Annotated in this window: 58 protein-coding genes and 2 pseudogenes (2 of these 60 only partly in view); 18 read left to right on the top strand and 42 right to left on the bottom strand. The window is 60.1% G+C overall.

Features of this window, described 5'->3' with window-relative positions; genetic code table 11:
• From ACFIQF_RS15130 to ACFIQF_RS15115, 4 genes are all read left to right on the top strand, one after another.
• Nucleotides 1-1154: the 3' portion of an efflux RND transporter periplasmic adaptor subunit gene (locus tag ACFIQF_RS15130; RefSeq protein ID WP_393944092.1), read on the top strand. 163 nt of this gene lie to the left of the window's left edge; only the last 1154 of its 1317 coding nucleotides appear in the window; the start codon falls outside the window, past its left edge; its stop codon occupies nt 1152-1154.
• 12 nt (nt 1155-1166) lie between these two features.
• The gene (locus tag ACFIQF_RS15125) at nt 1167-4325 is read left to right on the top strand and encodes an efflux RND transporter permease subunit (protein WP_393944091.1); all 3159 of its coding nucleotides are present in this window, start codon (nt 1167-1169) and stop codon (nt 4323-4325) included.
• 184 nt (nt 4326-4509) lie between these two features.
• Entirely contained in the window at nt 4510-4854 is a 345-nt protein-coding gene (locus ACFIQF_RS15120) for a DUF4148 domain-containing protein (protein WP_313297064.1), read from the top strand.
• Between the two features lie 263 nt (nt 4855-5117).
• Nucleotides 5118-5423 carry a hypothetical protein gene (locus ACFIQF_RS15115; protein ID WP_313297066.1) on the top strand — a complete coding sequence of 102 codons (306 nt, stop codon included), beginning with the start codon at nt 5118-5120 and terminating at the stop codon, nt 5421-5423.
• Nucleotides 5424-5562: 139 nt separating this feature from the next.
• Here ACFIQF_RS15115 and ACFIQF_RS15110 read toward each other — a convergent pair whose 3' ends face one another.
• Nucleotides 5563-5850: a helix-turn-helix domain-containing protein gene (locus ACFIQF_RS15110; RefSeq protein ID WP_393944089.1), complete on the bottom strand. Its 288-nt coding sequence runs from the start codon at nt 5848-5850 to the stop codon at nt 5563-5565.
• Nucleotides 5851-5923: 73 nt separating this feature from the next.
• Between ACFIQF_RS15110 and ACFIQF_RS15105 the strand changes: the two genes are divergently transcribed.
• Nucleotides 5924-6712, top strand: a complete 789-nt coding sequence (locus tag ACFIQF_RS15105; protein WP_313297068.1) for a hypothetical protein — start codon at nt 5924-5926, stop codon at nt 6710-6712.
• Nucleotides 6713-6877: 165 nt separating this feature from the next.
• On the opposite strand, the gene ACFIQF_RS15100 is transcribed toward ACFIQF_RS15105, so the two are convergent.
• From ACFIQF_RS15100 to ACFIQF_RS15070, 7 genes are all read right to left on the bottom strand, one after another.
• A complete protein-coding gene (locus tag ACFIQF_RS15100) occupies nt 6878-7924 on the bottom strand; it encodes a YagK/YfjJ domain-containing protein (RefSeq protein WP_393944087.1) in 1047 nt (348 codons plus the stop codon).
• 306 nt (nt 7925-8230) lie between these two features.
• On the bottom strand, nt 8231-9790 hold the full coding sequence (locus tag ACFIQF_RS15095; protein ID WP_393944086.1) for a YfjI family protein: 1560 nt from the start codon (nt 9788-9790) through the stop codon (nt 8231-8233).
• The gene (locus ACFIQF_RS15090; protein WP_393944084.1) at nt 9787-9972 is read right to left on the bottom strand and encodes a hypothetical protein; all 186 of its coding nucleotides are present in this window, start codon (nt 9970-9972) and stop codon (nt 9787-9789) included. The genes ACFIQF_RS15095 and ACFIQF_RS15090 overlap by 4 nt, the downstream gene beginning before the upstream one ends.
• 107 nt (nt 9973-10079) lie before the next feature.
• The gene (locus tag ACFIQF_RS15085) at nt 10080-10343 is read right to left on the bottom strand and encodes a helix-turn-helix transcriptional regulator (protein ID WP_393944083.1); all 264 of its coding nucleotides are present in this window, start codon (nt 10341-10343) and stop codon (nt 10080-10082) included.
• A 1244-nt stretch (nt 10344-11587) separates the two neighbouring features.
• A complete protein-coding gene (locus ACFIQF_RS15080; protein WP_393944081.1) occupies nt 11588-12559 on the bottom strand; it encodes a Bug family tripartite tricarboxylate transporter substrate binding protein in 972 nt (323 codons plus the stop codon).
• Between the two features lie 32 nt (nt 12560-12591).
• Nucleotides 12592-12954 (bottom strand): AtuA-related protein, encoded by a 363-nt coding sequence (locus tag ACFIQF_RS15075; protein WP_393944079.1) that lies wholly within the window; start codon nt 12952-12954, stop codon nt 12592-12594.
• Nucleotides 12955-12957: 3 nt separating this feature from the next.
• The gene (locus ACFIQF_RS15070) at nt 12958-14337 is read right to left on the bottom strand and encodes an acyclic terpene utilization AtuA family protein (protein WP_393944077.1); all 1380 of its coding nucleotides are present in this window, start codon (nt 14335-14337) and stop codon (nt 12958-12960) included.
• Nucleotides 14338-14417: 80 nt separating this feature from the next.
• On the opposite strand from ACFIQF_RS15070, the gene ACFIQF_RS15065 reads away from it, so the two are divergent.
• Together ACFIQF_RS15065 and ACFIQF_RS15060 are read left to right on the top strand one after the other, a co-directional pair.
• Entirely contained in the window at nt 14418-15308 is an 891-nt protein-coding gene (locus tag ACFIQF_RS15065; protein ID WP_393944075.1) for a LysR family transcriptional regulator, read from the top strand.
• Between the two features lie 234 nt (nt 15309-15542).
• The gene (locus ACFIQF_RS15060; protein WP_393944074.1) at nt 15543-17915 is read left to right on the top strand and encodes a DNA polymerase II; all 2373 of its coding nucleotides are present in this window, start codon (nt 15543-15545) and stop codon (nt 17913-17915) included.
• Nucleotides 17916-18217: 302 nt separating this feature from the next.
• Here ACFIQF_RS15060 and ACFIQF_RS15055 read toward each other — a convergent pair whose 3' ends face one another.
• Nucleotides 18218-18670, bottom strand: a complete 453-nt coding sequence (locus ACFIQF_RS15055) for an Arc family DNA-binding protein (protein ID WP_393944073.1) — start codon at nt 18668-18670, stop codon at nt 18218-18220.
• A 218-nt stretch (nt 18671-18888) separates the two neighbouring features.
• Between ACFIQF_RS15055 and ACFIQF_RS15050 the strand changes: the two genes are divergently transcribed.
• Entirely contained in the window at nt 18889-19206 is a 318-nt protein-coding gene (locus ACFIQF_RS15050; protein WP_393944071.1) for a hypothetical protein, read from the top strand.
• 46 nt (nt 19207-19252) lie between these two features.
• Here the strand turns inward: ACFIQF_RS15050 and ACFIQF_RS15045 are convergent, their stop codons facing one another.
• Entirely contained in the window at nt 19253-19801 is a 549-nt protein-coding gene (locus tag ACFIQF_RS15045) for a helix-turn-helix domain-containing protein (protein WP_393944070.1), read from the bottom strand.
• 266 nt (nt 19802-20067) lie between these two features.
• Here ACFIQF_RS15045 and ACFIQF_RS15040 point away from each other — a divergent pair, with 266 nt between their 5' ends.
• The 3 genes from ACFIQF_RS15040 (at nt 20068) to ACFIQF_RS24615 (ending at nt 21997) form a co-directional block, all read left to right on the top strand.
• Nucleotides 20068-20370 (top strand): hypothetical protein, encoded by a 303-nt coding sequence (locus tag ACFIQF_RS15040; RefSeq protein WP_393944068.1) that lies wholly within the window; start codon nt 20068-20070, stop codon nt 20368-20370.
• A gap of 153 nt (nt 20371-20523) precedes the next feature.
• Nucleotides 20524-21573 carry a Bug family tripartite tricarboxylate transporter substrate binding protein gene (locus ACFIQF_RS15035; protein ID WP_393944067.1) on the top strand — a complete coding sequence of 350 codons (1050 nt, stop codon included), beginning with the start codon at nt 20524-20526 and terminating at the stop codon, nt 21571-21573.
• 100 nt (nt 21574-21673) lie between these two features.
• Complete coding sequence (locus tag ACFIQF_RS24615; protein ID WP_431193945.1) at nt 21674-21997, top strand: hypothetical protein; 324 nt, start codon at nt 21674-21676, stop codon at nt 21995-21997.
• 76 nt (nt 21998-22073) lie between these two features.
• Here ACFIQF_RS24615 and ACFIQF_RS15025 read toward each other — a convergent pair.
• The 15 genes and pseudogenes from ACFIQF_RS15025 to ACFIQF_RS14955 form a co-directional block, all read right to left on the bottom strand.
• Nucleotides 22074-22169: pseudogene (locus ACFIQF_RS15025) on the bottom strand (IS5/IS1182 family transposase); the annotation flags it as partial.
• 266 nt (nt 22170-22435) lie between these two features.
• Nucleotides 22436-22816, bottom strand: a complete 381-nt coding sequence (locus tag ACFIQF_RS15020) for a zinc ribbon domain-containing protein YjdM (protein WP_431193944.1) — start codon at nt 22814-22816, stop codon at nt 22436-22438.
• A gap of 306 nt (nt 22817-23122) precedes the next feature.
• Nucleotides 23123-23587, bottom strand: coding sequence for a bacterioferritin (gene bfr / locus ACFIQF_RS15015; protein ID WP_393944063.1), 465 nt, complete (start codon nt 23585-23587; stop codon nt 23123-23125).
• A gap of 217 nt (nt 23588-23804) precedes the next feature.
• Nucleotides 23805-24593 carry a 2-oxo-3-hexenedioate decarboxylase gene (dmpH, locus tag ACFIQF_RS15010; RefSeq protein ID WP_393944061.1) on the bottom strand — a complete coding sequence of 263 codons (789 nt, stop codon included), beginning with the start codon at nt 24591-24593 and terminating at the stop codon, nt 23805-23807.
• 63 nt (nt 24594-24656) lie between these two features.
• A complete protein-coding gene (dmpE, locus tag ACFIQF_RS15005) occupies nt 24657-25442 on the bottom strand; it encodes a 2-oxopent-4-enoate hydratase (protein WP_393944190.1) in 786 nt (261 codons plus the stop codon).
• Nucleotides 25443-25470: 28 nt separating this feature from the next.
• Entirely contained in the window at nt 25471-26925 is a 1455-nt protein-coding gene (locus ACFIQF_RS15000) for a 2-hydroxymuconic semialdehyde dehydrogenase (protein WP_393944059.1), read from the bottom strand.
• A 23-nt stretch (nt 26926-26948) separates the two neighbouring features.
• Nucleotides 26949-27404: a GlcG/HbpS family heme-binding protein gene (locus ACFIQF_RS14995; protein ID WP_393944057.1), complete on the bottom strand. Its 456-nt coding sequence runs from the start codon at nt 27402-27404 to the stop codon at nt 26949-26951.
• A gap of 17 nt (nt 27405-27421) precedes the next feature.
• Nucleotides 27422-28366, bottom strand: coding sequence for a catechol 2,3-dioxygenase (locus ACFIQF_RS14990; protein ID WP_393944055.1), 945 nt, complete (start codon nt 28364-28366; stop codon nt 27422-27424).
• Nucleotides 28363-28773 carry a 2Fe-2S iron-sulfur cluster-binding protein gene (locus ACFIQF_RS14985; protein WP_393944053.1) on the bottom strand — a complete coding sequence of 137 codons (411 nt, stop codon included), beginning with the start codon at nt 28771-28773 and terminating at the stop codon, nt 28363-28365. Before ACFIQF_RS14985 ends, ACFIQF_RS14990 begins: the two co-directional genes overlap by 4 nt.
• Nucleotides 28774-28789: 16 nt before the next feature.
• Complete coding sequence (locus tag ACFIQF_RS14980) at nt 28790-29854, bottom strand: NADH:ubiquinone reductase (Na(+)-transporting) subunit F (protein ID WP_393944051.1); 1065 nt, start codon at nt 29852-29854, stop codon at nt 28790-28792.
• Nucleotides 29855-29896: 42 nt separating this feature from the next.
• Nucleotides 29897-30253 (bottom strand): phenol hydroxylase subunit P4, encoded by a 357-nt coding sequence (locus ACFIQF_RS14975; protein ID WP_393944050.1) that lies wholly within the window; start codon nt 30251-30253, stop codon nt 29897-29899.
• Complete coding sequence (locus ACFIQF_RS14970; protein WP_393944049.1) at nt 30250-31842, bottom strand: aromatic/alkene/methane monooxygenase hydroxylase/oxygenase subunit alpha; 1593 nt, start codon at nt 31840-31842, stop codon at nt 30250-30252. The genes ACFIQF_RS14975 and ACFIQF_RS14970 overlap by 4 nt, the downstream gene beginning before the upstream one ends.
• Before the next feature lie 28 nt (nt 31843-31870).
• Nucleotides 31871-32185: an MmoB/DmpM family protein gene (locus ACFIQF_RS14965; protein ID WP_393944047.1), complete on the bottom strand. Its 315-nt coding sequence runs from the start codon at nt 32183-32185 to the stop codon at nt 31871-31873.
• Nucleotides 32178-33173, bottom strand: coding sequence for a ferritin family protein (locus ACFIQF_RS14960; protein ID WP_393944046.1), 996 nt, complete (start codon nt 33171-33173; stop codon nt 32178-32180). Before ACFIQF_RS14960 ends, ACFIQF_RS14965 begins: the two co-directional genes overlap by 8 nt.
• 16 nt (nt 33174-33189) lie before the next feature.
• Entirely contained in the window at nt 33190-33747 is a 558-nt protein-coding gene (locus ACFIQF_RS14955) for a phenol hydroxylase subunit (RefSeq protein WP_393944044.1), read from the bottom strand.
• Between the two features lie 19 nt (nt 33748-33766).
• Here ACFIQF_RS14955 and ACFIQF_RS14950 point away from each other — a divergent pair, with 19 nt between their 5' ends.
• Nucleotides 33767-35464 (top strand): sigma 54-interacting transcriptional regulator, encoded by a 1698-nt coding sequence (locus ACFIQF_RS14950; protein WP_393944043.1) that lies wholly within the window; start codon nt 33767-33769, stop codon nt 35462-35464.
• Nucleotides 35465-35503: 39 nt separating this feature from the next.
• Nucleotides 35504-36214 (top strand): GntR family transcriptional regulator, encoded by a 711-nt coding sequence (locus ACFIQF_RS14945; protein WP_393944188.1) that lies wholly within the window; start codon nt 35504-35506, stop codon nt 36212-36214.
• Nucleotides 36215-36277: 63 nt separating this feature from the next.
• On the opposite strand, the gene ACFIQF_RS14940 is transcribed toward ACFIQF_RS14945, so the two are convergent.
• From ACFIQF_RS14940 to ACFIQF_RS14925, 4 genes are all read right to left on the bottom strand, one after another.
• The gene (locus ACFIQF_RS14940; protein WP_393944041.1) at nt 36278-37204 is read right to left on the bottom strand and encodes a ZIP family metal transporter; all 927 of its coding nucleotides are present in this window, start codon (nt 37202-37204) and stop codon (nt 36278-36280) included.
• Nucleotides 37205-37254: 50 nt separating this feature from the next.
• Nucleotides 37255-37881: a superoxide dismutase gene (locus tag ACFIQF_RS14935; protein ID WP_393944040.1), complete on the bottom strand. Its 627-nt coding sequence runs from the start codon at nt 37879-37881 to the stop codon at nt 37255-37257.
• A gap of 58 nt (nt 37882-37939) precedes the next feature.
• Nucleotides 37940-38485, bottom strand: a complete 546-nt coding sequence (locus ACFIQF_RS14930; RefSeq protein ID WP_393944038.1) for a hypothetical protein — start codon at nt 38483-38485, stop codon at nt 37940-37942.
• Between the two features lie 211 nt (nt 38486-38696).
• Complete coding sequence (locus ACFIQF_RS14925) at nt 38697-39167, bottom strand: CopD family protein (protein WP_393944036.1); 471 nt, start codon at nt 39165-39167, stop codon at nt 38697-38699.
• Between the two features lie 437 nt (nt 39168-39604).
• Here ACFIQF_RS14925 and ACFIQF_RS14920 point away from each other — a divergent pair, with 437 nt between their 5' ends.
• A complete protein-coding gene (locus tag ACFIQF_RS14920; protein WP_393944035.1) occupies nt 39605-40489 on the top strand; it encodes a hypothetical protein in 885 nt (294 codons plus the stop codon).
• Nucleotides 40490-40515: 26 nt separating this feature from the next.
• Here ACFIQF_RS14920 and ACFIQF_RS14915 read toward each other — a convergent pair whose 3' ends face one another.
• A complete protein-coding gene (locus ACFIQF_RS14915; protein WP_393944033.1) occupies nt 40516-41013 on the bottom strand; it encodes a flavodoxin family protein in 498 nt (165 codons plus the stop codon).
• 118 nt (nt 41014-41131) lie between these two features.
• Here ACFIQF_RS14915 and ACFIQF_RS14910 point away from each other — a divergent pair, with 118 nt between their 5' ends.
• Nucleotides 41132-41554 carry a PaaI family thioesterase gene (locus ACFIQF_RS14910; RefSeq protein ID WP_393944031.1) on the top strand — a complete coding sequence of 141 codons (423 nt, stop codon included), beginning with the start codon at nt 41132-41134 and terminating at the stop codon, nt 41552-41554.
• A 68-nt stretch (nt 41555-41622) separates the two neighbouring features.
• Here the strand turns inward: ACFIQF_RS14910 and ACFIQF_RS14905 are convergent, their stop codons facing one another.
• The 8 genes and pseudogenes from ACFIQF_RS14905 to ACFIQF_RS14870 all read right to left on the bottom strand — a co-directional run bounded on the left by ACFIQF_RS14905 (nt 41623) and on the right by ACFIQF_RS14870 (nt 49419).
• Entirely contained in the window at nt 41623-42852 is a 1230-nt protein-coding gene (locus tag ACFIQF_RS14905) for a cytochrome P450 (RefSeq protein WP_393944186.1), read from the bottom strand.
• Nucleotides 42853-42948: 96 nt separating this feature from the next.
• Nucleotides 42949-43698 (bottom strand): annotated as a pseudogene (locus ACFIQF_RS14900) (SDR family NAD(P)-dependent oxidoreductase); the annotation flags it as partial.
• An 8-nt stretch (nt 43699-43706) separates the two neighbouring features.
• A complete protein-coding gene (locus tag ACFIQF_RS14895; RefSeq protein ID WP_393944029.1) occupies nt 43707-43964 on the bottom strand; it encodes an acyl carrier protein in 258 nt (85 codons plus the stop codon).
• Nucleotides 43965-43968: 4 nt separating this feature from the next.
• Nucleotides 43969-45765, bottom strand: a complete 1797-nt coding sequence (locus tag ACFIQF_RS14890) for an AMP-binding protein (RefSeq protein WP_393944027.1) — start codon at nt 45763-45765, stop codon at nt 43969-43971.
• An 8-nt stretch (nt 45766-45773) separates the two neighbouring features.
• Nucleotides 45774-46385, bottom strand: coding sequence for a GNAT family N-acetyltransferase (locus ACFIQF_RS14885; RefSeq protein WP_393944025.1), 612 nt, complete (start codon nt 46383-46385; stop codon nt 45774-45776).
• Nucleotides 46386-46431: 46 nt separating this feature from the next.
• Nucleotides 46432-47196 carry a SapC family protein gene (locus tag ACFIQF_RS14880; protein WP_393944023.1) on the bottom strand — a complete coding sequence of 255 codons (765 nt, stop codon included), beginning with the start codon at nt 47194-47196 and terminating at the stop codon, nt 46432-46434.
• 410 nt (nt 47197-47606) lie between these two features.
• Nucleotides 47607-48395 (bottom strand): enoyl-CoA hydratase/isomerase family protein, encoded by a 789-nt coding sequence (locus ACFIQF_RS14875; RefSeq protein ID WP_393944022.1) that lies wholly within the window; start codon nt 48393-48395, stop codon nt 47607-47609.
• Between the two features lie 40 nt (nt 48396-48435).
• Nucleotides 48436-49419: a Bug family tripartite tricarboxylate transporter substrate binding protein gene (locus ACFIQF_RS14870; protein ID WP_393944020.1), complete on the bottom strand. Its 984-nt coding sequence runs from the start codon at nt 49417-49419 to the stop codon at nt 48436-48438.
• Nucleotides 49420-49639: 220 nt separating this feature from the next.
• Here ACFIQF_RS14870 and ACFIQF_RS14865 point away from each other — a divergent pair, with 220 nt between their 5' ends.
• Nucleotides 49640-50434 (top strand): crotonase/enoyl-CoA hydratase family protein, encoded by a 795-nt coding sequence (locus ACFIQF_RS14865; RefSeq protein ID WP_393944019.1) that lies wholly within the window; start codon nt 49640-49642, stop codon nt 50432-50434.
• Nucleotides 50435-50690: 256 nt separating this feature from the next.
• On the opposite strand, the gene ACFIQF_RS14860 is transcribed toward ACFIQF_RS14865, so the two are convergent.
• Together ACFIQF_RS14860 and lexA are read right to left on the bottom strand one after the other, a co-directional pair.
• Nucleotides 50691-51224: a hypothetical protein gene (locus tag ACFIQF_RS14860; RefSeq protein WP_393944017.1), complete on the bottom strand. Its 534-nt coding sequence runs from the start codon at nt 51222-51224 to the stop codon at nt 50691-50693.
• 128 nt (nt 51225-51352) lie between these two features.
• Complete coding sequence (lexA, locus tag ACFIQF_RS14855; protein ID WP_393944015.1) at nt 51353-52063, bottom strand: transcriptional repressor LexA; 711 nt, start codon at nt 52061-52063, stop codon at nt 51353-51355.
• A 117-nt stretch (nt 52064-52180) separates the two neighbouring features.
• Between lexA and ACFIQF_RS14850 the strand changes: the two genes are divergently transcribed.
• Nucleotides 52181-53179: an asparaginase gene (locus ACFIQF_RS14850; RefSeq protein WP_393944013.1), complete on the top strand. Its 999-nt coding sequence runs from the start codon at nt 52181-52183 to the stop codon at nt 53177-53179.
• On the top strand, nt 53176-53598 hold the full coding sequence (gene gloA2, locus ACFIQF_RS14845) for an SMU1112c/YaeR family gloxylase I-like metalloprotein (RefSeq protein WP_393944011.1): 423 nt from the start codon (nt 53176-53178) through the stop codon (nt 53596-53598). Before ACFIQF_RS14850 ends, gloA2 begins: the two co-directional genes overlap by 4 nt.
• Nucleotides 53599-53638: 40 nt before the next feature.
• Here gloA2 and ACFIQF_RS14840 read toward each other — a convergent pair whose 3' ends face one another.
• Nucleotides 53639-53893 (bottom strand): hypothetical protein, encoded by a 255-nt coding sequence (locus ACFIQF_RS14840; RefSeq protein WP_393944009.1) that lies wholly within the window; start codon nt 53891-53893, stop codon nt 53639-53641.
• Between the two features lie 268 nt (nt 53894-54161).
• A protein-coding gene (adk, locus tag ACFIQF_RS14835; RefSeq protein WP_393944007.1) for an adenylate kinase crosses the window boundary here: on the bottom strand, nt 54162-54442 show its final stretch. 376 nt of this gene lie beyond the right edge of the window; 281 of the gene's 657 nt are visible here — the last part of the coding sequence; its start codon lies off the right edge, out of view — the gene reads right to left on this strand; the stop codon is at nt 54162-54164.

The raw sequence follows: 54442 nt of genomic DNA, 5'->3' as shown, positions 1-54442 counted from the left end.
ACAAGGATGGAGAGCATCACGGTGAAGAAGGCGAGAAGAAAGACGCTCATAAAGATGCAGATGAGCACGCTGATGGTGAACACCATGATGAGAAAAATGAAAAAGCCGAAGGCGGACACGACGATGACGAAGGCCTGATCAAGCTGAGCGATGCGCAATCCAAGAAGGTGGGCGTCACCCTTGCCAAGTCCGGGGCCGCTGCCATACGCAAAGAGATCGTGGTTCCGGGCGAAATCAAGTTTGATGAAGACCGCACCGCGCACGTAGTACCACGCGTGGCGGGTGTCGTGGCTTCGGTTCACGCACGCCTGGGCGAACAGGTCGCAAAGGGCCAGCTTCTTGCGGTGATTCAAAGCGCGACGGTGTCAGACCAACGCAGTGAACTGCAGACGGCGCAAAAGCGCCTGGCATTGGCCAAGAACACCTACCAACGGGAAAAGCAGCTCTGGGAGGAAAAGATCTCCGCTGAGCAGGACTATCTGCAGGCCCGGCAGGCCTTGCAGGAGGCGGAAATCGCTGTGACCAATGCTTCGCAGAAGTTGTCTGCGATTGGTGCCGGAGCTGGTGGCTCCAACCGATATGAACTGCGTGCGCCCCTGGCCGGTGTCGTGGTGGAGAAGCATTTGACCGTAGGCGAGTCGGTGACGGAGAGCTCGCCATCGTTCACGGTTTCGGATATGAGTTCGGTCTGGGCGGAGATGAATGTTTCTGCTCCGCAATTGCCATACGTGCGCGTGGGCTCACCGGTTTCCGTGCGCGCTACGGCGTTTGACTCTACGGCGGAAGGCAAGATTGCCTATGTGGGGGCGCTGATTGGCGAGCAGTCACGCACGGCACCCGCTCGCGTGGCGCTGGCCAATCCGCAGGGAGTATGGCGTCCGGGTCTATTTGTCGATGTCAAGGTAATGACCGAAGAGTCGCAGGTGCCCGTGGCCGTTGATGCCAAGGCCATTCAACGCCCGGACGGCAAGGAGAGCGTGGTGTTCGTTCCCGCCGAAGGCGGCTACAAGGCGCAGGTCGTTCAACTGGGCCGCTCGGATGGCAAGACAACCGAGGTCACTTCCGGGCTCAAGCCGGGGCAGGACTATGTCAAGGACGGCTCATTCATGTTGAAGGCCGAGTTGGGCAAGGCATCCGCCGAGCACACGCATTGAACCGGAGTCCCCATGTTTGAGCGAATCATCCGCTTTGCCATCGAGCAGCGTTGGCTTGTCATCGTGTCAGTCGCCGCGATGGCCATTCTTGGCGTGTTCAGCTACCAGCGTCTGTCGATCGACGCGGTGCCGGACATCACCAATGTCCAGGTGCAGATCAATACCCAGGCGCCTGGCTACTCGCCACTGGAGGCAGAGCAACGCATCACCTATCCGATTGAAACGGTCATGGCGGGTCTGCCAAACCTTGAGCAGACACGTTCCCTGTCGCGTTACGGGCTTTCGCAGGTCACCGTCATCTTCAAGGATGGCACGGACATCTACTTTGCCCGCCAGCTCGTCAACGAACGCATTCAGGAAGCACGCGAGAAGCTGCCTGCAGGCATTTCTCCGGGCATGGGTCCCATCTCCACAGGTCTTGGTGAAATCTACCTCTGGACCGTGGAAGCTGAGGAAGGCGCGAAGAAGCAGGACGGAACGCCTTACACGCCGATGGATCTGCGGGAGATCCAGGACTGGGTCATCAAGCCGCAGTTGCGCAATGTTCCGGGCGTCACGGAAATCAACTCGATTGGTGGATTCTCGAAGGAGTATCTGATTGCGCCGCGCCCCGACAAGCTCGCGTCCTACGGCATTTCGATGGACAAGCTCGTCACGGCACTGCAGAACAACAATGCCAACGTCGGTGCTGGCTATATCGAGCGTGAGGGCGAGCAATACCTCATTCGTGCACCGGGTCAGGTCCGGGGCATCGATGATCTCAAGGAGGTGATCGTGAGTACGGTACAAGGCCAGCCGGTGCGCGTGCGTGATCTTGCCGATGTGGAGCTGGGGCGTGAACTGCGTACTGGTGCCGCTACCGACAATGGTCGCGAAGTGGTGCTCGGTACCGTCTTCATGCTCATCGGTGAGAACAGTCGCATGGTCTCCAAGGCGGTGGATCAGCGCATGGAATCCATCCGCAAGAGCATGCCTGAGGGCGTGAAAGTGGTGACGGTGTATGACCGCACCACGCTGGTCGAAAAAGCCATTGCCACGGTGAAGAAGAATCTGGTGGAAGGTGCGGCTCTGGTTGTCGTCATCCTGTTCCTGTTTCTTGGCAATATTCGCGCTGCGTTGATTACGGCGCTCATCATTCCCTTGTCGATGCTGTTCACCTTCACTGGGATGGTGCATTACCGCATCAGTGCCAATCTCATGAGCCTTGGAGCGCTGGACTTCGGCATCATCATCGATGGCGCGGTAGTCATTGTGGAGAACTGCGTGCGTCGCCTGGCGCATGCGCAGGAGCACAAAGGCCGGTTGCTCACGCGCAGCGAACGCTTTCACGAAGTCTTTGCGGCTGCCAAGGAATCCCGCAGGCCGCTGCTGTTCGGGCAGCTCATCATCATGGTGGTGTATCTGCCCATCTTTGCGCTCACGGGCGTTGAAGGAAAGATGTTCCACCCGATGGCGCTGACCGTGGTGCTGGCCCTTGCCGGAGCCATGATTCTCTCCATCACCTTCATTCCTGCGGCGATTGCACTGTTCATCGGCAAGCGGGTATCGGAAAAAGAAAACCGTCTCATGACATGGGCTCGCAGAGCCTATGAGCCGCTGCTCAACAACGTGATGCGCGTGCCATTGGTGGCGATTGCTGTTGCGGTGGTTTCGGTGGCGATGAGCTTGTTGCTCGCATCCCGCATGGGCAGTGAATTTGCTCCCAACCTCAACGAAGGTGACTTCGCCGTCCAGGCATTGCGCGTTCCTGGAACCAGTCTCACGCAATCGCTCGAAATGCAGATGCAGCTTGAAAGCACGCTCAAGGAAAAGTTTCCCGAAATCGAGCGGGTGTTTGCACGCACTGGAACGGCTGAAATTGCAGCCGACCCGATGCCGCCAAACATCTCGGATGGCTACATCATGCTCAAACCCAAGGAGCAATGGCCCGACCCGAAACGCAGCCGCGATGATCTGCTGGCAGCGATGCAAAAGGTTGTTGAAGAGATTCCCGGCAGCAACTACGAGTTCTCGCAACCCATCCAATTGCGGTTCAACGAACTCATCTCCGGCGTTCGCAGCGATGTGGCAGTGAAGGTGTTCGGTGATGACATGCAGGTGCTGGAACGTACGGCACAGTCCATCGCGACCATGCTCCAGAAGGTACCTGGCGCATCCGAAGTCAAAGTGGAGCAGACGACAGGTCTGCCGATGCTGACCGTTCAAGTCGACCGTGAGAAGGCATCCCGCTACGGCCTGAACATGGGTGATGTGCAGCAGACCATTGCCACCGCGATTGGTGGGCAGGAAGCAGGAACGGTTTTCGAAGGTGACCGCCGATTCGACATTCAAGTGCGTTTGCCGGAGTCTGTGCGCAGCGATATCCAGGCGCTGGAGCGCCTTCCCATTGCTTTGCCACAACAGGGCGAGAGCAGACAAGGCTTTGTGCCCTTGTCCGCAGTTGCATCGTTTGATCTTTCTCCCGGACCCAATCAGGTCAGCCGCGAAGATGGAAAGCGCCGTATCGTGGTGAGCGCCAATGTGCGTGGCCGCGACATCGGCTCCTTCGTCGCACAGGCTCAGCAGGAGTTGGATGCGGTTCAATTGCCAAGTGGCTACTGGACCCGCTGGGGAGGAACCTTCGAGAACATGCAATCCGCGCAGAAGCGCTTGCAGATCGTGGTTCCCGCCGCATTGTTGCTGGTCTTCACCTTGCTCTTTGCGATGTTCGGAAACGTGCGTGACGGGCTCATCGTCTTCACAGGCATTCCGTTCGCGCTGACCGGCGGCATTCTGGCGCTGTGGTTGCGTGATATTCCTTTGTCCATATCGGCAGCCATCGGATTCATCGCGCTATCTGGAGTCGCGGTATTGAACGGGCTGGTGATGATTTCATCCATCCGTGCATTGCGGGAAACCGGCATGCACGTGCCAGAAGCCGTACACACAGGAGCCGTGTCACGCCTGCGTCCCGTGTTGATGACCGCCTTGGTGGCATCCTTGGGATTCATTCCAATGGCCATCGCTACAGGCACGGGTGCTGAAGTGCAAAGGCCGCTTGCAACCGTGGTGATCGGCGGGATTGTTTCATCAACGATATTGACGCTGTTGGTTCTGCCGCTGCTGTATCGCTTGGTGCATCGCGATGACCCTTCAGAAGATGCATTTGAACAGCAAGCATCAGCCGCCTGACGCCGTTTCATACAAAGCCATGACTGCCCGGTCATGGCTTTTTTTCGGGTAGCGCAAGCTCACTTTGCATTGCCACAATGTCATCTTCCTGTGTGCGTTTCGTAAGCGTGATTTTTCAACAATGGAGCCATCTCGAAAGCAAACCAATCGGGATTTTCCAAACCCAACTGAAAGGCTCTGCATCATGCAAAAGACACGCACTCCCATCCTCCTGGCGCTCTCCTTCGCAGCGCTGTCGCTGACCGCCGCCAACACGGCCTTTGCCAGCAGCTACATCCACCCGAGCAATTCAGAGAAGGGCTACGTCGCTGTTCCCGAGCACTTCAAGAGCGACAAGACCCGTGCACAGGTGCAGGCAGAAGCCGCCGAATTCGTGAAGAACGGCGGCCCGGAGACTTTTCGCAGCCGCAACTATCCGCCGCTGGATACCACACAGGCCTCAACCAAGACGCGCCAGCAGGTGATCGACGAGTTTATGAATGAGAGCCCTGCGCAGCGCAAAGCACGTCTGGAAATGCTTCGCGGGTAAGAGGTGGTCGATGCAAGGTGACCAGTTACGTCACCTTGCTCTTTTTCGAAAACCTTCATAGCCCTGAACGCAGCTTGTCGGCAACGTCATCTCATCACACGTGCAAACGCTGATTTCTATACTCAAGAGAAGTCGCCAGCATAAAGCTAGGATCTCTAAGTTGCCTGTGTGGACACTGATGAAATAGATCCAAATGTTGTGAACGCTTCACATGGTGTGCGGCATCTTTACCCCGGACTGGGGTATTCACAACGGAGGTTTCAATGACTCGTCGGATTCCTGTTCGTATCGGTGATCAAACGTTTGCTAGCATCAACCAGGCTCGGCTTTGTTTCACTGGCATATTGCATCGTTACCCAGTTGGTGTATCGCTCATCGATGCAGATCGTCAGCACGTTTTGCAACTGCTTTCTGAGCAGCAAATTGGGCGCTTAGCTCCTATACAACAAGTGCAGGTCGTGCGAGCTCAGTATGGGCGCAGTTGTTTTGAAATGTGTTCATCAAAAGACACCAGGCAGAAAATTTCCATTGTGAAATCCATCAAGCAGAAGGTCTTGGATAGGCCTTAACTCTTGCTTGAAGGGTCGCATGGATGTGGCAATTGCATGCCTGCTGGAGGTGACTAGCCCATAGGCCAAGAGCTGCTCCGGATGGTACGGCTCTTGGCTTTTATGACGTTCGATTCAGCGGGGGGAGCGCCGATGTGCTTCAGTTGGCGCTATTCCTAAGCTGCGGCGCTCGCAGCAATGTCCAAACTTCAACCCCAAGAGCTTGAGCCAATCGCTCCATGTTGGATAGCGACACATTCCAGCGAGATCGCTCCACGGCCGATACATAGGTGCGGTCCAACTCGCACTCCAGCGCCAAGCGCTCCTGAGACCAACCTTTCTCCACCCGCTTAAGACGAACCCAATACGCCAGGACATCGCGTAGGTTGTCTGGATCGGGCAATTGGGTAGGGGGCTGAGGCTTGGCTGACACCTCATCAGGATGCATTTCTGATACATTTGTATCTACGGAGTTTGCTTCACATTTGTCTAATTTTTAACCATCTCTTCCAGGAGTCATTTTGAAATTTCTCTATCTGCTTCCTATTGTGGTTGCTGTCTCAGGTTGCTCATCTAAACCAAGTTCATCGGACGTGGAAAGGCGGTTGACCGAAACACTTACATCGCAGTGTGAGTTTGCCAAAATTAATGACTTCAGTCTGGACGAGGTGATACAGCCAGACTCAAGCAACAAAAACCGGGTTATCGCCAAGTACTCCTATGAGCTGGCGGTAAAAATTGATGGTCCTTTTGCAGCGCAGCAGGAGCATTGGAAGAAAGCCAAGTCATTTCAAGCTGCGTTTACAGAGTTAAGCCAAAAACCATTGCCTGCGGAAGCCAAACTAGAATCATTGGAGGCAATGTATCTTCTAACCAGAGAGCCACGAAAGCTAATTCCTGGGTATGTGGAGTTCTCTTCTGATGCGACCGATGAGCAAGTGGATCAGCTCAGAAACGCGGCGCGCTTGCGAATCGGTGAAGAGATCAAGTTGCAAGAAAAGCAAATAAAGATTGAGCGATATAGCCGACTGAAGAAGTACGTTGACTCCACCGACGGTGTATTAACAATGAGCCAGTCAACTGACTCGGCTGGTGTACCATTTGGTCAACTGAATGAGCCGAAGCAACCTTCGCTGCCTGTTGGCTGTATCGGATTGGATCGACGGACTCCATTTGGAATTTTGATGAATGAGCTGGTAAAAGCTGGAAATCTTGCAAATTTACCGGATTACTACATTGCGGGAACAGCCGTCAAAATCACCGCGGAAGAGCCCATGCTCAAGACAGACAAGGGATGGACATTTCTCTGACCCTGATCTAGATCTGGACTCAAAGTGCATGCTGAAACTTGCGCAAGCGTGAGCCAGACGTACTATAAGTGACTTCAGCATAGAGCGTGAGGGGCAGTGGATGAATAATCCACTGCTTTTTTTGTCTGTAGGAGCTGACTGGCTGAAGCACTGAGCGCCACAGAACTACGCGTAAATCCCTAGCTGCTCTTGGTTCGCCATGGGAGCATTTATCTGTGTGGCTTGCTTTTTCCGCACAGCTTCCAACTTGATTTTTTGCTTTTCATTTAAAGAACCTCGGCGAAAAATCTTGGTTCTTTCTGGCAGCATCAAACGCACCATCACATCAGGCTTGCTGAGGTAGTCAGCAATGATCCGCATTCCATCCCAGAATGCGGGCTCCCGCCCTGTAAACGTACCTAGGCCGCACACTTTTAATGTGGCCTTGTGATCGCTCGTATTGCAATTGAAATGCACGCCCAAGCCCTGCGTGACTTCGTTTTCCCAATATTCTCCAAAGATACGTGCAATCCGCGCATCCGTACGCACCACATTGCCGTCCAAGAAAAAGACACTATGGGCATGCAAGCCCTTTGCTTCGCCATACTCAAATTTGACAGCATAGCCAGCAAAGCTGTCAGAGAATTTTATCTTGACATACCAAAGCAATTGCTCCCAATTCTCCTCAATGCTCTGTAATGGATAACTGGTTTTGCTGACGGATTGTTTGTAGCCAAAGTCTACCCGTATCACCATAAGCTTGGGATAGATTGCCTTCAAATCTTTAGCATACCTAAAGAGGGAGCCTCTGGTTTTTTGTTGGTTTCGTCTTGCACTGTCTAGCTTGGAGATAAATGTCGGATCATGAAATACATTGATCAAGCAATGCAATATCGATTGAATTGCTTTTTGGTCATCGATCAGATAGCCTTGATTAGGCCTTATCAAGGATTTTGACATATGCGCATACAGCGTGAGTAGCCCATAAACTGCAGCACTTCTAGAACGCTTGAGCAATGAGAGATCAAGCACAGTATTGGGCTCATTGATGAACTCGCTCCATATATTTTCAATCAGTCCCGTTGCAAATATATTTTTATAGGAAATTGGATTCCTGTTGATCTTGAGTAGCTCATAAAGCTCAGTGATACTTAGTAGATTATTTTTGATGAATTTAAAATAATTTAAAGAAGACTCTTTTGTAAATGGTTTGATTGGCTGATTGCACTGCATGATGAACGACCATTGAGTATTGCTCGGCTTATATAATCCATAATTGTTTTAATAATTAAAAATACTTTCTTTAATGAATTAACGAGTCTCGACTGAATACTTGATTAAGTAATAACATAGACTCCTGAATATAAATATCAGATAATCTATGAATTCGCAATAGAAAATCGAATTTAATCGATAAATAATGAAAATTTAGACGGTTTTTCAGAAGAAAGTTAGTTCCGGAGTCTCTGGACGATGACTGCCTACTTTCATAAGCATTGCGAAAGCTGCGAATTTCGCAGCTTTCGCATCCGTTATGTACTACAAGTATCGAGAGGTTGCATCGTGCCTTGGGAGTTGTTCTGATGCAAAAGGGTTGAAACGTATGACTATTTTTCGGTTCAACGTGTCAGAGGCGACAACACCCATCGCCGACAGTTGACCTAGTGCCTCATTCAGCGCGGCTGTAGGTCGTAGTGGTCCAGCATTTTCAACATCCGATTTTTCAAAATAGATATCGCCTCGCAGGGATTTTGCCATTCCAGAAAAATTTCCATTCATTAACATCGCAACCTTGTTGGCAAGGAAAGTATTCAGTCGAATTGCATTTGCGTATGCTTTCTCCTCTGGGCTCCGAATCCCAAATATCTGCTTAAAATTATTCAAGCCTTTAATGCATAGAGCGCGGGCGTACAAGGCTGTTTCAACATCAATATCACCAGGCCTGCCGAGGCAGTAATGAATCAACGCAGCAATGCGTGACATGATATTTGCAATTTTTGATGCGCAATCTTTGATGTCAGCCAGGCGTCCTCCTGCTCCTAGCTCAGATTCAACAGCGTTGTATAGTTCCAGCCAAATTTGCTGCGCTTGTGGAGAGAAACGAATAACTATTCGTTGATCAGATGATATTTCCGTTGATGCCTCCAAATGCCGTAGCAAACGCTGATGAAATAGTTTGGTTGCCTTGGTATTTTTAGGAGCACCAATTTGAGATGGATGGATTTGACGAGAGCCTTGAGTTGATAGTGGTTCGACAACCCAGAATCTAGCCAGTAAACCTGATATGCGGGCTATTCCAGTTTTCTTGCCTAGGTATCCTCGAATCATAAGGGGTTGCAGCATTAACGAAATTGTCAGGCGTGGTGACGGAACATATATAGGAGGCATTTTGGCTCTTCCTACATCAATGGGTCGGCCATCCCATATCGCCGACAACGAAGGCAGGCTCTCTGCATTTCGAGGGCTAAGCAATCCTGACGATTCAGATGCTACCAAAGCAGCACTGGGCCAACTCGTAGCCATGCCTATTTGCAAATTCCTGATGGACTCATCGCGGTAGATAAAACGAGGCGCCACTGACTTGGTTGGCTTTGATTGCAGCATAGTGGTTAGGCGATCTTCAATTTCTTGCGTTGGCGACGAATCTCGCAAGGCAGCATCCAGTTCTCTACGGACTTGATTGAACGTTGCTTTCCAAACCATCATGTCGCGCTCGAACAGTTGATTGTCTTTTTCAGCCTTGAGGCGATTTCTGTGATCTATTTCAAAAATTGGCTTGAATATAAAATTCTCAATTGTTGACTTGCGCTCTCCCGAATCAGCGCTTGACAGCAGAAACAGTGAGGTCGGACTTCTTCCTCCTCCTGGACAATCAACGTCGATCAGGTGTTGGCATGCAATCGCCATTGCGCCGAGAATGGCGGATTCGGTTAACTCAGGCGGTGTGGAGGTCGCGTCAACTATTTCATTGACGATATCGTCCAATAGTGAAAGCTCCAATGGGAGGTCTTGCTTTTCTAGCGTTGGGCGCTGGTTCAGCCTGAACCCGCTAGGGCCTGCACGTGTTGACCAATGAGGGGATTTGAGTGGCGCGTTCATTTGGCACCCCCTTGGTCCAAGATTGCTTGCTTGGAAGAGATCAATGCATCGATTTCGGCAAGTCTCCAAGTGGTGACGCGGCTAGTCAGCGTCATTGAGATTGGTGCTTCTACTTCCGATGCGATAGCAAAGACTGCTTGGAAGAGTTTGGGACAGTTCGTCGAAGGAAGTTGTATTTCCATGGTTTTCTCCAGTGAAAACGAGCACGCTTAGTGTTGAATACCACCTGTTCATGCTCGCAAAGGCAAAGCGCCCTCGTTGCAGGGATGTGCTACGAGGGGAACAGGTTTTATCGAAGGTGATGTTTCCGTTGGAGCGAGGCAAGCCAAGCTTCGACTTCATGTATCCACCAGGCAACCGCTGATCGCTCAGAAGTACCAACTTTGAATGGTTGCGGAAAGGTCGGGTCGTAGTAACGGGAGTCGGGATCCAAAAGGTAGTACACTTTGGATCGAGAAATTCCGTAAAGGGGGTGAAAGTCCTTTGCGCGAAGGACTTTTCTAGGAAATGACTGGGATCCTGTCGGACTCAGGGAAATATCAGTGGATGACATGCTCGCCCTTTCTGCCATGCAGCGGCAGAACAACTCAGGGTCTCAACCCATGAGTTATTGGAAGTGGGCGGCAAGTACTTTCAAAATTGCAACGTTCACTGTTGCGGAATTATGCCGACGCATCGGCGATCAATCGGTAGACCAATCAATCACTACGAATGTGAACAGAGACAAAAAGCGATGCGTGCAGTGATTCTAACTGCATTCATATGTTTATTTCAAGTGTCTATGCGGGTGAGCATCTAAACCGTGGGCGACAACGCACGGCAGTCAGTTGGAGGGGGCGCTCGCCACCCGGTCTAGTGTCGCCAGATCTTCGCCCGTCAGCAATTGTGCGAAACGAAGCAATCAAGTTTCTCTTCAGCGTAATCGAAGAGAAGGCAGTGCCGACGAACGCGGGTGTTCATCACGTGATGTTGGCATCTGTCAATGATGTCTGGTGACATTCGCAATGCTTGCATCTTGGTTGCTGCCGTTCGTCTCAAGTCATGTTGTCCATTAGCCTTTGACACCCTTGGCAACACGAGTGAATTGTCATTTCTTCGTCTTGCTAATGGTTTGCTCTGGTCTTTGCAATCGCTGTGACAGTCGCCGACCTGTGGGAAATATGGCTTCACAAGGGTGAGACTGTATAGACTGTGGCTTGTGGGGGCGCGCCGACTGTTCCATGTTCCTCCGGGTTGTCGGCGTGTTGGATTTCTTCGGGAACTAGGTCCAAATGCAGAAATGGCCAGGCTTTATCTGCAAGTGAATTCTTCTTGGCTACGAGAAGTAGGGCCTTGCCAAATGAGTCGAAATTTTGATTGTTGTAATTTTGCAAATATGTGCGAAAAGCTTATCTAGTAAAACACTCCCTGAACCGGGGAACAAACCGGGGAACAGGAGAGTGGTTTTAAAGCAATAAATAAGCATTTATGCGGTATACAGCATGGGATTCAATTGACGCCAGCACCATTCAACACAACGCCACACAATGAAAACTCATTGTGTGGCGTTATTTTTGGCCCGCTAGATTGTGTGTGGTTGGCTAGAAATTCACACCGATTTCACACCGGAATCACACCGATCCTATTTCACGGCCACCAGGGAGGGCTTGGGCCGCGGGTAGTCCTCGCGGATGAACTTGCCCTAGGTTCGGAAAACCATTTCCACATCCTCGTGCCCTGGCTGGGCGACATCGTACCAAGGGCAAGAAGATAGAGTACGCAACCCGATTATGGCTAGCCGCGTGCGCTACAGCCCGCTTACTCCGGCGTAATGCCCGCAGCCTTGATCACCTGGCCCCACTTGGTGGTCTCTGCTGCTTGAAACTGCACCAACTCCGCCGGCGATGTGGTCCAGGCTTCTGAGCCGGACATGTCGAAGAATGCCTTGGCGGCAGCGCTGTTGACGGCATTGGTCAGCAGCTGGTTGAGCTTGGTGGCGACGGGGGCAGGGGTGTTTGCTGGCGTATAGGCCGCAAACCAATAGCCCATGTCATAGCCCTTCACACCTGCTTCCGCAATGGTAGGTACATCTGGGAGCTGGGCGCTGCGCTTTTGGGTGGAGTACCCCAGTGCGCGAAGTTTGCCGGCCTTGATTTGAGGCACGCCCGTGGAGACGTCGGTAATCATCAGGTTGATCTGGCCGCCCAGCAGGTCGGTAATGGCCAGCGGGTTGCTCTTGTAGGGAACGTGAAGAATATCGACACCGGCCAGCTGCTTCAGCATTTCGCCAGCGACTCGACTGGAAGAGCTGCCGCTGCCAAAGCTCAGCTTGCCAGGGTTCGCTTTGGCGTAAGCCAGCAGTTCTCCGACAGATTTATAGGGAGAGCCGGCAGGCACGACCAGCACCTGGCCGCCCTTGCCCAGACCTGTGATGGGCGTGAAATCCTTCATCGGGTCATAAGACAGCTTTTTATACAGATGCTCGTTGGCCGCGTGGGTGGTGTTGGTTGTAATGAGCACGGTGTATCCATCAGGCGCAGCCTTGGCCACAGCTTGCGCGGCGATCATGCCGCTGGCGCCGCCTTTGTTCTCTACCACAACGGGTTGCTTGGTTTGTTCGGAAACAGCTTGGCCCAATGCGCGAGCCAATTGGTCGGTGGCGCTGCCTGCTGCAAACGGCACCACAAAGGTAATGGCCTTGGTTGGATATTCGCCTTGTGCGAAGGCCATGGGGCTCAGTGCGAGTGCTGCGCCAAAGGTGAGCGCGGTACGTCGTTTCAGAAATTTCATGGTTAGTCTCCTATTGCTTGTTGTAGAAAAATTCAGCGTGCAGAACCTGCAAGCAGTGGTTCGAGGTGGCTTGGCACAGCGACAGGCATTTCAAGCACCCGGAAACACAGCGTTTTGCCATGGCTGTCCAAGTTCAGCGAGTCGTTCACGCCGCCGTCCAGCACCTTGTCTATCACCAGGTTCATGGCATGCAGCTGTGGCAGCAGATATCGCTGCACCTGGCTGGGCTGGCGGTCGGCAAACAGGCGCATGACAGCTTGCTCCGTCACCTGTTCGCACACCACGCTCCATAAATCGGGGTGCCAGGCGATGACGCTGATGTTTGAGCGGTTGCCTTTATCACCCGTGCGCCCATGCGCAAGGCGGTACAGCGGCACCGTAATGGTTGAGTTCATGGCTTACTCCTGATGAGGTTGGGCCCAGCGGAAGCCGGTCGTAATTTGGTGCTGCGGCACCAGGCAAGACACCATCCCCAAGCGTTGGCGCATATGGGTGCGGACGCCGCCGCCGCCCGCCGGGCCGCAGCAATACAGGGCATTGATTTCTCGCGGCAAGCGCGCCGCAGTGGCGTGTTCAGCGTGCTGCCAGGCCATGCGCAGGCGCACGTCTTGCGACGCGTTCGCCAGGTTTTTATTGGCGAGCCAGTCGCTGCTGTCGTTTCCCCAGACACTGGTGACGCCAATCAGGTCGGTTCTGATGGGCGCTATACCTGCCAGGCGTTTGGCAATGGTCTGCGCAGCCAAGCGTGCGCGCTCAGCAGCTCTTGGGCCAGCGTAAGAGATTTCTCCCTCTGCAAACCAGCCGGATTCAAAACAGACATTGACCTTCAGCGTCTCTGGCCGGGGGTGGCCAATTACGCCTTCCAGCCGCACCCGGTTTTCGCCGACTGGAATCACCTTTGCCTGCGAGATATCAGCAATGACATCGGGCGTGAGGTAGCTGGCTGGGTCGTGAATTTCGTAGAGCAGTTGCTCTTTGACGGTGGCAGCGTTAATGCAGCCGCCCGTGTTTGCAGGCTTGAAGATGGTGCAGTTGCCATCACTTTCAATCTCCGCAATCGGGTAGCCCAGTCGTTCCATATCCGGAACCTCTTTGTACCCGGGGTCGGCGAAATAGCCACCCGTCACCTGGGTTCCGCACTCCAGCAAATGCCCGGTCATCGTGGCTTTGGCCAGGCGATTCCAGTCGTCCCATGCCCAGGCAAAGTGCGCCATGGCAGGCCCAACCACCAACGAAGGGTCGGAAACACGGCCGCACACCACAATGTCTGCGCCTGCCTGCAATGCATCGGCAATTGGGCGGGCACCAATATAGGCATTGGCGCTGACCAACGGCTGCTTAGGCATGTCCGTGCCAAGCGCTGTTTCAAGCAATGGGTAGTGTGCCGGCGCGCTGAGGTCGTCACCATGCACAACCGCTATTTTTGGCGCCCGAGTACCGAGTTCCTTTGCCAAGGCTGCAATGGCCCGAGCAGCACCTTGCGGATTGGCCGCTCCAAAATTGCTCACGATTCGTATGTGGTGCTGCAAACAATCGGCCAATACGGGGCGCAGAAACTCCAGCATCAGTGGCTCATAACCCGCTTCAGGGTTCTGGCGCCGTGCCAGTTGTGCAAGCGCCAAGGTGCGCTCTGCCAGCGTTTCAAATATCAGAACCGCTGGCTTGCCTTGCTGAACCAGCTCCTGCACCACCGGGCCGGCGGCATCGATCCGATCGCCTGAAAAACCCGCTGCACAGCCGATGAGCAGGGGCCTTGTCTCGTTGTTCGCTCTTGTCATGGCATCTCCTGTTGCCCACTATAGGAAAAGCGCGGTAAGCTGTGAAATCGATAATTAAGATTAATTAATCTGCATTACAAATGAATCTGTCTGCGCGTGACATCCAAGCTTTTCTGGTGCTGGCCAAGCAAAAGAACTTCACCCAGGCCGCCAGCCTGTGCCATTTGTCGCAACCTGCGTTCAGTGCGTTGATACGCGCTTTGGAGCAAACAGTAGGGCTCAAACTGTTTGACCGCAGCACCAGACACGTTGTGCTGACTCGCGAAGGCGAGCGCTTTCTGCTGTCTGCAGAGCGCCTGGCGTCTGAGTTTGCTGCTTGCGAGAGGGCCATGCGCGACACAGCCCAGCTCGCCCAGGGCCATGTGTCGGTTGCGTTGTTGCCGTCTTTGGCTGCCGGTTGGTTGCCCTCAGTACTTAAAGAATTTACGAGCCAGCACCCTGGTGTTCGCTTGGATGTGCTGGATGTGCTGTCTGAACCCTGTATTGCCGCAGTGGCCAATGGCGACGCCGACTTTGCGTTGGCTGCCATCCGTGTGGACACGCCAGACCTCAAGGCCGAGCCGTTTTGCAGCGACGGCTTTTACATGGTGTGCCCGGAGGGCCACCCTTTGGCTGGCAAGTCCAAGTTGTCAGTGAAGGATTTGAAGACGTGGCCTTTCATCCACTTGGCGCGCCATAGCAGCGTTCGCCAGTATTTGGATGCGGCGTTCTTCCCGCAAACCATGCAAACCTTTGTCGAAGTGGAGCAACTGGCAACAGTCATGGGCCTGGTGCAAGCCGGGCTGGGGGTCACCGTGGTTCCGGCGCTCAGCCTGTTCCATTTTGACAAGCCGGGTCTGGTGACACGCTCCTTGCACTTGCCGGGAATGGACAGGCAAATCTACATGGTGCGAAAGCGGGAGCGCGGCCTCTCGCTGGTGGCCGATGCGCTTTACCGGCAGATGCAAGTGATGCGGCCAACGACTTCTTGAATTTGCGCAGTCGGAAAAAGCCGGAATCGGCCTTTGGGCCGGCCTGTAGCACAAGCCAAGTCACCCCACGCATAACGGCAACGTAGCGGTTCCTCGGGCGCTTCGGCAGCCAGTCAACTCTCAAGCCATACCCCCAAAACCCGCATAATCCTCTCTCCAGCAATCTCCGCACGGCCCGCACCAGCCAACGCAGAGCGCCGCAGCAACCCGCCCATCCACCCACCCCCATCTCCCGTGCTTCCGCAAAAACGCCAAGGATTCATCCTGACTCGCAATTGGCGAGACACGCCGGCTGGTACGGAGTTGGAGTACTGGTTGGCGACGGATGCTGGGCCGCTGAAAGTGTTGTTGACGGGGCAGACATCGGTCGCGTTTGTGGAGGCGCGGCACAAAGTGGCGGTGCAAACGCAATTGCTGGCCTTGGCTGGGGTGGAGCTGCGTGAGCTGGGGCTGAAGAGCTTTCAGCAGCAAGCGGTATTGGGCGTTTACGCCAAGCAGTTTCGGCACATGGGGCGCTTGGCGCGCTCGCTCAAGCAAGTAGGCATATCGTTGCTGGAGGCCGATGTGCGCCCGCACGAGCGCTACTTGATGGAGCGCTTTATCACCGCAGGCGTGCAGCTGGAAGGAGGGCGGGCCGACAACGCGACGCTGCTCGATTGCAAGCTGCTGCCGGCGCCTGACTACCGGCCTGCGCTGAAAGTGGTTTCGCTGGATATCGAGACCAGCCAGTTCCAAGACCTGTACTCCATCGCGCTGGACGGTTTGCCCGAGCGCGTGGTTTACATGCTGGGCGAGGCGCCTGCCGAGCCGGCGCCGCCCGCCGGATTTGCGCTGGTTTATTGCGCCACGCGCAAGGCCCTGATCGACCAGCTCAACGACTGGTTTGCGCGCAACGATCCGGACATCATCATTGGCTGGAACGTCATCCAGTTTGACCTGCGCGTGCTGCAAAAAACCGCCGACGCCTGCGAAACACCGCTGCTCTTGGGGCGCGAGCGCACGCCCATCAAATGGCGCGCCCACCCTGGCAAGCAAGACTACTGGTTTGCGCCCATGCCTGGCCGTGCGGTGATCGACGGCATCGAGGCGCTGCGCGCTGCCGTCTGGAGCTTCCCCTCGTTCAGCCTGGAGAACGTCTCGCAAGAGCTGCTGGGCGAGGGCAAAGCCATTGGCGACGAATACGACAAAATGGCCGAGATCGAGAGGCGTTTTCAGCAAGACAAGCCCGCGCTGGCGCTGTACAACATACGCGATTGCGAGCTGGTCTTGCGCATTTTCGACAAAGCCAAACTGCTGCAATTTGCCATGGAGCGCGCCCACACCACGGGCCTGCAGATCGACCACTTTGGCGGCTCCATCGCCGCCTTCAGCCACCACTACCTGCCGCGCATGCACCGCCTGGGCTACGTTGCGCCCAACGTGGGCGATGTGCAAGGCAAATCGTCGCCCGGCGGCTATGTGATGGATTCCAAGCCTGGCTTCTACGACTCAGTAGTGGTGCTGGATTACAAAAGCCTGTACCCATCCATCATCCGCACCTTTTTGGTAGACCCGGTGGGCCTGGCCGAAGGCCAGCACGCCAGCCACCCCGAGCAGCAAATACAAGGCCCGGGCGGCACGCTCTTCTCGCGCCAAAAGCACTGCTTGCCCGCCATTGTCACCACGCTCTGGCAGGCCCGCGACGAGGCCAAACGCTCCAAAAACGAGCCGCTATCGCAAGCGTTGAAACTGGTGATGAACTCGTTCGCTGGCGTGCTGGGCGCCACCGAATGCCGCTTCTTCAACCCGGCCTTGATATCGGCCATCACCTTGCGCGGCCACGAAATGGTCAAGCTCACCCGCAAGCTGGTGGAGAAGCGCGGCTACGAGGTGATCTACGGCGACACGGACTCGATCTTCATCTGGCTCAAACGCACCCACAGCAACCAAGAGGCGCATGCCGTGGCTGCCGAGCTGGCTGCCGAGATCAACACCTGGTGGGCGCAAACCTTGCGCCAAGAGCAGGGCCTGGAGAGCTTTCTGGAAATTGAGTTTGACACGCACTACAAAAAGTTCTTCATGCCCACCATCCGTGGCTCAGACGTGGGCAGCAAAAAACGCTACGCCGGCCTGAGCGTAGACCTGGCGGGCAACGAAGCCATGGTCTACCGCGGCCTGGAAATGGCGCGCAGCGACTGGACGCCGCTGGCCCGCCAGTTCCAGGAAGGCTTGCTATCGCGCGTGTTCCAAGGCCTGCCTTACCGCGACTTTGTGGTGGACTATGCGCAGGCCACGCTGGCTGGGCAAAAAGACGATCTGCTTATCTACCGCAAGCGCCTGCGCAGCCGCCTCGACGCTTACGTGGCCAACGTGCCGCCCCAAGTGCGCGCCGCCCGCATTGCCGACGATTACAACCAGCGCATGGCACGCCCCCTGCAATACCAAAACGGCGGCTGGATCCGCTACATCATCACCAAAAACGGCCCCGAGCCGTTGGAAGCGCTGCACTCGCGCATCGACTACGAGCACTACCTGAGCAAGCAACTGCAACCCATTGCCGATTCCATCCTGCTACCGCTGGGCGAAAGCTTTGCCGGGCTGACTTCGGTGCAGGGGGAGTTGTTTTAGCGTTTCTACAGCTCTTTCTAGAATCTTTCTGCACGCTGTATTCAGCGGCAGAGATTCGTCCGCAAACCGAATAGGGTGCAAGGATGTTTGGGAATGAGGTCTGTATTGGAGCCGGCAGAAAATTTGGCTGTTTCTGCTGCGGCAGTTGTTCGGTTAAACCGAACAACTGAAGGCTTAGGCCGTACAGCATCCTCAACGATGTGAAAGTTGTACTTGCTGATTGAGTATCAGGCCTTCTCAGACCGCTTGGGGCCTTGGCTGCAGCTGCTCGGCGTCCTCAACTTGCTAGATCAAGAACCAGCTCATTTCAGATTCCCCAAACGATCCGCCGCATCCCGTAATTTCTCCAGAGCCTCGGTCGCACCTGCAATAGATTGCTCGGTGGAGCCGGGCGCATCCTCAGGTGCTGCGCGCAAGCCTGCAGCGATTGCATTCTGCAGTGCACGGAATGTGCCGCTATTTTTTGCCTTGGGTAGCTCGCTTTCGAGGAGTTCACAGGCAACGTCTGCCAGCCGCAGGCTGGCGTGCTGGAGTGTCAACTGGGCATTCAGTACGGGCTGCGGTGCTTTATCTGCTTGGTCTGAAGCCTCGCCAGAAAAACTGGCTTCCAGGCGGTTGACTACCTCGGCGTTCATGCTGCGGCCGCTATCACGGGCAGCAGTTTCAATCTTCTCTCGCAATTCTGGAAGCATGCGCAGCCCAAATGGCGCTATTTGCCCTGTTGGAGCAGTTGTTGTATTTGGTGCTTTTGCCATAGTTACGCAGTGTAGTTAAAAAGGGGCTTGCGCTCTATAACTACGCGGCGTTATTATGAATACGCCGCGTAGTCATTTGGTGGGAAGTAGGAGAGTTGCTGGAGCCATGCCGCTCTCAGGAAGGCAGGTCCAGAACCCTTCTTCTTTGTCCTCGGAAGGCTGCGCGGGACAGCGTGCAATAAGTAGTTAGTCAATCCAACCAACCCAGGAGATAAGCCATGCCATGCAGCCACCTTTTCAATATGCACATGGCCGCCAGGCGCAGTGCAGACTGCGGCGTAGAGGACGATGTGCGTTTGTACCATCACCAGGCGGTCAACCTGTTCCGCAGCTTGCGCGGCATCAACGCTGTGCTAGCAGTTTTGTCTGCAGAGACGGGCGAGGATTTCAGCGACGATGCCATGGAGTTGGGCGACTATTTGCGCGGCGGCCTGGTCGAGGCGGCGGCCATGCTGACGGAAGGGGCGCTGGTGCAGTTTGAGCATGCGCAGAAGAACCCTGTGGGCCCGGATTTGGGCGGAATTGAGATCAGCTGAGCTCTTAGTGCTGCCCTGTGCGCGCAAAGCGCCCTGGGGCGGCAGGCTATTTTTTGGGGAGCTCAACCCCGGCTTCCAACAGCAAGGCTTTGAGCCGCTGGGCCAGCACTTCCAGATCGGCTGGGGCGGTGGTGGTGATTGCGTGCTTCTGGGCTATAGCGCTTATCACCTGGTGGGTTTGGGCCAGGCTCAGCAGGGCGTCTTGCAGATACTCGTTCAACTCTTTGCCTTGCGCACGCGCTATGGCCTGGAGCTGGGTGCGAACGTCGCCGCCCACGCCAATGCTGATGTCCGCACCGTTGTCGGGCCGTGGCAGCACGCGCACTTTAAGTTGTGCGCGCTCGCTGGGAGTGCGCAGGTCGACGCCTCTGGGGCGGCTGCTGGCCGAAGGCTCTTCCAAGCCGGCCGAGAGCCAGGCGGCAGAAACCTCCAGCGCATCGGCCAACCTTTTGAGCACGGCGCGCCGTGGCACGGCTTTGCCGTTTTCGTAACGCGCAAGCTGGGTGGGGGCCATGTCGCAATGGCGCGCCAACTGGGTTTGCGTCAGCCCCGCTTGCTCACGGGTGGCGATGAGTCTGTCTTGGAAGGTTTGCATCTCAGTTTGACCCAGAGCAGAACAATGGTGTCGAAATATAGTTCAAATAGTACATAGAGTTCATTAAGTACCAGAGTGTACGGAGAGGGATTGCATGGAAGGAGAGCTTTTGCAGGCGCCGCCGCTTGCCAGCCACCGGCGGTGTGCCGCCTTTGGGCACCGGGTGCACCAGGGCGGCACGGTGGTTGACAGGGCTGCAGCCCGCATTGCCGCAGGGGTGCGCGCATCTGCAGCGCCTCAGCCTAACAAAACCATGGAGGTAGGCAATGACTACGAGCCAGCCCTTTGATCTACCTGCGGCAGCGCGGCGCCATGCCTGCTGCGGCGTGCATGGCGATGTGTATTTGCGCCGGCACGAGGCGGCCAGCCTGATCCGGAGTTTGCGCGGCATTGACGCAATTGCCGAGGTGCTTTCGGTGGAGTCAGACGATCCCGGCAAGCAAGACGCCGTTGCACTGGGCGGCTTTCTGCGCGGCGGGCTGATAGATGCTATTGCCATGCTGACAGCCTGCGCGCTGGAGCACGTGGAGCGCGACTTGGAGAGGCAGGCCAAAGCAGCGCGGTCGTAGCCCTTAGTTTTTCCGCTGGCCTTTTTGCTGCGCCCAGGCCGCGGCCTGCAGCCATCTCATCTTGAACGGCGCCACCAGCCAGCCAGGTGCGCCGAAACCTTGTCTCGATTCTCTTGTGGTGCATGCGTTGCACGGTTTCAGAAAGGAAGGGCTATGAAGGAAGATTTCCTCAAGGTTTCGGCTGCAGTGGGCGCTGCTTTGGCGGGGAGTGCGCAGCTGGGCGTGCAGTTCAGCCGCAGGCAGGTGTTGCTCTCGGCCGCTGCCGCAGGTACAGGCTTGGTCAGCTCGCCTGCAATGGCCAAAGCTTTTCCCAGCAAGATGGTGCGAATCGTAGTGCCGTACGCGCCGGGCGGCGCAACCGATGTGGCTGCACGCATGGTGGCGGTCAAGCTGAACGATATTTGGGGCCAGCCCGTGGTGGTAGATAACGTTACCGGGGCCAGCGGCATTTTGGGCGCGCAGACCGTGCTGCGCCAACCGCCCGATGGCTATACGCTGATGGTGACAGTAGCCAACACGCAGGCCATCATGCCGCACATTCAGCGCATGCCGTTCGATCCGCTGCGCGATTTCAGCAGCGTAACGCTGTTGGCGCGGGCGCAATCGGGTTTGATGGTGCGCGGTGATATGCCGGTAAAAACGCTAGCCGATCTGTTTGCTTACGCCCGCGCCCTGAAGGCGCCGTTGCCCATTGGCGATTGGGGCCTGGGCTCTTCCGGGCATTTGCTGGCGGCCGGCCTGGCGGTAGACGAGAAGTTTGAGGTTACGCATATCCACTACCGTGGCGTAGCGCCAGCTTTGCAAGCAGTGTTGGCGGGGGAGATCAGCGTAAGCGCTGCCGATGTTGCATCAGTCTTTCCGCACCTGCGGGCCGGATCGGTGCGCTTCTTGGGGCTCAACGGCATGGCCCGCCACCCGGAGCTTAAGGACACGCCCACGTTCAACGAATCGGGCATTGCCGACCACGACAACTACGCCTGGGTAGGCGTTTTTGCCCCCGCCAAGACGCCTTTGGAGCTGCGGGAGGCCATTGCCGCTGCCATTCAAAAAGTATGCTTGGCTCCCGAGATGCAGCCCCAGTTTCTGGACCGCGGCTTTATCACCGCCCGCTCCGGCCCCGCAGCCTTCGAAGCCGAGTGGCGCGAGACCTATGAGCGCTTTGGCAATTTGGTAAGAAAGACGGGCGTCAAGGCGGATGCTTGATGTTGGGCGTGGCCAAGCGCGGAACTTGGGTTGGCTGAAGCGGTTTGGCGCAGCGTAGCCCGTAGCTGATGCACATAGTCAGCTAATCTAGGCGGCTTTGGTGGCAGCCACCGAGTCAACGTTTAAGCCGTCCAGTACGCTCAACGACGACAAGATCAAGGCCGAGCAGGTCCAGCAGATGGATCACTTTGTCGAGCTGAACCGTCCCTTTCCCGCGCTCCAGCTCCCCAACAAAGCGAAGCCCAATGTCCCCCAACCCGGCAATGTCTGCTTGCGTCAGTTTCTGGGCCTTGCGCCGCTGCTTTGCCAGCTTGCCCAGATCGGTCGCCGACTGTATATGCCCGCTCAGGAGTGGTTCGGAGTCCATAAAACGAAGAAAAAGTTCCCTATCGGGAATATTTTAGGGGAAACAGCCTTGTTTTAGGCGAATAATTCCCGATCGGGAATGATTGCTGACGGATACCCCGCAAAAGCAGCCTGGCTAGCCAGCAGCGGCAAGATTTGAAGCTTGCTGTGTCAGTGTTGTTGACGCGCTGCGGGTCCACTATCAAGAGCGTACTGCATGCGTTGCGCGCCAGCTTCTCTTGAGCCGCGCCTCAGCAATACTGCCGAGCCAGGGTGGCCTGCGTTCTGGGGCTGTTACGCAAGTAGTTTTTGTTGAGCAGCTCGGCATGAAATGGTATGAACTTGGCACGTGCGCTGGGCCGCCAGAGTTTCGTCCATGCATGCAGGTGCTGGCGCTAAAGCCTGGTGCCTGCTGACTGGCCCATGCAGTTGAAGCGTCTCCAAAAGCGTGGAGTAACTTGTGCCCGTGTCAGCTTCTCCGCCACCGCCACAGCAACCGCCTGTGGCGCAGCAGGCATCAAGCCTTTCTCACAAACTCCGATTTCAGTTGCATGCTGCCAACGCCGTCGATCCGGCAGTCAATATCGTGGTCGCCGCCAATGAGCTTGATGTTTTTCACCTTGGTGCCCACCTTTACCACTTGCGAAGAGCCTTTGATTTTGAGGTCCTTCACCACCGTCACCGTGTCTCCGTCTTGCAGCACATTGCCTACCGCATCTTTGGTAACTTGCGCTTCTTCCTCTGGCTCCTCCACAGGCTGAGCGCTCCATTCGTGGGCGCATTCAGGGCAGATCAGCAGCGGGCCATCGGCATAGACAAACTCGGATTGGCATTGAGTGCAAGGGGGAAGCGTAGATACCATGAAATTTTCTTTACGGGTAAGTTGGGAAAATTTCATTCTATGGGTGTGCCTGTAGCGTGCTCGTAGCTATATCCGTGCAGGTGGGTGCGGATCAATGTACAGCTAATAGGGTTTGCTATAGGTTTTGCTGCAGCTTTTTAACCTGTTAAAGCAGTTTGATTGCGGTCAGTTGAGCCCCAGTAAGGAAAGGGCGGGCATCGAGATTTTTGGAAAGGTTGCAACGTTCTCAGCAAAGAGCTTCGTAGACTGCTCTTTGCTAGGTAACGGAGGGCATCACTTGGGTGATGATCTGGTTTTTGACATTACCAAATTTTGTCGATGGAACCGCTGTGGTGATTCGCCTCAAGCCTGGCTTTGCAGGTAGTTGGCCAGGCCGAGTTTGTCGATCAGGCCCAGTTGCTTTTCCAACCAGTAGGCATGGTCGGTTTCGGTGTCGGCCAGCTGGGCCAGCAAAATGTCGCGGCTGACGTAATCGCGGTGCTGCTCACACAACGCCATGCCTTTTTGCAAGGCGGCACGCACTTCGTATTCGGTGTCCAGGTCTTTGCGCAGCATCTCGGGCACGGTCTCGCCGGGCGTGAAGGCTTTGGGGCGCATGTCGGGCCGGCCGCCCAGCATCAGAATGCGGCGCAGCAGCGCGTCGGCGTGCTGGGTTTCTTCCTGCATCTCGTGGTCGAGGCGGGTGTAGAGCTTGGTAAAGCCCTGGTCTTCGTAGGTGCGCGAGTGCACAAAATACTGGTCGCGGGCGGCCAGCTCGCCCTGGAGCAGTTCTTTGAGGTAGCTGACAACTTCTGGATGGCCTTGCATAGCGGGAGGGGCAGATTGCGCGTGGATGGGAAAACCAAGCAGTATGCAGGCTTTGCGGCGGGCTTTCCAGCAAGTGCCGGGATTGTTGAGCGCTGGCGCTGGCGCTGCAAGCCGTAGGCAGAGGCATTCGCATTCCGGTTGGTGTTGGCCGTGCATGCCGGGCTCGCAGCGGGCTTGTCAAGCAAAGCGCAAGCTGATCGGGCTCGCAGCGGGCTTGTCAAGCAAAGCGCAAGCTGATGCTGCCCATGCCTTGCACGCGCAGACAAACGTTGTCGCCAGCTGCCACGGCCACGGCTTCGGTGATTCCGCCCGAGAGGATGACCGCGCCCGCCGCAATGGCCTGCCCGCGTTGGGCCAGGTGGTTGGCAAGCATGGCGACGGCGGTTGCTGGGTGGCCCAGCACAGCGGCGCCTGCGCCCAGCGCTACCGGTGTTCCGTTTCTCTCCAGCACCAGGCCCACGGTGCGCAGATCTACCGCCTCCGGCCGCAGCGGCTGCCCGCCCACGGCAAAGCGGGCTGCGGAGGTGTTGTCGGCGAGCACGCTTTTCAGGTCGAACTTGAAATCGCGGTAGCGGCTGTCGATGACCTCAATGCCTGGCAGCACAAAATCGGTGGCGGCCAGTACGTGGGCTATGGTGCAGCCCGGGCCTTGGAGAGGGTGCTTGAGCACGAAGGCTATCTCGGGCTCTACCTTGGGGTGGATGAGCTCGGCCACCTGCACGGTGCCGCCTTCTGGCACGCTGAAGTAATCAGCCAGAAAGCCGAAGACGGGCGAGGCCACGCCCATTTGCTGCATTTTGGCGTGCGAGGTGAGGCCTGCTTTGTAGCCGATGATGCGGACTCCACGCGCCAGCTTGCGCTCGCGAATGCGGTCTTGAATGGCGTAGGCATCGTCCCAATCCATGTCGGGGTGCTCGTCGGTGATTTTGAGCGTGTCGTGGGCCTGCAGCTCGCAGTTTTCCAGGTGTTCTGCGAGTTGCTCAATGCTGTTGCTGGCCAGTGCCATGGTGGGTTTTCCTTTCTGCGCTTCGGTGTTTCTGTGCTTCTGCGCTTCTGCGCTCAAGCGGGTTCAGACCAGGCGCAGCGAGCAATGGCCGATGCCGCCGATGCTCAGGCGCAGGTGGTCGCCGGCTTGCACCGGCACCATGGCGGCAAGCGACCCGGAGAGCACCACTTCGCCTGCTTCCAGTGCAATGCCGTGCATGCCCAGCGTATTGGCCAGCCAGGCCACGGCGTTGGCCGGATGGCCCAGCGCTGCAGCACCTGCACCGGTGGCGACGATTTCTCCGTTTTTCTCTAGCACCATGCCGCAGGTGCCCAGGTCGACGCTGCGCGGGTCGACCAGCCGATCGCCCAGCACAAATGCGCCACAACTGGCGTTGTCGGCCACCGTGTCTTCGATCTGGATCTGCCAATCGCGGATGCGCGAGTCGACGATCTCAAAGCAGGCCATCACGCCTTCGGTGGCGGCCAGCACCTGGGCCGCGCTGACGCCCGGGCCCTGGAGCTTTTGCTTGAGCACAAAGGCAATTTCGCCTTCAGCCTTGGGTTGGATGAGGCGGTTGGCGGGCACGGGCTCGCCCTCGTTGTAGGCCATGTCATCGGTGAGCCAGCCAAAATCGGGCTGGAACACGCCGAGCATGTCCATCACGGCTTGCGAGGTGACGCCGATTTTCTTGCCGATTACGCGCTCGCCTGCTGCCAGCCGGCGCGCCAACAGGTGTTGCTGGATGGCGTAGGCATCGTCAATGCTGATGGCCGGGTAGCGCTTGCTCAGCGGCTCTACCACCTGGCGCTGGGCGAGGGCGCGGTAGAGCTCATCGCCCAGTTGTTGTAAGGGCAGGGCGCTGCTCATGGCTGGGCGCTTGGGGCTGGAGGTTTCCTCAAAGCTTGATGCAGACATTTTTCAGCTCCGTGTAGAACTCCAGCGAATGCACGCCGCCTTCGCGCCCTATGCCCGATTGCTTGGCGCCGCCGAAAGGCGTGCGCAGGTCGCGCAAAAACCAGCTGTTGACCCAGGAGGTGCCGACGTTCATGCGTTGCGCCACGCGGTGTGCACGGGCCACATCGCTGGTCCAGATAGCGCAGGCCAGGCCGTAGACGTTGTCGTTGGCTTTGGCGAGCACTTCTTCCTCGCTGTCAAAAGGCATGATGTGGCAGCAGGGGCCGAAAATTTCCTCTTTCAGCACGCGTGCGTTGTCGCTCAGTCCCGTCCATATGGTGGGCTGGATCCACGAGCCTCCCGCATACCTGGCGCCCATCTCGGGCACGCCGCCGCCAGTGACGACGGTGGCACCTTCTTCGACGGCGAGCCGGTAGTAGGAGAGCACTTTGTCCTGGTGCTCTTTGCTGATGAGCGGGCCGAGGCGGGTGTCGATGTCTTCGGGGATACCGATCTTCCAGCCCTCAACCTGCTGCTTCAGTGTGGCTACAAAGCGCTCGAAAATCGGGCGCTCCACATACACGCGCTCAGTGCCCAGGCACACCTGGCCGCTGTTGACGAAGGCCGAGCGCAGCGTGCCTTCAATGGCGGCGTCGAAATCGCAATCGGCAAATACGAGTGCCGCGTTTTTGCCGCCCATTTCCATGCTGACCGGGCGCGCGCCTTGGGCGGCGGCCTTCATGATGGCCTCGCCCGTGCGGGTTTCGCCGGTGAAGGTGATCGCATCCACGCCGGGGTGGGTGGTGACGAACTCGCCTGCCGATTCCGGCCCGAAGCCGTGCACCACGTTGTAGACGCCGGGCGGAATGCCTACCGCGTTCATGACTTCGCCGAGCAAGGCGGCCGTTTGCGGCGTTTCTTCCGAGGGTTTGACCACCACGGTGTCGCCACAGGCGAGCGCGGGGCCGATCTTCCAGGTCATCAGCAGCAGGGGAAGGTTCCAGGGGCAGACCACGCCGACCACGCCCACCGGGGTGCGGTAGCCGTAGTTGATGGCGCCACGGCCATCGGGGGTCTGCATCTCGAAGAATTCGGTGGGCACGTTTTTCACCACGTCGGCGAAGATTTTGAAGTTGGCCGCGCCGCGCGGTATGTCGATATGGCTGGCCAGGCTGCGGGGCTTGCCGGTGTCTTCGCATTCAGCGGCGAGAAACTCTTCAAAGCGCTGGTTGATGCCGTCGGCCAGCGCGTACAACCTGTCCACGCGTTCGGCCAGCGGCATGCGCGACCAGGGGCCGTTCAGGGCGGCCCGGGCGGCGGCTACGGCGGCGTCTACCTGGGCGTGGTCGGCCTCGTGCACCTTGGCGATGACTTCGCCCGTCAAGGGCGAGCGCTTGTCGAAGCAGCGGCTGGACGCGACGTATTCGCCGTTGATGAAGTTTTTGATTTCTTTCATGGGGTGTTGCTCTTTCGGGTGGATCACGGGGCCAGGCCCAGCTCTTGCAGGCCGGCCAGCGCAATTTCGCTGTCTTGCGCCTCGCTGCCGCCGGAGACGCCTATGCCGCCAATGCATTCACCTTGCTCGACAATGGGCAGCCCGCCGCCAAACGCCACAAAACGAGGGCGCTGCAGCAGGCCAGTGCGCACCGCTGGGCTGTGGCTTTGCAAGGCGGCCTGCCAGTCGCCGGTAGCCAAGCCAAAGCTGGCGGCGGTGTAGGCTTTGTCGATGGCAATCTCGACCGAGTGCAGCGGCGCGCCCGCCATGCGTGCAAAGGCTGCGGGCAAGCCCGCCGCATCGACCACCGAGACGTTCACGCGCACCTGCAATTGCGTGGCGTGCCAGATGGCGGCTTGCACGGCGCGCAGCGCGGCAGGCGCATCAATCACTCTTTGGGCGGCGCTGCACAGGCCAATTTCTGCTGAGGTTGGGGGCATGGTGGACTCCTTGTCGTTCAGGTGTAGACCTCGGTGAACGAGGGCACCAGGTAGCCGGTGTGGTAGAAGATGCCGCTGCCCAGCATGTCTTCGGTCCAGGTAGTGATCGGGCGGTCGCGCTGGGCCAGGTAGCCCATGCCGGCAAAGGTTTCGTTGCGGTTGCCGCTGGGGTCGAAGAAGTAGATGGTTTCGCCGCGGGTGATGCCGTGGCGTGTGGGCGAGACGTCGATGCGCACCTTGTTCTTGGCCATCACGTCGGCGGACTTGAGCACGTCGTGCCAGGAGTCGAGGAAAAAGGCCACATGGTGCAGGCCGCTGCGTGGGCCGCCAACAAAGGCAATGTCGTGCGGTTTGGTGGTGGTGGCCATCCAGGTGGCGAGTTGGCGGTCGCCTTCCGGCCCGAAGAGCACTTGCTCGGTCAGGTAGAAGTCGAGGCATTCGCGCATGAAGCGGGTGTTGTCCTCGACGGTGTTGGTGCCGGTTTCGGGGTTGATCTCGCACATCAGCAAGGCGTGGTCCAGCCAGTGCACGCCTGAGCCGCGCAGGTCGTCGGGCCACGGGTCGGGGTTGGTGCTGCCTACATCGGTGCCGACCAGCTCTTTGCTCGCATACAGGCGGAAATCATGGCCGCTGGGCAGCTGAAACTGCAGCATGCGGCCCGTGGCCGGCAGCGTATCTGCGGGCAGAAACCGGGTGCTGATGCCCCAGGCTTCGACGCGTTTTTGCAGCTCGTCCAGATCGCTGTCCTGCTCTACCTTGAAGGCGATATGGTTCAGACCAGCCCGGTCGCTCTCGGTCAGGATGAGCGAGAACTTGTCCCACTCGTCCCAGCATTTGAGGTAGACCTGACCGGCATCGTCCCGCAGGACGGTTTTCAGGCCCAGTACTTTTTCGTAGTGGTGCAAGGCGGCCGCCATGTCCATCACTCTGAGGTTGACGTGTCCTATGCGCAGTACTCTCATGGTTTGTCTCCGGGTTGTTGTTGGTGGGCCGCGGCTGCTGGTGCAGGCTCTGCGGCCACCGGGGGGCCAAAGCTGTTGCAGCTTTGGGAAAAGGGTTTGCTCAGCCGGGCGCACACCTGCAGCTGCACCGCGCCTGCGGGGGCTGTGCGACAGGCCAAGGTGTAGCCCTGGCTTTGCTCGCTGGCGCTGACATGGGCACGGCTGACCGGGCCGAGCGCAGTGACCGGGCCGCTGAGAATGCGCACCTTGCACACGCCGCAGCCACCATTGGTGCAGCCGGCAGGAATGCCTTTGCGACCCAGGCGCAACATGCCCTGGAGCAGGCTTTCGTTGTTGCGGCAGTCGTAGCGCTCGCCCGATGGCGTGACGCAGACGCTGTGGACCGGGCTGGTTGGTGGTTTCAGCATGGGCGGACTCGCAGCGTTAAAGGCGTTTGAAAAGCGGGCTGCGCGGGCCTTGCACATCGGCGGCAGAGAGGAACTGCTCGGTGTAGATGTCGCGCTCGAACAGGCGGCCTTGCATCAGCGTGGCAATGCAGGCTTCCACCATGGGCGGCGGGCCGCACAAATAGGCTTTGTGGCCGGAGAAGTTGCCGCCAAAGTGCTGGCGCGCCACTTCGTGGACCCAGCCGTGCGCGCCGTCCCAGCTGCTGCAATCGGCGTCGTCCGAGAGTGCTGGCACATAGTGGAAACGCGGGTGCTGCGCGGCCAGGGCTTGCAGCTCCTGGTGGTAGTAAAGCTCTTGGCGTTTGCGCTGGCCGTAGACCAGGGTGATGGCTTCGGTGGCTTGGCGTGCCAGCAGATCCTGCAACATGGCGTAGATGCTCGACAAGCCCGAGCCGCCAGCCATCAAGATGACGGGCAGCGCTGCCGAGTGGCGCACAAAGAAACGCCCATATGGCCCGGCGAGGACCAGCTTGTCGCCCGCTTGCAGCTGCTGGTGCAGCCAGCTGGTGCCAGCGCCGCCGGGTACAAGGCGCACGTGGAGCTCAATGTGCTGGGCCAGACCTTCTGCGTTGGGCGCATTGGCGGCTGAGAATGCGCGGCTTTGCCCCAGGCCGGGAATCTGCAGCTGCACGTACTGACCAGCCTGGTAGCGCATGGGCTGGTCCAGCTCCAGTTGCAAGGCTTTGATGCTGGGCGTGAGCGAGTCAATGCGCGTGACCGTGGCCTGAAAATCGCGTACCGGGATCAGCTGTGCATCGGGATCGTCGTCGATCTCGGCCTCGATCACGGTGTCTGCCTCCAGCGTGGCGCAGCAGGCGAGCGTCATGCCGTTGTCGCGTTCCATGTCCATCAAGGCGAACGGGTTCGCTGCACCGTGGTCCACTTCTCCTTCGCAGACCTGCACTTTGCAGGTGCCGCACAGACCATGGCCACAAGCGTGCGGCAGGTAGATGCCTTGGCGCAGGGCGGCGTCGAGCATGCTCTGACCGCTGGCCACTTCGATGGTGGCACCCAGCGGTTCGATGGTCAGTTGGTAGCTCATTGGCTGGGCTCCATTTGCGTGTTTGAGGGCATGGCGAACCTGTCAGGAGAAAGAGCCACCTATGCCGCTCAGCCCTGGAGTGCGAAAGCGGATGACGTCCTTATGGCCCAGCCCGTTTTCCGCCAGGCTGCGCTCCGCATCAGGCTGCCAGCGCGTGCCGGATTTGAACCACTCGACGGCTTGCCAGTCGATCCGGGCAAAGTCCGGGTGCGCACCGTAGACCTGCGGCAGCACCTGCGCCGCCAAGGCGCTGAAGGGCATTGGGGCCGGCAGCATCAGGCAGACGGGCGAGCAGAACATGTGGTGGTCTTCCCAGCCGATGTAGAGCAACGGGTCGGCAAAGTTCTCGCGCCGATCTTTGGGCTCGTGCTGGTAGGCGTGGAGTGCGGTGATGCTCATGCTGTGGCCTTTGGGGAGGTGGCTGCCGGGGTGGCGGGGGTGGCTGGCGCTGAACTGCCGCGCCAGAGCGCAAAGTTGCGCTGGTCTTGCGAGCCTTCGAAATCCAGGTTGTCGCGGCCCGCGTTAAAGCCGTACCAGTCGCAAACTGCTGCCAGCGGGTCAAAGCCGGGTTGCGCAGGGTCGCAGCCTTCGGGGAAGCAATGGCCTTGGTAGATCTGATGCACGGGCAGCCAGGCCTGGGCGTATTTCTCTGGCTCGTGGTCGAAGATGTGCTTGCAGCCGTCGCTGCAGAAGTGGTATTTGTCGCCGAGGTAGTCTGATTCGCGGTAGCAGATCTTGCTGGGGTCGCCCGGCTCGGTAAAACCCATGGGTATCTGGCAGGTGGTGCACAGCATGGGCAGCGACCGGTTGTAAAAGCGCCGGCCGGCTTGTTGCTCGCGCCGGTAATGCTCCAGCCTGGGGCGGTAGTACTGGTCGAAGCTGTCGGGGTACTTCTGCGCCAGCCACTGGAGCTCGTCGTCCTCGGGCACCCAGGTGTGGAAGGGCGCGACGGCAGCGTAGTTGTAGAAGATGTTCCAGGCCTGGTGGCTGATGTGGTCCTTGCCTTCGCAAGCCTGCTTCCAGCCCATGGGCTCGCGGATGCCGTAGCGCGCCAGGTCGCGGAACAGCGCGCCGCCGTTTTCTTCGGCGTACATCTCCCAGGCCTCTTTCCAGCTCATCACCCGCTTGGGCAGCATGTAGTCCTGCATCATGCCCACCAGCGTGAGCAGGCGGTAGCCGCGCCAGAACCATTTGTCTATCCAGCGCTGCACGATGGGCACGTTGGCCGGGTCTTGCTCCAGCATGAACTTGATACATTCAATGCCCAGCGTCATATGGCGCGATTCATCGCTTTGTGCCGAAAAACCAAAGGTCACCGTGGACAGATCGCCGTTGTGCGCCGCGCCCGACATGAAGGGCACAAACAGCAGGTTGGTCAGCACGTATTCGAAAGCAAAGCTCACGGCCGTGAGAAATTCGAAGGGCCCGGCCGTCATCGCATCGTCAAAAAAGGACTTGGGTACCGAGAGAAACCAGACGCGGTCGTACCACTGCATGGCGTTGTGCATGCCGTTGAAGTATTTGTTGTAGTGGCTGAGTGCGTGGGTTTCGGTCTGGAAGTGGCGCAGCTCGTCGATGGACTGCATCTGCGCTGCCACGCGGGCACCGGCCCCGCTGAAGTGCCGGCCCACATGGGCAAAGCCACGGTGCGCGCAGTATTCGATGGGGGTGACCGCCTGCAGAAAAAGCTTGATGGCGTTGACGTAGCGCGCATCGCTGATGCCCAACTGGCCGTTGTTTTGTGCAAAGGCCTCGATCACCGCATAGAGCTTTTTCTCTTTTTCGCCCTGGTACTTCCAGTAGGCGTCCATGGTCAGGCGGAATGGGTCTTCCCAGCGGTCCCAGTCGTGGATTCGGATGCCTTCGTAGCGGTCGTAGGGGAAGACCCGGTCCATCGGCTGGTAGCTGGTGTCCCAGGCCAGGTCGCGGGTCATGACGCTGTAGCGTTCTTTGAAACCCAGTTTCTTTTTGATCACGGGGGTGTCCATGGTGTGTCTCCTTGGTGGTGTGGGGGGCTCAGCGGCCCCAGCTCAGCGTGAATTCGTCGTCGTCCTCATCGACGTTGCCGGAGAGCGTGACCAGGCTCACCTGCATTTGCTGCAGGTTGTAGGCTTGGCCGGTGTTGGCTTCTATGCTGGCGCGCCGGATCACCAGGCGCTCGGGGCAGTCGATCTTCACCAGACCGGGGGTGTAGGCGGCGCTTGCCTCGGCGTTGTCCGCCAAGATGGCTTCGACAACAGGGCGTGATTCCTCGTTGTTCTGAAAGGCGATAAAGACCTGAGAGCGCTTGGTTTGGGGCATGGCGTAATGCAATTGGTTGGGGTCAGACATCCAGCCCGGCTTTGCGGGCGCGGGCATTGAGGGCGGTGCGCACATCGGCAAGCGCCTGCTCGGCATTGGCAGTCAGCGCCAAGCCTGCAACCGGCGCCAGCGCGGCACACGCTTGCTCCGTATAGCGGCCATACCATTGGGAAAGCAGCTCGCGGTTGTGCGCCGATTCGGCGGCGGCAATCGTGGTGACTGCGTCTACCCAGCGAGCGGATTCGGTATGCCATTCGGGGATAAAGCTGCTCAGCATGGCCACGGCGGTGCCGCCTTGGAGCGCGAGCTGATCGTCTACGTAGTGGGTAAAAAACAGCGGGTACAGCAGGCCGTCGAGCGCCAGGTTCTGGGCCACAAACAATTCCATCGGGTCTTGCACCACCAGTGTGTCTTCCACATAACGGCGCAGTGTTTGCCAACTGCTGTTGTGCAGCCAATCTTGCTTGCCCGCGGCGAGTGCGGAGCTGCCTTCGAGCGCCAGGCCCAGGCGTGTGAGGTACTGCGCCACACCGAGCTGGTCCATGGCGTGGAGCATGGCTGGCGCTGTGAAGACCGCGCCATAGCCACGAGCACAGATTTGGCTGTTGTTCATGTTGCCGCCAAAGGCCACATGGCGCAGCGGCATCAGCACCGCGCAGGCTTGCGCACGCAGCGCATCGGGCATTTTTTGCACCAGCTGTCGCGATTCGACGAATTGGTAGCTGGCCTCCATGGCGTCTTGCTGGCGTGCGCGCGCCATGGTCCAGGTGGCGTAGTAATACTGGCGCGGGTCGCGCAGCGTGTCCCAGTCTTCCATGACGATGGCGCTGCGGCGCGGGTCAAACAAGGCATAGCCGGCCTCCCAGGTAGGCTGGTAGTGAAAATGCTCGCAAGGCTGCGCGCCCAGCGTGGCTTCCAAGTAGCGCGAGGCAGGTTTGTCGCCGCCGGTGTAGCGGGCCACGCGGTCAAAGGTGTGGCGCAGCGGCTGGATCTCGCGCGCTTGCAGGTCGATGTTCATGGGCTGGCTCCTGTGGTTATTGGCGTGCCGCTCTGGCCGCGGACGGAATGGCGATGTTCTGCTGGCGGCAGAACTGCTCGAAATCGGGCCGCTGGAGCATCAGCTCAACCACCAGCTCCGGCCAGCCCAACGAAAACTCAAATTCCACAAAACCGTTGGCGCGCTCGCGCAGCACTTTGACGCTGCGTTGGCTGAGGTCTGCAATCGGCAGCTCCTGGTGGTCTGCAGTCGTAGCGGAAGCTGTAGCGGTGCTGGCGTCTTTCATTGCGCGCTCCTGGCATGTCGATGCCCATGGCTTTGCACAGGCCGTGCCAGAAACGGCGTGGAGGCGGAAAATATCGATAAAACGCGGGTTATCCCTGTTGGGGAGCGGAGCTTGTGCGCTGGTGAGCCGTGTTGGTGCTCTCGGAGCATGCGCAAATCGGCAAAAAAAGGGTGAGTTGCTGCTGTGCAGCATGCTCTTTTGGTGAGTTTGCGCTGGATCAGATGATGAATTGATCGAGCGCTTCTCGGGTGCCTGGCGCGGGTCATCCCGTATAGGTAAGGACTGGTGTTTTATCGATAGTTCTTGCATGTTTTTGCAGAACCTTCCGATGCCGCCTGATGCCGATTTGCGCAAGCTGCTGCGCTTTTCGAGTCAGGACGGGCTGATCTGGCTGTCGGGGCAGCGCATGCTGCTGCTGCATTCGGCTTCGCTCATGGCCTTGCACCAAGAGCTGATGAACACGCTGGGCGCTGCACATACCCGGCGCGTGCTCATGCGCAGCGGCTATGCCGCAGGCGAGCGCGATGCCCTGCTGGCGCGGCAGGTACGGCCCGACAGCAGCTTGTTCGAGATGTTTGCCGTAGGGCCGCAACTGCATGGGCTCGAAGGCGCAGTGCAAGCAACGCCACTGGTGTTTGAGGTGGACGAAGAGGCGGACCACCTGCTGTGCCAGGTGCGCTGGCAAAACAGCTGGGAAGCCGAAACCCGGCTGCGCGAAAGCGGTGTGCAAAGCGATCCAGCGTGTTGGATGCAGCTGGGTTATGCCTCGGGCTATACCAGCGCTTTGATGGGCAAACAGGTGCTGTTCAAAGAGCTGGAGTGCGAAGCCTGCGGCCACGCGCACTGCTTGATCGAAGGGCGTTTTGTGCACGAGTGGCCTGATGGCGCGCAGCTGGCCAGCGACTACACGCCCGAATCATTGCTGGTGCGGCTGGACGATCCGCCTGCCCACGCAAACGCGTTGCGTGAGAGCCCGCCTGCGCAAGATGTGCAGGGGCCGTTGCTGGGGCAGTCGCCGGCATTTCAAGCCGCGTTGGAGTTGCTGCGCAAGGCGGCACCGACCCAGGTGACGGTGTTGCTGACGGGCGAGACGGGTGTGGGCAAAGAGCGCTTTGCCAGCGCGCTGCACGCCATGAGCGCCCGGGCCAGCCAGCCGTTTGTTGCCATCAACTGCGCGGCTTTGCCGGCCGAGCTCATCGAAAGCGAACTCTTTGGCGCTGAAAAAGGAGCGTTCACTGGCGCCAATGCCACGCGCCCGGGGCGCTTTGAGCGCGCCAACGGTGGCACCTTGCTACTCGATGAATTGGGCGAGCTGCCCATGCCCGCGCAAGCCAAATTGCTGCGGGTGCTGCAGACCGGTGAGGTGGAGCGCTTGGGCGGCAGCAAGCCCATCCCCGTGGATGTTCGCGTGGTGGCCGCCACCAATGTGGACCTGGAGCAAGCGGTGGCGCAAGGGCGGTTCCGGGCTGACTTGCTATACCGGCTGAATGTCTACCCCATCCGGGTGCCGGCCTTGCGCGAGCGGCCGGACGATATTGAGCCCCTGGCCAAACACCTGCTGCAGAAGTTCTCGGCCCTGCATGGCAAAAAAGTGGCGGGCTTGAGCGACCGAGCGTTGGCCGCACTGCGCCAGCACCAGTGGCCAGGCAATGTGCGCGAGCTGGAGAACCTGCTGGAGCGCGGCCTGATTCTGGCGCCGGACCATGGTCTGCTGGATGTGGACAACTTGTTTCCGCAGTGGCAAGAAGGTGGGCACAGCGGCGTAGACGAGCAAGGCTACTTGTGCAGGCTGGCGGCTGCAGCGCCTGCGGGGCCGAAAAAAATGGAACTGCCCGCCCTGTACGAAGCCATGCTTGACCAAGGTCTGAGCTTGCAAACCCTGGAAGAGCGACTGTTGCTGGAGGCCGTTCGCCGAGCCGGCGGCAACCTGGCCGCCGCAGCCCGCGCCTTAGGCCTGACGCGGCCGCAGCTGAGCTACCGCTTGGCTCGCAGCCGCGACCGTGCCCCGACAGACGACGAGAGTTGATACCCCATGGCCAAACGCACCTACGTACAAATCGACTCCATGCTGCAAAGCCAAGGCTTTGGCCCGGGCGAAGTCTCGCGCACCCTGACCGAGCAGACCTATGCGCAGTTGCGCACCGACATCATCGAAGGCCGTTTGTTGCCCGGCAGCAAGCTGCGGGTGGAGTACTTGCGCCAAACCTATGGCGTGGGCGCAGGCACGCTGCGCGAAGCGCTGACGCGGCTGGTGAGCGACGCCCTGGTGTCGGCCGAAGGGCAGCGCGGCTTCCGCGTAACGCCTATCGCCATTGACGAGCTGGAAGACATCACAAGGCTGCGCGTTCACATAGAAACCCACGCACTGCGCGAATCCATCCGCCATGGCGATGCCGCTTGGCGCGAACGCCTGCAGGCGAGCTACGAAGCGCTCTCTACCATGGAGCAGCCACTGACCCGCGACAACCGGGGCCGCTGGGAAGCGCTGAACCTGCGCTTCCACGAAGCTCTGATGGGCGGTCGACCTTCGCCCTGGGCGCAAAAGGTGCTGCGTTTGCTGTCGCGCCACATCGAGCGTTACCGCTCGTTCGCCATTGAGCTGCCAGGCACCGTGCGCGATGTGCATGCCGAGCACCAGGAGATCTACGAACTGGCCCTTGCCGGCCAGGACGCCCGCGCCGCACTGGCCCTGGAAGCCCACATCTGCGCCACACCCCATGAGCTGCTGCGCGCTTTGCGGGAAGGGCGGATTGTGTTGCCTGTGGCTGATAGCTGAAGCCCGCGTATCCCTTTGCCAAACTGTGCTTGAAGTAAACAGACAGCAATTGCGACAGTTGCCTCAGCCCAGCGCCGTATCTAACACCATCATCAGCACAAAGCCCAGCATCAGGCCGGTGGTGGCGTGGAACTCGTGGCCTTGGCGGTGGGATTCGGGGATGATTTCGTGGCTGATGACGAAGAGCATGGCGCCGGCGGCGAAGCCCAGGCCCCAGGGCAGCAGCAGGGCGGAGCTGCCAATGATGGCGGCTCCGATCACGGCACCCACGGGTTCGACCAAGCCTGAGAGCATGCCCAGCAGCACGGCGAAGCCGCGCGTGTAGCCGACCGAGAGCAGGGCGGCGGCGACGACAAAGCCTTCGGGCACGTCCTGAATGGCGATGCCGATGGCCAAGGCGTTGGCGCGCAAGCCCTCGTTGCCGGCGTAGCCCACGCCGATGGCCAGGCCTTCAGGCAGGTTGTGCAAAGTGATGGCAAACACAAACAACCAGGCGCGGCGCAGCTGTTGGGTGCTGGCGCCTTCGCGGCCTTTGATGAAGTGTTCGTGCGGCAGCAGGCGGTCCATCACCAGCAGAGCTGCGCCGCCCAGCAAGATGGCGCTGCCGACCACGCCGCCTGCAGCCCAGGCGCTGCCGCCCAGCACCGATGCGTGGCGAGCCGCCTCCAATGCCGGTAGCACCAAGGAGAAGGCACACGCCGCCAGCATGACGCCAGCGCCAAAGCCAAACAAGGCATCGCGCAGGCGCTCCGAGGGGCGCTGAGCCAGCAGCACGGGCAAGGTGCCCAAGGCGGTGGCGAGCGCGGCCATGCTGCCGCCCAGCAGCGCGTGCCGTACCGAAGGTTGGTGTTGCAAGCCACGCCAGACCAGGGCACACAGCGCAAACACGCCCAGTGCGCAGATGGCCAGGCCGATGCGGGTTTTCAGGCGCAAAGGCGGGCTGCCTGCGGGGGAGACGTTGGGGCTTGCCGGTACGGGTGAATGGTCCATGTTGGTGGCTGACGTTGGTGCGCGTGCGGTGTCTTGTTGGTGGTGCAGGTTCAGTGTTTGGTGGCTGCTGCGTAATACTGGGCGACCACGGCCCAGTCGATCACCTGGTAGAAGGCGGCAATGTATTCGGGCCGGCGGTTCTGGTATTTCAGGTAGTAGGCGTGCTCCCAGACATCGAGGCCCAGAATCGGTGTGTTGCCCGAGGCAATACCGGGCATCAGCGGCGAGTCTTGGTTGGCGCTGCTTTCCACCACCAGCCGGCCTTGCGGGTTGACGCTGAGCCAGGCCCAGCCGCTGCCAAACCGGCTGAGCGCGGCCTGGGTGAATGCGGTTTTGAAGGCTTCAAAGCCGCCCAGTTCGGTGTCGATAGCCTGGGCCAGCGCACCGCTGGGGGTGCCGCCTCCTTTGGGCGACATCACGCGCCAGAACAGGCTGTGGTTGGCGTGGCCGCCGCCGTTGTTGCGCACTGCTTGGCGGCGCTGCTCGGGCAGGGTGGGCAGTTGTGCCACCAGTTGCTCCACGGGCCAGTCGGCATAGGTGGTACCGGCCACCGCAGCGTTCAGGTTGTTGACGTAGGTTTGGTGGTGTTTGCTGTAGTGGATCTCCATCGTCTGGGCGTCGATGTGCGGCTCCAGGGCGTCGTAGGCGTAGTTCAGTGCTGGCAAGGTGTAGGGCATAAGGAGTCTCGTCGGGTGGATAAGGCGGAGCGGTGGCTCAGTGCAGCAAGCTGCGGAGTCACTCCAGCTCTTTGGCGGTGATGCGGTTGGCGTGCATTGACCAGGTTTGCGTCGCCTGAGCGATTGGCGTTTGCTGCGCGGTGGGATGGGTTTGCAGCAGGCAGCTGGTGCCTGTGCGCTTGCACAGTTCTTCGTCGCGCCAAACGCTGCCGTGGCTGATGCAGCCGGTTTGGCAAATCACCAGTTCAGCGGCGCGCTGGCTGTGCAGTTGCATAAGCGCAGCGTTGCCGCCGCTGGCAATTGGCGCAGTTTCAGTTGCTGTGTCGGTTGGCGGCGCAGCTGGGGGCAGCAAGCAGTGTTGCAGCGCCTGTGCTGCCGAGCGCATGGCGACAACAGCCAGTTGCTGGTGCCTGTCCTCGCGCTCCCAATGCAAGGCAGTGTCGCGAGCAATGAGCTGGGCGCGCAAGCGGGTGACGAGCGCTTGCAGCTGCGCAGTCTCTTGCTGATGCGCTTCGGCCTGCGCTGTGCAGCGCTGCTGCAAGGCTGCATAGCGGCGCAATAGCACACCGTGCTCTTGCAGCAGTTGGTCGATATCGGGGAACACGGAGCGTTGGCCTCCACGCAGAGGGCGTCGGGACAGGCCCGGACGCGTGTTGATTGGGATGATGGTTTGCAATACTAAATGAGAATCGTTCGTATTAGATAAAAATCCAGGCTCGCATCAGTGGCTTGTGTCACGCGGTCTGCGCGGCGGGGAAGGCGCAAAAAAGCCCGCTGGCAGCGGGCTTGGAGGGGATGGGCGAAAACTGCGCGGCTCAGAAGGGCAGGCGCAGCATCAGCACAATCACCACGCCGAGCGCCAGGTTCAGCGCTACCAAGGGCCGAATCTGCCCCAGAGCCTTGCCTGCCGCTGCCCAGTCTTGGGCGTTGACGCCAGCGTTCAGGCGTTTGAACAGGGCAAAGCGGATGTGGCCGAACACGGCCATCATCACCAGGCCCAGCGCGGCCATCACGATCCACGAGACCGGTGTGGGTGCTTTGGCGCCGGCTTGTGCAGCCATGCTGTGCACCAGCCCCCACATGCCAAGGCCGCTGATGAGAATCAGCACGATGGCCACCAGCACTGCGGCAAAGAAGCGCTGCAGCACGTCGCGCATCAGTGTCAGGCGCTGGGGTGGTTGCAGCGTGCCCAGAGCCGGGCGCAGAAAGAAATGGGCAAACGCCATGCCGCCGACCCAGACGATGATGGCAAACAAATGGATGGCTTTGAGGCTGATGTAAAGCATGGTGGGCGTTGGAGTTGAATAAGGGCAAACAGCAGCATTATCGCGATGCTGGCCGTGCCGCAGTACCAATGCCCGCGGTCCGCAAAGACCACGCCCCGGCGTGCGACATGCGGGTGCTGCGGCCAGCGCTTTTGCCGCCGCTGCTACGATAAGGGCTTATGTTTTCTCTCGCCTCCCCAAGCTGTTTGCTGGCGCCGACCGGTTGGTTCGGAGGCTCTGCCGTGCGCGACATCTGGCCTTACAAGCCGGTCGCACATTCTCCTGCCCGGCGATAAACCCCCACCGCATTCACGCGCTTCTTCTGCATCGCCGGGCCTTTGAGCTCAGCGCGATGGTGGCTGCACGCCCAGGCTTTGGCAATCAGGGCTCGCGTGCCGCCTTGGCACAGGTTTTGGGGCACGCAGCAGCGCAGCCCTGGCAAGCACAGGAAGACGGACATGAACCAGACCATGGAATTGACCACGCAGTTTCTGCGTTCCAAGAGCCCTTGCGCAATGGGTTTTCGCTGGTATTTGCGCAATTTGGAAAACGGTGTGGGCTACCAGAAAGCGCTGGACGCGCTGGTAGCCGCAGGCCGCATTGACGATGCGGTGTGGTTGCTGGAGAACTTTGGCCCCACCACCGCGGTGCTGGAGCTGGACCGGCTCGATGCCGATGCCCTGGTGTTTGCTGGCAATGTGCGGGTGCGTGGCGATATCGATGTGTCCGGCGCCATCCACATTGGCGGTTCGTTGCAAACCGGTGCGGGCCTGCGCTGCGGCGGCAATCTGGTGGTAGGGGAAGATATCCGTTCGGGCGCGACCATTTTTGTCGGCGGCAAGCTGCAATGCGGCGGCCATTTGCGCAGTGATTGGGGCGTGGATGTGCAGCAGGGCTTGAGCGTAGGCGGGGATTTGCGCGTGGCCTGGGATCTGGTGACGCAGGCTGCCGTCAACGTGCGCGGATCGGCCGTGGTGGGCCAGGCTTTGATAGCAGGCGCGGCTGTGGAGTGCGAGAAGAACTTGCGCGTTGGCGGCGATTTGACAGGCGCCGGCCCGCTGCGCGCCGGCCACGGCATTGCCGTTGGCGGTGCGATTGAGGGTGTGAGCCATATCGAAGCGGGCTGGGGCATACGGGCGGGCCAGCACATCCATGCGCAAGGCGCCATCAAAGCCGGCGAGAGCTTGTCGGCGGGCGATGCCATTTGTGCGGGCGATGGTTACGGTGTATTTGCCGGTCTGAACGTGCAGGAAGACAGCTGGGATGTGAGCGGCCAGGTGTGGGCCGCGCAGCCACCCGAGCGCTTGCGCAGCGGCCGCTGGAGCGGCCCGAGCCTGTTGTGAGGTACAGGCGGCAGCTCAGCAGCCTGTCAAAAAACGCCCAACGCCAAGCCGGCGGCGAGCGCTGCGCCCAGCTCGCGGCAAGCGTTTAAATCTGCTTCGGCAATGTGCTTGGTGGCCAAAATTGCCTCGGGCGTTTGCGCGTGCGTGCAGACGATGATGGGCTCGGCCACCGCCTTCAAGCGCCAACCGGTGGCAATGCGCGCCATTTGGCGGGCGGCGTTGTGGCCGTCGCTGCCCGCGCACACCAGGCTGGCGTAGGCACGGCCGTTGATGCGCTCCAGCACCGGGTAATAACAGCGGTCAAAAAAGTCCTTCATCACGCCGCTGATGGCAGCCAAATTCTCGGGCGTGGCAAACACATAGGCGTTGGCGGCCAGCACATCGTCAGGCTGGGCGTCTTGGGCGCGCAAGAGTCGCACCTGCACGCCGCCCTCAGCCAGGGCGCCGGCCTGTGCGGCTTCGGCCATTTGGCGCGTGCCTTGGGTGAGCGTGTGGTAGACGATGAGCAATTGCGGGGCAGCCATGGCGCGAGCATAGCGGCAAAGCCGCTGTCGTGCGTAAGACAAGGCCAGTCAGCGCGGCCGGGTGCCCATGGTAGATTGGCCCGTCGGACCACTTGCCGCAGCACCGCGGAGCAGCACCATGAGCGATATTTTCGAGCGCGTTTCCACCAGTTTCCATGCCCAGGGCCTGATGCACACCTTGGGCGCCAGTCTGCTGTCGGTCAGCGATGGCGAGGTGCAGATTGCGCTGCCTTACAGCAAGGCGCTGTCGCAGCAACACGGCTTTTTGCATGCGGGCGCAGTCAGCAGCATTGTGGACAGCGCGGCCGGTTACGCGGCGTTGACCAAGGCGCCCGCTGGCCATGAGGTGGTGACGGCCGAGTTCAAGATCAACCTGATGCGGCCAGCGCTGGGCGAGCGCTTTGTGGCCATTGGCAAGGTGGTCAATGCCGGCAAGCTGCTCGCGGTTTGTACGGGCGAGGTCCATGCTTACCAGGCCGGCTCCGATACGCCCAAGATCGTGGCCTTGCTGCAGGCCACGATTGTGCATGTGAAGTATTGAATTATTGACGCCGGACGGCAGCCAGCGCTATGTGCGGACAGTCCGCGCTTGGTGCTTTGGCGCAGCGTTTAACGCGCCACTACACGCACGCGGTGTCCGCCTTGGCGGCGCATCTGGCCAATCCACTCAAAGGTGACGGGCTCGGTGCTGGTGCTTTCAAAGCGCAGCTCGCGGATCAGCACGCTCAGCACGGTGGCCAGCTCTACCAATGCAAAGCTGCGGCCGCCGCAGATGCGCTTGCCCCAGGCAAAGGCCGAGACCATGCCGCTGCCAAAACCCAGTCCTTCCTGAGCGGCGGCGTCCAGATCCGGCACCCAGGGGTTGGCGCGCACCTGCGCTTTGTCGCTGACGCCGATGAGCGACACCACCACCACATCGCCCGCTTGCACGGCGATGTCGGACAGCTGGTCGGCCTCTTTGGCGATGCGCGGGACAAACGGCGCAGTCGGGTACAGGCGCAGCACTTCGGAGACAAAGCAGCGCAGATCGTTGTCGCGGCAAACGGCTTGTTGCAGCGCCTCGGCATCAGCGCCATGGCTGGCGTAAATGGCAGCCATGCCTTGGTGCAAGCGCTCTTGCATGGCCGGGTGGGCCGCTAGCAAATGCAGGGCCCAGCCGACCGAGTACGAGGCGGTGTCGGTGCCAGCGCCGAGCATCATGGTCAGCTCTTTTTCGAGCATGAACTTGGCTTCAGGCTGCTTTTCCGCGTCCAACATGGCTTGCAGCATGGGGCTGGGCGCAGGCAGGCTGCGCAGGCCTTGCAGCGCGCCAAACACGTTTTTGCGCAGCTGCAAAATCTCGCGGATCAGCTCTTTGCTGTTGTGCACGGTGGCGCTGCCGGGCTCGACAAAAGCCCAGTTCGAGGCCAGCTCGGTCAGGCGCGAGGCGCTGTCGTGCGGCATCGGTATCTGCGACAGGTCTACCTCCAGGAACATCTCGACAAAGATGGCGAGCATGTGCTGGTGGATCAGCGCTTCGTCCAGCACCTCGGCGCCTGCTTGGGCGCGCAGTTGCTGCGCCAGGTGCTGCGCATGCTGCTGGCTCACGCTGAAGGCGCGGGCCGGGTCGTAGCGGTTGAAATAGGGCTGGCTCAGCGCCTGGCGGAACTGCCAGGGCTTGCCGTCGTCGGTAAAGCGCGAGTTGCCCGCCACCTGCGAGAACCATTGGTAGTTCTTGAGATAGTTGTCGACATTGCGGCGCATGACGATATCGGCATCGTCCAGGTTCTGGATCACCAGCAGGCGCCGGCCGTCGGGCTGCGGCTGCACTTCATTGCGGCCGCGCTGCTCGCGCGCCATGTCGTACAAATGCTGGCAGAACTGCGAGGTAAAGCTGGCGCCGCCGCTGCGCGCTGGCGCCTTGTTGGGCGTTACCGCCAGCTCCACCACCGTTTGCTGGCCAAAGTTGTTGCTGGCCAAGGTGTCCAGCAAGGTGGCTGCGGTGTCTTGCGCGCTGCGCACCTGGCCGCTGGTTTTGAGGGAGGCGTAGGCGCCCACGGCCGGAAACTGCTCGGCCGATGTGCTGCGCAACTGGTTGTGCATGGCCGTGTCGACCACGCCGGGGTGAATGGCCGCCACGCGCGCGCCATGGGGCAGTGCGGCTTCTTCCAATGCCAGGCAGCGGGTGAACTGGTCCAGCGCGGCTTTGCTGGCGCTGTACGAAGCCAGCGAGCCCAGCGCTTAACGCTCCAGCCCGGCGCTGGATGAGATGTTCAGCACCTTGCATCGCACACCTTGCGCAGCCAGCGCACGGCTGCCTTGCAAGAAAGCGCTGGTGAGCACCATTGGCGCTTCCAGGCCAACGCGCAAGGTGCGGCTGATATCGCCCCAATCGGTATCGGCCAGTGCGGCAATCTGCGCTGGTTGGCTGGCGGCGTTGTTGATAAGGCGCAGCTCTGCATACTGGCCCGCTGGCAGTTGCTGCAACCACTGGCGCAAACGCTGTGCTACGGGTTGCGGCTCGCTCAGATCACACTGCCATTGCTCCAGCTCATTGTGGTGCTCGGCGGCGGCTTGCGCCAGAGAATCGCTGTGGCTGCGCGCGATGTGCAGCACGCTGTTGTGCGGCTGGCGCAGCAAGGCCAAGGCCATGGCTTCGCCCAGGCCGCGCGACGCACCGGTGATGATGGTCAGCGAGGGCGCCATGGCGGTGCTCATGCCTGTGCTTCCAAGGCTTGCAGCAGCTTGGCCAGATCGGCCACGGTTTTGAGGGGAAGCAGCTGCAGCGGGTCGATGGACTGGCCGCTGGCCGATTCCATGCTGACCACGATCATCTCGAAAGACAGACTGTCGATATTGGGCAGGGTGGCAATTGCGTCGTCGGCGCCAATGCTGTCGGCCGGCACCATCAGGCTTTCGGCAATGAGGGCTTGCATTTTGGCGAGCGCTTCGGGGCTCAGGGTTTCGCTCATGGTGCTAGAGGTTCGGTGTTGCAGGGTAGGCGCTGCCGGTGCTGGCCAGAATGCGGATCTGGCCGGCCTCGAAACGCAGGCGCGTGGGTTGTCGGGCCATTTTGCCCGAGGATGTGGTGCTGATGCTGCTGTTGGTCACCATGCAGACGTGGACAGTGCTGCCTGCTGTGGCCGTGGCGGTTTGCGCCAGCGCCTGCAGCGCAGCGGCCAGGCGTGCGTCGTCGATCTCGGTGCCAGCCAGGCTTTTGCGCAGGCCTTTTTCATGCACCAGCAGCACCAAAGCCAGGTTTTTGCCGGGCCGCGCATCTTGCAGCAGCAACAGGTGTTCGGCGGCGACCGCGTGCTCTTGCTGCACGGCGGCTTCGACGTCTTGCGGCCACAGATTGCGGCCGTTGATGACGAGCAAATCTTTGATGCGGCCGGTGATGTACAGGCAGCCATCGCCATCGACAAAACCGAGGTCGCCGGTGCGCAGCGGTGCATCTGCGGGCAAGGCTTGCAGCGCGCCTTGTTGGTAGGTGCCGCTGAGCCGGGCGCTGCCTTGCAGCACGATTTCGCCCTCGTGCAGCGCCGGTAGAACCTGGCCGTCAGCCGACTGGATCTGTAGCTGCCAGCCAGGCAAAGGGCCGCCGCAGCCCACCAGAACCCGTGTCTCGGCGCTGTCTTCGGGCAGCAACTGAACCTGGCCGTTGGCCTGCACCAGCGCGTGCCGCGCCAAGCTGTTGTAAGGCGCGTGGTTGATGGCCACGGCCAGCGTGGCCTCGGCCAGCCCGTAACTGGGTTTGAAGGCCTGCGGATCAAAGCCGTGCGCGGCATAGGCGCTGGCAAAGGCTTGCAGCGCAGCGGCATCGACATAGTCGCCGCCTACGCCGGCAATGCGCAGTGCGGACAAATCAGCATCGGCCGGCACGGCCGCGCTGTGGCGAGCGGCCAGTTGCCAAGCAAAGCCGGGCGCGTAGCAAACAGTGCTGGCGCGCTGGGCCATCAAGCTCGGCCACAAGGCCGGGCGGCGGGCAAAAGCGCTGGGCGCCAAATAATCCACCGGCACTTGCGCGCACAGCGGGGCCAGCACAAAACCGACCAGGCCCATGTCGTGGTAGTAGGGCAGCCAGGAGAAAGCACGGTCGGCTGCGCCGAGCCGCATGCCGTGGCGCAAGATGGCATCGACATTGGCCATCAAGGCGCGGTGCGATATGGCAATGCCTTTGGGCTGGGCGGTCGAGCCGGAGCTGAACTGCAGATAGGCAATGCTGTCCGGCGCGCAATCGGCCGCGCTGATGCGGCGCAAGGGCGAGGTGCTTGCCCGGTTGGCAGCGGGCAGAGGCTCAGTTGGCACATCGCCTTCCAGGGCCAGTAATGCCCAATCCAGGCCCGGCTGCAGCAATGGCAACAGCGCTTGCGGGGCCAGCAGCAAGCTCATGCCAGCAGCTTGCTGCAATTGCAGCAGGTGCTGCCGGTAACGGCCCATGTCTTGCAGCGGTGCAGGCATGGGCAGCGGGCAGGGCACCAGACCCAGGCGCAGGCAGGCGCAGAAGGTGGCCAGAAACCAGGGGCCGGTGGCCGCAACAATGCCTACCCGGTCGCCGGGCTGCAGACCGGGTGCCGCTTGGCGCAGGCGCTCGGCACAGGCATCGCTTTGCCATTGCAGCTGAGCGTAGCTGAGCGCGGCCTCAGTCTGGCCCGAGCCTTGGAACCAGGTGTGCCCTAGTTCGTGGAAAGCTGCCGCATGGTCGAGCGCGGCCAGCAGGTTGGCAAACCCGCCCATCTGGCGCGCTGGCAGCGCGGAGGTGGCCTCGCTCATCTCGCGGCTCACAGGGGTTTGGGGCGCAGCTTCGGGTCCTTGAATACCGAGAGCACCAGCACATCGAGGCGCTGGCCGTCCGGGGCCAGAATCTCTTGCATCAGCTTGCCTTCGCAGACCCAGTGCTGGGTATCGAGCACGGCAAACACGAGGCGGCGGTTGTTGGCCAGTACGCGCGCGGTGATCTTGTCGACCTTGCGGTTGTCGAACAGCTCGTCGCACACCGGAAACCAGGATTCGCGCAGCGCCGCGTTGGCCGATTTGACGTGCGGCGATGCGCCCATGGTGAGCGTGGCCAGCCGGTGCTGCGGGTTGATGCTGAAGTTGTAGAAGCCGAGCAACTGACCGTCGGCCTTGCTGAAGATGCCCAGCATCAGGTTGTCGATGTTGTCAAAGCTGGCGATAAAGGCGCGCAGCCCGTCGAGCGAGAAGTTGAGCGCATTCAGGTTCAGGCCGCGCAGCATTTGTGCGTCGTTGAACCACTGCACGAACTCGGGCGTGACATCGGCAGCGGTGAGGCTGCGCGTGATCAGGTTGGCCGATTCCAGGTGGACGGGGCGGCCGGTGGGCAAGGCCACGGCCGTGCCCGGCGAGGTGAGGGAGATGGTGAAGGCGCTCATGGTGGGCTGGTAGCAAGCACAGGTGGCACGCAGAAACAGCGGTGGTTTAGCCGCGGTTGAGTTGGTGGTGCAGGGAGAGCAGTCGCTGCCAATTGTGCTGCATCGACATGTCGTGCACCGCTACCAAGGCGGCCCAGCCATTGCGGGCCCATTCGGCCAGCACGGCATCGGGCAGTTGGCGGTAGCGATCCATATCGACCGCGCGAAAGCCCGACAAAGTATAGGGCGCGGCGCCCGCCACCAATGGCACACTCGCCTGGCGCGGCACCAGCAACTGGTGCTGTTGCAAGGCTTGCACAAAGGCGTGGGTTTGCTGCGCGTCGGCCACGCACAGCTTGCACAGCTGCACCACGGCCAACAAGGTCTGGTTGGGCTGACCCTGGTAATCGAACAGGGGGCGCGCATCGCTTGCCTCTTGCAGCGGCACCAGTTGGCCGGCGCTGGGGTCAAAGCTCAGCTGGGCGTTCTGGCCATCGGCATCGGGCTGCAGCCAGAACGGGTAGCGGCGCAACCAGGCGGGCAGGTAGCTGCCTTCCAGCCACTGGCCTTGCTCGTTCACAAACAGGTTGCGGCCTTCGACGATGGCGGTCACCGCAATCGGGAAAGCGTTTTCTTCCTGCGGGCTGAAGACGATGGGGTAGTGGCTGGCCGCCACGACAAACTCCGACACACCCAGCGGCACGGCGTTGGCCGTTTGTGCCGCCTGAAATTGCGCCTGTGGTCGCAGCCCGTAGCCCTGGTGCAGGGATGAATCCAGGGTGACCAGTTCGCGGTAGAACATGGGCAACACAGGAGGGCGTGGCGCGGGCATGGAAGGCTTGGGGCTTGGGGCTTGGGGGCAGCGTGGCAGTCATTCGGTCCTTGGATCGTCACAGTGCCGCTCCAGCGCGGCGGCGTCGCAGCATAGCACCAGAAATGGCTGCCATCAACGCAGCAGGCGCAGAGCAAGACCTGCGGGCGCCAAGCTTGAAAGTGGGCCGGCCTGGCACGTGGCAAACGGAAGGCCTGCACAGCAGGCTGTCAATGCAGGTTCGGCGACGGGTTAGCCGAAAAAAGCACCCGAAAAAGCGCCAATGCGAACAATTGGCAGCCCTCGGAGCATGGCTTGGGTGAGCCTCAGCCCGAGCCGATGCGTTGGCCCGCGCCCAGTGGCGAGATTGTTAAAAATGTTGTGGCTGGGCGCTGGCCTTGTCGGGAGCAGGGCAATGCATTACCGATGGTTCAATCACGCCAGTCATACAGCGGCGATTGTTTGGCGCTGAAGCGGGCAATGGCCTCTTGGTGGAAAGCGGTTTCGCGGCACAGGGTTTGGGCCAGGGCTTCTTGCTGGTAAATGTCGGCGCGCTGGCTTTCAAAAGCGCGGTTCATCACGCGCTTGGTGTAGCCAATGGCTTCGGTGGGTGCGCTGGCAAAGCGCTCGGCCAGCGCCAGGGCTTCGGCCAGCACGTCTTCGCCGGTGACGCGATGGGCCATGCCCAGTTGCTGGGCCTCTTGCGCGCCCACCACGCGGGCGGTAAAGGCCAGCTCTTTGGCGGTTTGCAGGCCTACCAAACGCGGCAGCAAATACATGGCGCCCAGATCGGGCACAAAGCCCACTTTGGCAAACACGCAGCAGAACTTGGCCGAGGGCGCGGCCAGCACAAAATCGCCCGCCAAGGCGAGCGACAGGCCGGCGCCGAAAGCGCTGCCTTGCACGGCGGTGATGACGGGCTTTTCCAGATCGAGCAGTTCATCGAACCAGCGGTGCAGATCGAGCATGCGGGCGCGGCTGTCGAACACGTCTTGCTTGCCGGCCACGGTGGCTTGCATGGCCTTGATGTCGCCACCCGAGCAAAAATGGCCGCCAGCGCCGGTCAGCACCACGGCTTTGATGTTGCGGTCATCGCGCACCTGGGCCACGCGCTGGGCAAACTCGGTGCGCATGCTGTCATCAAGCGCATTGCGGGCTTGGGGGCGGTTCATGGTGAGCACGGCGGTGCTGCCGCGCAGCTCAAAAGTCAAAGAGGTCATGGCTGGTTCAAACTCAAACAGGGATGTCAGGGTGGCGGCCTTATTCGGCCTTGATCTCCAGCCGCTTGGCGACCGGAATCCAGCGCTCACGCTCGGAGCGAATGAAATCGCCCCATTCTGCGGCGCTTCCGGCGAGCGGCTGGGCACCTATGCGACGCAGCTTGTCTTGCACATCGGGCTTGGCCAGTGCCTGGTTGACAGCCAGGTTCATGCGCTCAATAGCGGCGGCCGGTGTGCCGTTGCGAGCCACCAGGCCAAACCAGGCGCTGGCTTCGGTGCCGGCAAAACCCAGCTCTGCCAGAGTGGGGACCTGCGGCAGCTGCGGAAAACGCTGGTTGTCCAAAATAGCGAGCGGCACAATGCGACCGCCAATGGCTTGTTGCATGGAGGACGGCAGTGCGTCGTACATCACATCGACATTGCCGCCCATCATGCTGGTGATGGCAGGCGCGCTGCCGGCAAACGGTACGTGGGTGACTTTGAAGCCGAGGCGGTCGCTGGCGTATTCGCCAGCCAGGTGTGTGATGTTGCCGCTGCTGGCTGAGCCCATGGTCAGCGGTTTGCCTGCTTGTTGTGCTTGCTGGGCCTTGGCTACCAGCGCTTTGACGTCGGCCGCGCCCAGGTCTTTGCGGGTGACGAGCAGCAGCGGTGCTTTGCCCAGACCGACCACGGGCACAAAGTCTTTGGCTGGGTCGTAGCTTATCTTGGCGTAGATGGCGCTGTTGATGACCAAGGGCGCATTGGAGCCGACGAAGAAAGTTTGCCCGTCGGCCGCTGCGCGTAGCACGGTTTCGGCGGCAATCATGCCAGCGGCTCCGCCTTTGTTCTCTATCACGATGGCTTGGCCGCTGGCCTGGCCCACATCGTTGGCCACAATGCGCGCAATCTGGTCGGCGGCGCCACCTGCAGGATAAGGCACGACCCAGCGCAAGGGCGCATCGGCCGCCAGCGCCGGCCAGGTAGTGAGCAAAGCAGCGACTGCGGCCACGGGGCCCAGAGCTTGTAGAAATAGGCGTTTTTGCATGGGGCTGTCTCCTTGGTGTCCGGTGTGCCTTGTTTGGCAAGGTCGTTGTTCGCATGCAGGCGGGGCCGAGGGCCAGCGCAGCTCCCGCTGCGCTTGGTGAATCGTTTGCAGGCTAGGGCGGTTTGGCGAAGGCGTCCAATATCAAAATGCTCTCAGCTGATAGGTTTCGCGACAGGGGTTTTGCCCGTATGCTCGTTGGCAAAACTGAAGGAGCCATGCCATGACAGCATTTTTGAAATACGAGCAAAGCGGCCATGTGGTCACCCTGACCATGTGCCAACCCGAGCGCCGCAACCCCTTGACCGGGAACACGGCGGTGGACGAGTTTTTGCAGGCGATCGAGAAAATCCGCGCCGACAGTTCGGTGCGTGCGGTGATTCTGACCGGCGAAGGGCCGGCGTTTTCGTCGGGCGGCGATATCAAGACCATGCAAGAGCAGTCGTTTGGCGACGTGGACGGCATGCGCATCCGCGAAGACTACCGCCAAGGCATTCAGCGTTTGCCGCTGGCGCTGTTCAACCAGGAAGTGCCCACCATTGCCGCCGTCAACGGCCCGGCCGTGGGCGCGGGGCTGGATTTGACCTGCATGTGCGATCTGCGCATTGCCTCGGACAAGGCCAAGTTTGCCGAGAGCTTTGTCAAAGTGGGCATCATCCCCGGCGACGGTGGTGCCTGGTTGCTGCCGCGGGTGATTGGCATGTCGCGCGCTGCCGAGCTGTCTTTGACGGGCCGCATGATTGACGCCGCCACCGCCTTGCAATGGGGCCTGGTGTCGCAAGTGGTGCCGCACGAGGAATTGCTGCAAGCGGCCAATGCGCTGGCGCTGGAGATTGCAGCCAACCCGCCGCAAGTCACCCGCATGACCAAGAAGTTGCTGCGCGAAGGCATGCACCAAAGCTTGGCTTCGATCTTGGAACTGTCGGCTGCCTACCAGGCACTGGCACACCAAACGGCCGACCACCGCGAGGCGGTGAGCGCCTTCTTGGAAAAGCGCAAGCCGGAGTTCAAGGGCTGAGGCCTGGTATTACGATCCAGGCCTAGGTTTCCAATCTGGGCAGGCTGGCTAGCCACACAACCCAAGCCGTTGCTCTGATTGGGGGCCTGGATAAAACAGCTGCTGCAGCGCAAAACTGCGGCAGCTGTTTTTTTATAGCTGCCTCTGCCGCTATTCAGTACTGTTCGTGCCGATGCGATGGCCACTGCCCGCGCTGCGCGCTAGATGCTGCTTGTGAGGTGACAGGGCGGTTGCTAGGCTGATTGCGCAGCCTGCTTCAGCAGTGCTGGCGTTCCAAGCGCTCCAGGCGTTCGAGCTCGGCGCAGATATCGGCCATGCTGCCTGTCATGGCCCAGCGCATGCCGCGCTCGCGTTGCAGGCTGCTGGGTTTGGCCCAGTAGCGCTTGATCGAGGCATCGTTGGCGGCCTGGGCGCTGCAGCGCTGCACCGACAAAAAGCTCTGTGGCGCTGCAGCCGTGGCTGGCAGGCGGCGGCGCGTGGCGGGCTTGCGCGGCAGGCGAATACGGTCAATCGGGCGTTGGCTGGGTTCTGGCTCTTGCACGGGCTCTTGGGCAGCCGCCTGGCTATCGGTATCCAGCAGACTCAGTTGCTGGCTGGTGGCGCGGGGGGCGGCAGAAGATGCTGCCATAAAGCAATGCACCTGCGCTGCGTGCTGGCTGTCGTTGGCGGCGCCAGTGCTGGCTTTGCGGCCGCGGCGAGCGTTGAGGGTGGTGGCGCGCTGGAGCATTTGGACAATGGGCTGGCCAGCGACGAGCGAGAAGGGCGCGAGCGCGCGCAATGCTGCAGACATGAGCATGGAAACTCCTGGGTGTACGGGTGACAGCAGGATTGCTCTAGGCGAACGCCGACCTCAGGGTTGTGGGTGAGGGCCCACAACGCCCGCTACCTGAGGCTGGGTTGGATTCTATTTACAACTGTTTACATCAGCATCGTGTTACGTATTAACCCTACTGCGATGCCTTCAATCTCAAATGGCTCGCCGGGTTGCACGACGATGGGCAGGTAATCTGGGTTCTCGGCCAGCAGCTCGATGCCCTCTTTGGTGCGCTGCAGGCGCTTGACGGTGACGTCATCGCCGAGGCGGGCCACGATGATCTGGCCGTTGCGTGCCTCGCGTGTGGCTTTGACGGCCAGCAGATCGCCATCCATGATGCCGGCATCGCGCATGGACATGCCGCGCACTTTCAGCAGGTAATCGGGTTGCTGCTGGAACAGGCTGCCTTCCACGCTGTAGGTTTGGTCTACGTGCTCTTGCGCCAGGATGGGCGAGCCGGCAGACACGCGCCCAATCAGTGGCAGGCTGAGCGAAGCCAGGGTTTGCACAACGCGGCTGACAGGCGCACTGCCAGTACGCGCCAGCGGCGATGCAAAGCGCGTGCCGCGGGCGGTGTTGATGGAGCGCACCGTGCTGTTGACCAGGCGGATGCCGCGCGAGGTGCCGCTGACCAGCTCGATCACGCCTTTACGGGCCAGTGCCTTGAGGTGGTCTTCTGCCGAGTTGGCCGATTTGAAGCCCAGCGTGCTGGCAATCTCGGCGCGGGTAGGCGGTGCGCCGGTGCGCGAGATGGCGTTCTGGATCAGGTCCAGAATTTCTTGTTGGCGCGCGGTCAGTTTGGGATGGTCTCGCATAAGATCTCCGATCTGTGATCTGCGGTGCACGGCCTGGGCCGGAGCACTGTGCTTTCAAACACCTGTATATCAATCCAGTACCTGTATTTTTAACCAGTTTTTTCCGGGAGGCAAGCCTTGGAGCAAAAAATTTTGATCGTTGGCACCGGCGGCACCATTGCCGGTATGGCCGACGACGCCGAACACCCCGGCCAGTACCGGGCGGCGCAGCTGTCGGTGGCGGCATTGGCGGCAGCAATTCCAGGCATTGAGAACGCTGCTGGAGGCAAGCTGGAAGCCATTCAGTTGGCGCAAATTGATAGCAAAGATATGGACGATGGCGTGTGGCTGGCGCTGTTGCAAGCCTGCGACAAAGCCATGCGCGACGAGGCCATTGCGGGTGTTGTCGTGACGCACGGCACGGATACGCTGGAAGAGACGGCCTGGTTTTTGCACAGTTGTTTGGGGCGCTTGCCCAAGCCTGTGGTGCTGACTTGCGCCATGCGCCCGGCCAACGCCTTGATGCCCGATGGCCCGCAAAACCTGAAAGACGCCGTAGCCGCCGCTGCGGCCCGCAATGCCAAAGGCGAGCCCTTGCTGCGCGAAGTGGTGGCGTTGACTGGCGGCGGCGAGCTGCACAGTGCCCGCTGGGTGCAGAAGGTGCATCCGCACCGTTTGCTGGCTTTTTCGTCGGGCGAGCAAGCTGTCTTGGCTTGGGTGGGCAGCGAAGGTGTGCGTTTGCGGGACAGCACGGGCTGCGCCAGCGACGCCAAGTACCTGGGCCAGCAAAGTCTGGCAGCTTTGCCCGCCGTGGACGAATGGCCGTGGGTCGAGATTGTCAGCAGCCATGCGGGTGCCCGCGCGCAACTGGTAGACGCATTGGTGGCGCAAGGCGTACGCGGCTTGGTGGTGGCAACCACAGGCAATGGCACTGTTCACCAGGCTTTGGAAGCAGCTTTGGAGCGCGCACGCCAACAAGGCGTGGCCACTTGGCGCAGCAGCCGTTGCAGCGATGGCGTGATTGCCGATGCGCGTTTGCCGCAGGCTGCCGATCTGACCACCGATCTGTCGGTGGGGCTGAACCCCTATAAAGCCCGGGTGAGTCTGCAGTTGGCGTTGATGGGGGTGTTGCCGTGAATAGCGAAGGTATTGCCGATGCCACGAACCCTTTGGGCGCCCAAGGCTTGCACCATGTGGCCTTGATCGTTTCGCAGTACGAGCGCTCCAAGGCTTTTTACACGCAGGTATTGGGCTGCAGCATTGTGGCCGAGGAATACCGCGCCGCGCGTGATTCGTGGAAGCTTGATCTCGCCGTGCCCGGCGGTGGGCACCTGGAGCTGTTCTCCTTCCCCGAGCCGCCGCCCCGCGTCTCCCGCCCCGAAGCCTGCGGTTTGCGCCATTTGGCGATCAGCGTGCAATCGGTGCCCGCAGCGCGCAGCTATTTGCAGGCGCAGGCTGTGGAGTGCGAGGAGATTCGCTGGGACGAGGCGACTGGCAAGCCGTTTTTCTTTTTCAGCGATCCGGATGGGCTGCCGTTGGAGATTTATGCGGTCTGAGTTGGCGCGCTCGCTGGTGAGCTAGGACTCGTCAGCTTCATCAGATGGTGGGAGGTTGGCGCGGTTTGCGTCCATCCATCACCGCCGCCACCACAATGCCGATGGCACACACGGCGAACAACACGCCGGTTGGCATGCTGCCAATGGTGGAAAGCAGCCAGCTGTATAAGTCGGTCAGCATCGCGATGATGCGGTTGCTGCTTTTTTGCTGGCTGAGGTTGTTGTTGATGAAGGCGTTGAAGGACAGAACCGTAAACACCAAGGCCAGACAGGCGGTGGCTAACCATTTCATCATGAGCGTGCTCCTTGGCAGCACCCGAGCCTGATTCATAGACCTGGGTGATGGTTGATGTGCATTGATAGTGCTTGTTTATTAAATCGGAGCAGGGCTGCTTTGCCAAGAGGTGGCGTGTAACCGGGTGAGCGGTCGGGCTGGGAGGCCTGAGACCCGGCGAGCGGACAACAAAAAAGCCACTATCAGTGCGATAGTGGCTTTTGTGCGCTTGGCTGCTGGAGCGCTGGGCGGGAGGCCCGCTGCCTGCAGTTGGGCGTTGGCAGTGGCTTCAGGCGGCCAGGGCGGCAATGGCGCGGGCGGTGATTTCTTCCACGCTTCCCATGCCGCTGATGGCGCGGTACTTGGGGGCGGCTGCCGGGTCCTGCTTGGCCCAGTTGCTGTAGTAATCGACCAGGGGGCGGGTTTGGCTGCTGTAGACGTCGAGGCGCTTTTTGACGGTTTCTTCCTTGTCGTCTTCGCGCTGCACCAGGTCTTCACCGGTCACGTCGTCCTTGCCGGCCACTTTGGGCGGGTTGAATTTGACGTGGTAGGTGCGGCCCGAGGCGGGGT

Source organism: Comamonas trifloxystrobinivorans, from assembly GCF_043359985.1.
In the GTDB taxonomy this organism is placed as follows: domain Bacteria; phylum Pseudomonadota; class Gammaproteobacteria; order Burkholderiales; family Burkholderiaceae_C; genus Comamonas; species Comamonas trifloxystrobinivorans.
This window is presented reverse-complemented; position numbering and strand designations above follow the sequence as displayed.

Coding starts and splice junctions, on each gene's coding strand:
- ACFIQF_RS15125 (WP_393944091.1), top strand. CDS start 1,167: ATGTTTGAGCGAATCATCCGCTTTGCCATCGAGCAGCGTTGGCTTGTC.
- ACFIQF_RS15120 (WP_313297064.1), top strand. CDS start 4,510: ATGCAAAAGACACGCACTCCCATCCTCCTGGCGCTCTCCTTCGCAGCG.
- ACFIQF_RS15115 (WP_313297066.1), top strand. CDS start 5,118: ATGACTCGTCGGATTCCTGTTCGTATCGGTGATCAAACGTTTGCTAGC.
- ACFIQF_RS15110 (WP_393944089.1), bottom strand. CDS start 5,850: ATGCATCCTGATGAGGTGTCAGCCAAGCCTCAGCCCCCTACCCAATTG.
- ACFIQF_RS15100 (WP_393944087.1), bottom strand. CDS start 7,924: ATGCAGTGCAATCAGCCAATCAAACCATTTACAAAAGAGTCTTCTTTA.
- ACFIQF_RS15095 (WP_393944086.1), bottom strand. CDS start 9,790: ATGAACGCGCCACTCAAATCCCCTCATTGGTCAACACGTGCAGGCCCT.
- ACFIQF_RS15090 (WP_393944084.1), bottom strand. CDS start 9,972: ATGGAAATACAACTTCCTTCGACGAACTGTCCCAAACTCTTCCAAGCA.
- ACFIQF_RS15085 (WP_393944083.1), bottom strand. CDS start 10,343: ATGTCATCCACTGATATTTCCCTGAGTCCGACAGGATCCCAGTCATTT.
- ACFIQF_RS15080 (WP_393944081.1), bottom strand. CDS start 12,559: ATGAAATTTCTGAAACGACGTACCGCGCTCACCTTTGGCGCAGCACTC.
- ACFIQF_RS15075 (WP_393944079.1), bottom strand. CDS start 12,954: ATGAACTCAACCATTACGGTGCCGCTGTACCGCCTTGCGCATGGGCGC.
- ACFIQF_RS15070 (WP_393944077.1), bottom strand. CDS start 14,337: ATGACAAGAGCGAACAACGAGACAAGGCCCCTGCTCATCGGCTGTGCA.
- ACFIQF_RS15065 (WP_393944075.1), top strand. CDS start 14,418: ATGAATCTGTCTGCGCGTGACATCCAAGCTTTTCTGGTGCTGGCCAAG.
- ACFIQF_RS15055 (WP_393944073.1), bottom strand. CDS start 18,670: ATGGCAAAAGCACCAAATACAACAACTGCTCCAACAGGGCAAATAGCG.
- ACFIQF_RS15050 (WP_393944071.1), top strand. CDS start 18,889: ATGCCATGCAGCCACCTTTTCAATATGCACATGGCCGCCAGGCGCAGT.
- ACFIQF_RS15045 (WP_393944070.1), bottom strand. CDS start 19,801: ATGCAAACCTTCCAAGACAGACTCATCGCCACCCGTGAGCAAGCGGGG.
- ACFIQF_RS15040 (WP_393944068.1), top strand. CDS start 20,068: ATGACTACGAGCCAGCCCTTTGATCTACCTGCGGCAGCGCGGCGCCAT.
- ACFIQF_RS15035 (WP_393944067.1), top strand. CDS start 20,524: ATGAAGGAAGATTTCCTCAAGGTTTCGGCTGCAGTGGGCGCTGCTTTG.
- ACFIQF_RS15020 (WP_431193944.1), bottom strand. CDS start 22,816: ATGAAATTTTCCCAACTTACCCGTAAAGAAAATTTCATGGTATCTACG.
- bfr (WP_393944063.1), bottom strand. CDS start 23,587: ATGCAAGGCCATCCAGAAGTTGTCAGCTACCTCAAAGAACTGCTCCAG.
- dmpH (WP_393944061.1), bottom strand. CDS start 24,593: ATGGCACTGGCCAGCAACAGCATTGAGCAACTCGCAGAACACCTGGAA.
- dmpE (WP_393944190.1), bottom strand. CDS start 25,442: ATGAGCAGCGCCCTGCCCTTACAACAACTGGGCGATGAGCTCTACCGC.
- ACFIQF_RS15000 (WP_393944059.1), bottom strand. CDS start 26,925: ATGAAAGAAATCAAAAACTTCATCAACGGCGAATACGTCGCGTCCAGC.
- ACFIQF_RS14995 (WP_393944057.1), bottom strand. CDS start 27,404: ATGCCCCCAACCTCAGCAGAAATTGGCCTGTGCAGCGCCGCCCAAAGA.
- ACFIQF_RS14990 (WP_393944055.1), bottom strand. CDS start 28,366: ATGAGAGTACTGCGCATAGGACACGTCAACCTCAGAGTGATGGACATG.
- ACFIQF_RS14985 (WP_393944053.1), bottom strand. CDS start 28,773: ATGCTGAAACCACCAACCAGCCCGGTCCACAGCGTCTGCGTCACGCCA.
- ACFIQF_RS14980 (WP_393944051.1), bottom strand. CDS start 29,854: ATGAGCTACCAACTGACCATCGAACCGCTGGGTGCCACCATCGAAGTG.
- ACFIQF_RS14975 (WP_393944050.1), bottom strand. CDS start 30,253: ATGAGCATCACCGCACTCCACGCCTACCAGCACGAGCCCAAAGATCGG.
- ACFIQF_RS14970 (WP_393944049.1), bottom strand. CDS start 31,842: ATGGACACCCCCGTGATCAAAAAGAAACTGGGTTTCAAAGAACGCTAC.
- ACFIQF_RS14965 (WP_393944047.1), bottom strand. CDS start 32,185: ATGTCTGACCCCAACCAATTGCATTACGCCATGCCCCAAACCAAGCGC.
- ACFIQF_RS14960 (WP_393944046.1), bottom strand. CDS start 33,173: ATGAACATCGACCTGCAAGCGCGCGAGATCCAGCCGCTGCGCCACACC.
- ACFIQF_RS14955 (WP_393944044.1), bottom strand. CDS start 33,747: ATGCAAGAACTATCGATAAAACACCAGTCCTTACCTATACGGGATGAC.
- ACFIQF_RS14950 (WP_393944043.1), top strand. CDS start 33,767: ATGCCGCCTGATGCCGATTTGCGCAAGCTGCTGCGCTTTTCGAGTCAG.
- ACFIQF_RS14945 (WP_393944188.1), top strand. CDS start 35,504: ATGCTGCAAAGCCAAGGCTTTGGCCCGGGCGAAGTCTCGCGCACCCTG.
- ACFIQF_RS14940 (WP_393944041.1), bottom strand. CDS start 37,204: ATGGACCATTCACCCGTACCGGCAAGCCCCAACGTCTCCCCCGCAGGC.
- ACFIQF_RS14935 (WP_393944040.1), bottom strand. CDS start 37,881: ATGCCCTACACCTTGCCAGCACTGAACTACGCCTACGACGCCCTGGAG.
- ACFIQF_RS14925 (WP_393944036.1), bottom strand. CDS start 39,167: ATGCTTTACATCAGCCTCAAAGCCATCCATTTGTTTGCCATCATCGTC.
- ACFIQF_RS14920 (WP_393944035.1), top strand. CDS start 39,605: ATGAACCAGACCATGGAATTGACCACGCAGTTTCTGCGTTCCAAGAGC.
- ACFIQF_RS14915 (WP_393944033.1), bottom strand. CDS start 41,013: ATGGCTGCCCCGCAATTGCTCATCGTCTACCACACGCTCACCCAAGGC.
- ACFIQF_RS14910 (WP_393944031.1), top strand. CDS start 41,132: ATGAGCGATATTTTCGAGCGCGTTTCCACCAGTTTCCATGCCCAGGGC.
- ACFIQF_RS14905 (WP_393944186.1), bottom strand. CDS start 42,852: ATGGCGCGCGAGCAGCGCGGCCGCAATGAAGTGCAGCCGCAGCCCGAC.
- ACFIQF_RS14895 (WP_393944029.1), bottom strand. CDS start 43,964: ATGAGCGAAACCCTGAGCCCCGAAGCGCTCGCCAAAATGCAAGCCCTC.
- ACFIQF_RS14890 (WP_393944027.1), bottom strand. CDS start 45,765: ATGAGCGAGGCCACCTCCGCGCTGCCAGCGCGCCAGATGGGCGGGTTT.
- ACFIQF_RS14885 (WP_393944025.1), bottom strand. CDS start 46,385: ATGAGCGCCTTCACCATCTCCCTCACCTCGCCGGGCACGGCCGTGGCC.
- ACFIQF_RS14880 (WP_393944023.1), bottom strand. CDS start 47,196: ATGCCCGCGCCACGCCCTCCTGTGTTGCCCATGTTCTACCGCGAACTG.
- ACFIQF_RS14875 (WP_393944022.1), bottom strand. CDS start 48,395: ATGACCTCTTTGACTTTTGAGCTGCGCGGCAGCACCGCCGTGCTCACC.
- ACFIQF_RS14870 (WP_393944020.1), bottom strand. CDS start 49,419: ATGCAAAAACGCCTATTTCTACAAGCTCTGGGCCCCGTGGCCGCAGTC.
- ACFIQF_RS14865 (WP_393944019.1), top strand. CDS start 49,640: ATGACAGCATTTTTGAAATACGAGCAAAGCGGCCATGTGGTCACCCTG.
- ACFIQF_RS14860 (WP_393944017.1), bottom strand. CDS start 51,224: ATGTCTGCAGCATTGCGCGCGCTCGCGCCCTTCTCGCTCGTCGCTGGC.
- lexA (WP_393944015.1), bottom strand. CDS start 52,063: ATGCGAGACCATCCCAAACTGACCGCGCGCCAACAAGAAATTCTGGAC.
- ACFIQF_RS14840 (WP_393944009.1), bottom strand. CDS start 53,893: ATGATGAAATGGTTAGCCACCGCCTGTCTGGCCTTGGTGTTTACGGTT.